The sequence below is a fragment of the Sphingobacterium sp. SGL-16 genome, assembly GCF_011043515.1.
Classification (GTDB): domain Bacteria; phylum Bacteroidota; class Bacteroidia; order Sphingobacteriales; family Sphingobacteriaceae; genus Sphingobacterium; species Sphingobacterium litopenaei.
In genome coordinates this window covers 1-57,671 of the sequence record NZ_JAAKGQ010000013.1, presented here as the reverse complement: position 1 = coordinate 57,671, position 57,671 = coordinate 1, and the positions used below count along the sequence as shown (strand labels likewise).

General features: G+C 37.1%; 44 protein-coding genes and 3 pseudogenes (1 of these 47 running past the window's edge). 28 read left to right on the top strand and 19 right to left on the bottom strand.

Features of this window, described 5'->3' with window-relative positions:
- The 4 genes in view from G5B32_RS06745 to G5B32_RS06730 are tightly spaced (at most 29 nt apart) and all read right to left on the bottom strand, a layout consistent with a single transcriptional unit that may run on beyond the window.
- Positions 1 to 1,002: the 5' portion of a sodium:solute symporter family transporter gene (locus tag G5B32_RS06745; RefSeq protein WP_165290782.1), read on the bottom strand. 696 nt of this gene lie to the left of the window's left edge; 1,002 of the gene's 1,698 nt are visible here — the first part of the coding sequence; it begins with the start codon at positions 1,000 to 1,002; its stop codon lies off the left edge, out of view.
- Between the two features lie 18 nt (positions 1,003 to 1,020).
- Positions 1,021 to 2,520: an L-arabinose isomerase gene (gene araA / locus G5B32_RS06740; RefSeq protein WP_165290781.1), complete on the bottom strand. Its 1,500-nt coding sequence runs from the start codon at positions 2,518 to 2,520 to the stop codon at positions 1,021 to 1,023.
- A gap of 29 nt (positions 2,521 to 2,549) precedes the next feature.
- Positions 2,550 to 3,242 (bottom strand): L-ribulose-5-phosphate 4-epimerase, encoded by a 693-nt coding sequence (locus G5B32_RS06735; RefSeq protein WP_165290780.1) that lies wholly within the window; start codon positions 3,240 to 3,242, stop codon positions 2,550 to 2,552.
- Positions 3,232 to 4,881, bottom strand: coding sequence for a ribulokinase (locus G5B32_RS06730; protein ID WP_165290779.1), 1,650 nt, complete (start codon positions 4,879 to 4,881; stop codon positions 3,232 to 3,234). The genes G5B32_RS06735 and G5B32_RS06730 overlap by 11 nt, the downstream gene beginning before the upstream one ends.
- Before the next feature lie 130 nt (positions 4,882 to 5,011).
- Between G5B32_RS06730 and G5B32_RS06725 the strand changes: the two genes are divergently transcribed.
- Entirely contained in the window at positions 5,012 to 5,707 is a 696-nt protein-coding gene (locus G5B32_RS06725; protein ID WP_165290778.1) for an NUDIX hydrolase, read from the top strand.
- A gap of 35 nt (positions 5,708 to 5,742) precedes the next feature.
- Here G5B32_RS06725 and G5B32_RS06720 read toward each other — a convergent pair whose 3' ends face one another.
- Positions 5,743 to 7,500 carry a M14 family metallopeptidase gene (locus G5B32_RS06720; RefSeq protein ID WP_165290777.1) on the bottom strand — a complete coding sequence of 586 codons (1,758 nt, stop codon included), beginning with the start codon at positions 7,498 to 7,500 and terminating at the stop codon, positions 5,743 to 5,745.
- A gap of 11 nt (positions 7,501 to 7,511) precedes the next feature.
- Positions 7,512 to 9,119 (bottom strand): M14 family metallopeptidase, encoded by a 1,608-nt coding sequence (locus G5B32_RS06715; RefSeq protein ID WP_165290776.1) that lies wholly within the window; start codon positions 9,117 to 9,119, stop codon positions 7,512 to 7,514.
- Between the two features lie 281 nt (positions 9,120 to 9,400).
- On the opposite strand from G5B32_RS06715, the gene atpD reads away from it, so the two are divergent.
- From atpD to G5B32_RS06630, 17 genes are all read left to right on the top strand, one after another.
- Positions 9,401 to 10,903 (top strand): F0F1 ATP synthase subunit beta, encoded by a 1,503-nt coding sequence (atpD, locus tag G5B32_RS06710; protein WP_165290775.1) that lies wholly within the window; start codon positions 9,401 to 9,403, stop codon positions 10,901 to 10,903.
- A 105-nt stretch (positions 10,904 to 11,008) separates the two neighbouring features.
- Positions 11,009 to 11,257, top strand: a complete 249-nt coding sequence (atpC, locus tag G5B32_RS06705) for an ATP synthase F1 subunit epsilon (RefSeq protein ID WP_165290774.1) — start codon at positions 11,009 to 11,011, stop codon at positions 11,255 to 11,257.
- Positions 11,258 to 11,621: 364 nt separating this feature from the next.
- On the top strand, positions 11,622 to 12,512 hold the full coding sequence (locus G5B32_RS06700; protein ID WP_165290773.1) for a branched-chain amino acid transaminase: 891 nt from the start codon (positions 11,622 to 11,624) through the stop codon (positions 12,510 to 12,512).
- Positions 12,496 to 14,196: a dihydroxy-acid dehydratase gene (gene ilvD / locus G5B32_RS06695; protein ID WP_165290772.1), complete on the top strand. Its 1,701-nt coding sequence runs from the start codon at positions 12,496 to 12,498 to the stop codon at positions 14,194 to 14,196. Before G5B32_RS06700 ends, ilvD begins: the two co-directional genes overlap by 17 nt.
- A gap of 143 nt (positions 14,197 to 14,339) precedes the next feature.
- Positions 14,340 to 16,082, top strand: coding sequence for a biosynthetic-type acetolactate synthase large subunit (ilvB, locus tag G5B32_RS06690; protein WP_165290771.1), 1,743 nt, complete (start codon positions 14,340 to 14,342; stop codon positions 16,080 to 16,082).
- A gap of 2 nt (positions 16,083 to 16,084) precedes the next feature.
- Positions 16,085 to 16,675, top strand: a complete 591-nt coding sequence (gene ilvN / locus G5B32_RS06685) for an acetolactate synthase small subunit (protein WP_165290770.1) — start codon at positions 16,085 to 16,087, stop codon at positions 16,673 to 16,675.
- Positions 16,676 to 16,679: 4 nt separating this feature from the next.
- Positions 16,680 to 17,153: a DinB family protein gene (locus G5B32_RS06680; RefSeq protein WP_206366813.1), complete on the top strand. Its 474-nt coding sequence runs from the start codon at positions 16,680 to 16,682 to the stop codon at positions 17,151 to 17,153.
- 35 nt (positions 17,154 to 17,188) lie between these two features.
- Complete coding sequence (gene ilvC, locus G5B32_RS06675) at positions 17,189 to 18,670, top strand: ketol-acid reductoisomerase (RefSeq protein ID WP_165290769.1); 1,482 nt, start codon at positions 17,189 to 17,191, stop codon at positions 18,668 to 18,670.
- A 90-nt stretch (positions 18,671 to 18,760) separates the two neighbouring features.
- Positions 18,761 to 20,158, top strand: a complete 1,398-nt coding sequence (gene leuC, locus G5B32_RS06670) for a 3-isopropylmalate dehydratase large subunit (protein ID WP_165290768.1) — start codon at positions 18,761 to 18,763, stop codon at positions 20,156 to 20,158.
- A gap of 52 nt (positions 20,159 to 20,210) precedes the next feature.
- The gene (locus G5B32_RS06665) at positions 20,211 to 21,029 is read left to right on the top strand and encodes a methyltransferase domain-containing protein (RefSeq protein WP_165290767.1); all 819 of its coding nucleotides are present in this window, start codon (positions 20,211 to 20,213) and stop codon (positions 21,027 to 21,029) included.
- 100 nt (positions 21,030 to 21,129) lie between these two features.
- Positions 21,130 to 21,732, top strand: a complete 603-nt coding sequence (gene leuD, locus G5B32_RS06660) for a 3-isopropylmalate dehydratase small subunit (RefSeq protein ID WP_165290766.1) — start codon at positions 21,130 to 21,132, stop codon at positions 21,730 to 21,732.
- A 7-nt stretch (positions 21,733 to 21,739) separates the two neighbouring features.
- Positions 21,740 to 23,227 (top strand): ATP-binding cassette domain-containing protein, encoded by a 1,488-nt coding sequence (locus G5B32_RS06655; protein ID WP_165290765.1) that lies wholly within the window; start codon positions 21,740 to 21,742, stop codon positions 23,225 to 23,227.
- A gap of 51 nt (positions 23,228 to 23,278) precedes the next feature.
- Positions 23,279 to 24,352: a 3-isopropylmalate dehydrogenase gene (gene leuB / locus G5B32_RS06650; RefSeq protein WP_165290764.1), complete on the top strand. Its 1,074-nt coding sequence runs from the start codon at positions 23,279 to 23,281 to the stop codon at positions 24,350 to 24,352.
- 37 nt (positions 24,353 to 24,389) lie between these two features.
- Positions 24,390 to 25,544: a 2-isopropylmalate synthase gene (locus G5B32_RS06645; protein ID WP_165290763.1), complete on the top strand. Its 1,155-nt coding sequence runs from the start codon at positions 24,390 to 24,392 to the stop codon at positions 25,542 to 25,544.
- A 55-nt stretch (positions 25,545 to 25,599) separates the two neighbouring features.
- A complete protein-coding gene (gene ilvA, locus G5B32_RS06640; protein ID WP_165290762.1) occupies positions 25,600 to 26,853 on the top strand; it encodes a threonine ammonia-lyase IlvA in 1,254 nt (417 codons plus the stop codon).
- Positions 26,854 to 26,996: 143 nt separating this feature from the next.
- A complete protein-coding gene (locus tag G5B32_RS06635) occupies positions 26,997 to 27,173 on the top strand; it encodes a hypothetical protein (protein ID WP_165290761.1) in 177 nt (58 codons plus the stop codon).
- An 11-nt stretch (positions 27,174 to 27,184) separates the two neighbouring features.
- Complete coding sequence (locus G5B32_RS06630; protein WP_165290760.1) at positions 27,185 to 27,712, top strand: DUF2911 domain-containing protein; 528 nt, start codon at positions 27,185 to 27,187, stop codon at positions 27,710 to 27,712.
- A 103-nt stretch (positions 27,713 to 27,815) separates the two neighbouring features.
- Here the strand turns inward: G5B32_RS06630 and G5B32_RS06625 are convergent, their stop codons facing one another.
- From G5B32_RS06625 to G5B32_RS06615, 3 genes are all read right to left on the bottom strand, one after another.
- Entirely contained in the window at positions 27,816 to 28,466 is a 651-nt protein-coding gene (locus tag G5B32_RS06625) for an NAD(P)-dependent oxidoreductase (protein ID WP_165290759.1), read from the bottom strand.
- Positions 28,467 to 28,523: 57 nt separating this feature from the next.
- Positions 28,524 to 28,931 carry an RrF2 family transcriptional regulator gene (locus tag G5B32_RS06620; RefSeq protein WP_165290758.1) on the bottom strand — a complete coding sequence of 136 codons (408 nt, stop codon included), beginning with the start codon at positions 28,929 to 28,931 and terminating at the stop codon, positions 28,524 to 28,526.
- A 93-nt stretch (positions 28,932 to 29,024) separates the two neighbouring features.
- A complete protein-coding gene (locus tag G5B32_RS06615; protein WP_165290757.1) occupies positions 29,025 to 31,427 on the bottom strand; it encodes an alpha/beta hydrolase family protein in 2,403 nt (800 codons plus the stop codon).
- A 437-nt stretch (positions 31,428 to 31,864) separates the two neighbouring features.
- Between G5B32_RS06615 and G5B32_RS06610 the strand changes: the two genes are divergently transcribed.
- From G5B32_RS06610 to G5B32_RS06580, 7 genes are all read left to right on the top strand, one after another.
- Entirely contained in the window at positions 31,865 to 32,101 is a 237-nt protein-coding gene (locus tag G5B32_RS06610; RefSeq protein ID WP_165290756.1) for a glutaredoxin family protein, read from the top strand.
- Between the two features lie 25 nt (positions 32,102 to 32,126).
- Entirely contained in the window at positions 32,127 to 32,531 is a 405-nt protein-coding gene (nrdI, locus tag G5B32_RS06605; RefSeq protein ID WP_165290755.1) for a class Ib ribonucleoside-diphosphate reductase assembly flavoprotein NrdI, read from the top strand.
- Positions 32,491 to 34,596 (top strand): class 1b ribonucleoside-diphosphate reductase subunit alpha, encoded by a 2,106-nt coding sequence (gene nrdE, locus G5B32_RS06600; RefSeq protein WP_165290754.1) that lies wholly within the window; start codon positions 32,491 to 32,493, stop codon positions 34,594 to 34,596. The genes nrdI and nrdE overlap by 41 nt, the downstream gene beginning before the upstream one ends.
- Before the next feature lie 88 nt (positions 34,597 to 34,684).
- A complete protein-coding gene (nrdF, locus tag G5B32_RS06595) occupies positions 34,685 to 35,671 on the top strand; it encodes a class 1b ribonucleoside-diphosphate reductase subunit beta (RefSeq protein ID WP_165290753.1) in 987 nt (328 codons plus the stop codon).
- A 126-nt stretch (positions 35,672 to 35,797) separates the two neighbouring features.
- Positions 35,798 to 36,172: a BlaI/MecI/CopY family transcriptional regulator gene (locus G5B32_RS06590; protein ID WP_165290752.1), complete on the top strand. Its 375-nt coding sequence runs from the start codon at positions 35,798 to 35,800 to the stop codon at positions 36,170 to 36,172.
- Positions 36,156 to 37,592, top strand: coding sequence for a M56 family metallopeptidase (locus G5B32_RS06585; RefSeq protein WP_165290751.1), 1,437 nt, complete (start codon positions 36,156 to 36,158; stop codon positions 37,590 to 37,592). Before G5B32_RS06590 ends, G5B32_RS06585 begins: the two co-directional genes overlap by 17 nt.
- A 269-nt stretch (positions 37,593 to 37,861) precedes the next feature.
- Entirely contained in the window at positions 37,862 to 39,376 is a 1,515-nt protein-coding gene (locus tag G5B32_RS06580) for a S41 family peptidase (RefSeq protein ID WP_165290750.1), read from the top strand.
- Between the two features lie 42 nt (positions 39,377 to 39,418).
- Here G5B32_RS06580 and G5B32_RS06575 read toward each other — a convergent pair whose 3' ends face one another.
- The 9 genes and pseudogenes from G5B32_RS06575 to G5B32_RS17285 form a co-directional block, all read right to left on the bottom strand.
- Entirely contained in the window at positions 39,419 to 39,847 is a 429-nt protein-coding gene (locus G5B32_RS06575; RefSeq protein WP_165290749.1) for a Dabb family protein, read from the bottom strand.
- A gap of 60 nt (positions 39,848 to 39,907) precedes the next feature.
- Positions 39,908 to 40,564 (bottom strand): HAD family hydrolase, encoded by a 657-nt coding sequence (locus G5B32_RS06570; protein ID WP_165290748.1) that lies wholly within the window; start codon positions 40,562 to 40,564, stop codon positions 39,908 to 39,910.
- 100 nt (positions 40,565 to 40,664) lie between these two features.
- On the bottom strand, positions 40,665 to 42,392 hold the full coding sequence (locus G5B32_RS06565; protein ID WP_165290747.1) for a RagB/SusD family nutrient uptake outer membrane protein: 1,728 nt from the start codon (positions 42,390 to 42,392) through the stop codon (positions 40,665 to 40,667).
- Positions 42,393 to 42,411: 19 nt separating this feature from the next.
- On the bottom strand, positions 42,412 to 45,672 hold the full coding sequence (locus G5B32_RS06560) for a SusC/RagA family TonB-linked outer membrane protein (protein ID WP_165290746.1): 3,261 nt from the start codon (positions 45,670 to 45,672) through the stop codon (positions 42,412 to 42,414).
- 239 nt (positions 45,673 to 45,911) lie between these two features.
- A complete protein-coding gene (locus G5B32_RS06555) occupies positions 45,912 to 47,627 on the bottom strand; it encodes a GMC oxidoreductase (protein ID WP_165290745.1) in 1,716 nt (571 codons plus the stop codon).
- Between the two features lies 1 nt (position 47,628).
- Entirely contained in the window at positions 47,629 to 48,108 is a 480-nt protein-coding gene (locus G5B32_RS06550) for a gluconate 2-dehydrogenase subunit 3 family protein (RefSeq protein WP_165290744.1), read from the bottom strand.
- A 127-nt stretch (positions 48,109 to 48,235) separates the two neighbouring features.
- Positions 48,236 to 49,867 carry a RagB/SusD family nutrient uptake outer membrane protein gene (locus tag G5B32_RS06545; RefSeq protein WP_165290743.1) on the bottom strand — a complete coding sequence of 544 codons (1,632 nt, stop codon included), beginning with the start codon at positions 49,865 to 49,867 and terminating at the stop codon, positions 48,236 to 48,238.
- Positions 49,868 to 49,878: 11 nt separating this feature from the next.
- Positions 49,879 to 52,893 carry a SusC/RagA family TonB-linked outer membrane protein gene (locus G5B32_RS06540; RefSeq protein WP_165290742.1) on the bottom strand — a complete coding sequence of 1,005 codons (3,015 nt, stop codon included), beginning with the start codon at positions 52,891 to 52,893 and terminating at the stop codon, positions 49,879 to 49,881.
- A gap of 428 nt (positions 52,894 to 53,321) precedes the next feature.
- Positions 53,322 to 54,458, bottom strand: a pseudogene (locus G5B32_RS17285) (glycoside hydrolase family 76 protein).
- A 357-nt stretch (positions 54,459 to 54,815) separates the two neighbouring features.
- Between G5B32_RS17285 and G5B32_RS06530 the strand changes: the two are divergent.
- The 3 genes and pseudogenes from G5B32_RS06530 to G5B32_RS17660 all read left to right on the top strand — a co-directional run bounded on the left by G5B32_RS06530 (position 54,816) and on the right by G5B32_RS17660 (position 57,393).
- Positions 54,816 to 55,427 (top strand): fumarylacetoacetate hydrolase family protein, encoded by a 612-nt coding sequence (locus tag G5B32_RS06530; protein WP_165290741.1) that lies wholly within the window; start codon positions 54,816 to 54,818, stop codon positions 55,425 to 55,427.
- A 1-nt stretch (position 55,428) separates the two neighbouring features.
- The gene (locus tag G5B32_RS06525) at positions 55,429 to 57,150 is read left to right on the top strand and encodes a M23 family metallopeptidase (RefSeq protein WP_165290740.1); all 1,722 of its coding nucleotides are present in this window, start codon (positions 55,429 to 55,431) and stop codon (positions 57,148 to 57,150) included.
- 45 nt (positions 57,151 to 57,195) lie between these two features.
- Positions 57,196 to 57,393, top strand: a pseudogene (locus G5B32_RS17660) (four helix bundle protein).
- A gap of 47 nt (positions 57,394 to 57,440) precedes the next feature.
- On the opposite strand, the pseudogene tnpA reads toward G5B32_RS17660, so the two are convergent.
- Positions 57,441 to 57,662 (bottom strand): annotated as a pseudogene (tnpA, locus tag G5B32_RS17655) (IS200/IS605 family transposase).
- Positions 57,663 to 57,671 lie beyond the last annotated feature (9 nt).

The window sequence follows — 57,671 nt, the reverse complement described above, 5'->3', positions numbered from 1 at the left end:
AAAGTTTCCTCCTGGAGCCATTTCATTTTGTAAAGCACCATTTTTGTAAAGCACATAAGCAGCAATACCTGGCAACATAACGATAATAGGCATTAATAATTTTAAGAAACCCGCAAACAAGATACCTGTACGCGCAGTTTTCAAATCCGCACCTAAAGCACGTTGCGTGATATATTGATTACAACCCCAATAATTTAAGTTTACAATCCAAATACCTGCTAAGTACATTCCAATTCCTGGAAGCATCAAATATTTATTTACATCCTCTTGCGAACTTTCGGCTGTCGGTTTATCTACAATAAGGTTAAAATGTTTTGGAGAATCTACCATTAATTGTTTGAAACCTGCTAACACATCTTTTCCTAATCCAAAATGTTCAGAGACTAATGTCAAAGCGATATAAGTTGTTGCAAAACCACCTATAATCAGTACAACCACTTGAATAACATCGGTAAAACCGATAACTTTCATACCACCCAAAGTAATGACAATAGAAAATACAGCTAATGCTACTATAATCACGTGAAAGTACTCGCCACCACCCAAATTACTGATGGCTAGCGCTCCTAAATATAGGATAGAAGTTAAATTCACAAACACATATAAGAACAACCAAAAGATAGCCATGATAAGACTGGTCGTTTCATTATAACGTTGTTTTAAGAATTGGGGCATGGTAAAAATCTTGTTTTTGAGATAAACAGGAATAAACCATACCGCTACGATAATCAAAGCAATAGCAGCAATCCATTCGTAAGCAGCCACGGCGATACCCACCGTAAAACCGTTACCACTCATACCGATAAATTGCTCTGCTGAGATATTGGAAGCAATAAGACTGGCTCCAATTGCCCACCATGTTAATGAGCCTTCGGCCAAGAAGTAATCTTTACTACTTGCCGATTCTTTCTTTTGCTTGCTATATACCCAATATCCATAGCCAGCGACCACGACAAAATAAATTAGAAAAATGACGTAGTCAATAGTTGCAAACTTTTCCATAGGTTTAATAAATGCAGATTAGTTTTGTAGTTTATAATACAGTTCACTATTTCTCAATTCTTTCTCGAATTGATCTAATTTGGTTGACTTATCAATGATAATCAGCTCCAATTTAGCTATTCTTGCAAAATCTTCCATATATTCTGATGTAAGATTTTGGCTATAAACTGTATGGTGTGCTCCTCCGGCGTAAATCCATGCTGTACATCCAGTCTTCATATCAGGCTCAGGCTTCCATAAAACACGTGCCACAGGCAATTTTGGTAATTCATTAGTGACATCCACACCTTGTACTGTATTCACCACTAAACGGAAACGATCACCCATATCCACTAATGAAGCATTGAATGCAGGACCACCTTTGGCATCAAAAACTAATCGCGCAGGATCTGCTTTACCACCAATACCTAAAGGATGAACTTCTAATTTAGGTTTACTCGCGGCCAATGAAGCATCAACTTCCAACATATGTGAGCCTAAAACCATAGCATTAGCAGGATCAAAATGATAGGTATAATCTTCCATAAAAGCATTCGCCCCTTCATACCCTGTTGCCATTACTTTACAAGCACGAACCATAGCTGGAGTTTTCCAGTCACCTTCACCCGCAAAAGCATAACCTTCTGCCATTAAACGCTGTACAGCTAATCCAGGTAATTGTGGCAAACCGTATAAATCTTCAAAAGTATCTGTAAATCCTTTATAATTTCCCTTTTCTAAGAATGAACGTAATCCCAATTCAATCTTCGCGGCATCATAAACATTTGAACGAAATTTACCGCCTTCGAGTACATCTTCCGACATGATATATTCTTGCTCATACTCCTTCATTAAAGCTTGAACCGCATCATCAGAAATTGTATCGATTTCTTTTACTAAATCCCCAATTCCATGTGTATTTACCGAAAATCCAAATTTTAATTCTGCTTCTACTTTATCACCTTCTGTCACTGCAACGTAGCGCATATTATCACCAAAGCGAACAAACTTAGCGCCTTGCCAATCTGCCCAAGCGGCTGCAGCACGCGCCCATACGTTAATACGATCTATGACTTCTGGATCTTGCCAATGGCCTGTTACCACTTTTCGAGGCAAACGCATTCTTGACACTATAAAACCAAATTCACGATCTCCATGTGCACTTTGATTTAAATTCATGAAATCCATATCGATAGAATCCCATGGAATATCACGATTATATTGGGTATGGAGATGTAATAAAGGCTTATTTAGAATTTGTAAACCACGAATCCACATTTTCGCTGGTGAGAAAGTGTGCATCCATGTAATTAAGCCAATACATTTTTCTGTATTATTTGCTTCTAATATAGTTTTATAAATTTCTTCCGTGTTTCTTACAATAGGTTTAAACACCACACGTACAGGTATGCCTGCGTGCTGATCAAAATATGTAGCTATTTCTTTGGAATGATCTGCAGCTTGACGTAAAGTTTCCTCCCCATATAGATCTTGGCTCCCCGTAATAAACCAAACCTCTAAAGTTTCTAATGATATCATGTTTTATTTAGGTTTTTATTTAAATAATTTTATTGTCCATAGTAAGCATTGCTTCCGTGCTTACGTTCGTAATGTTTCTTGATTAGTGAAGCTTTTAAGCGTTCGATTTTAGGATTAATACCTTCTGACAAGAATGCCAATTCAGCAACATATTCTAACACCGCAGCATTGTACACCGCTTGTTTACCATCTTTGCCCCATGTAAATGGGGCATGATTTCCAACCAAAATCATCTGTACTTCCTCATGGTTCAAACCCACTTCTTTGAAATGATTAATAATCTGGTAGCCTGTTTGATATTCATAATTTCCAGCAATCATATCATCTGCCATAGGTGGGGCACATGGAATATCTTTGGTCAAATGATCTGCATGCGTCGTGCCATAAATAGGAATACTTCTATTAGCTTGTGCCCAAGCTGTTCCGTAAACTGAGTGTGTATGTACTACAGCTCCCAACTCTGGCCACTCCTTATATAATACAGCATGTGTTTTGGTATCGGACGAAGGACGAAGAGTACCTTCTACGACTTGCGCATCCAAATCCACGATAACCATATCATCTACTTTCAGAATTTCGTATGGAACTCCACTCGGCTTGATCGCAAACACCCCTTTATCTCGATCAAATACACTTACATTACCAAATGTAAATTTGACCAAACCAAGTTTAGTCAAATTCATATTTGCTTCGTATGCTTCTTCTTTTATGTTATTGTACATCGTATAAATTATTTTCTAAGACATCACCCGCAGCAATATATCGTTCATATCTCTTTTGATAAATGCCCACCACTTCGCTGTTTGGATAATAAGTTTGTTCAAATCCATGTCCCATTTTTGCCATTGCCTCACCCACATTGGAATAGACATTAGCCGCCACTGCAGCAAACATAGCTGCACCTAAAGCACAAGTTTGATCCGATTTGTGCACCTTAATGGGCATATTGAGAATATCGGCCATCATTTGCATGATGAAAGGAGATTTTTTAGGAATACCTCCCATGGCAATAATCCCTTTTACTGGAACACCTTGCTCCACAAAGCATTCGGCTATTTTACGCGCACCAAAACAAGTGGACTCCACGATAGCTCGGAATAATGAGATAGTATCTGATGCAAGGTTTAAGTCTAATATGGAAGCCTTTAAGTTTTGATTAGCAAATGGAGTACGTCGACCATTCAACCAATCTACAGCTAAAGGATGTTTTACATCTGGCACGATTTCATTTGCCTTTTCACTTAATTTTAAAAGAAGAGTCGATTCAATCCCTTGAAGCATCGACTCTTCTAGCTCATAGATATGTTGTAAGGGCCACATGAGGATATTTTTGAACCAGGCATATGCATCCCCAAATGCGGATTGCCCAGCTTCTAATCCTACCATATTTGGTATTACCGAACCATTTACCTGTCCGCAAATACCCTTTAACGTAAAGTCTAATTTTTCGGGTGTTACCAGTATATCACAAGTGGATGTGCCCACAATTTTACTTAAATAATAAGGCTCGATTTCTCCCCCTACAGCTCCCATATGACAATCGAATGCACCTACACCTACTACAACATTCGTCGAAAGCCCTAATTTCTCCGCCCATTCGGACGAAAGATTGCCCACCACCTGATCTGAAGTATATGTTTGGGTACCTAGACGTTGTACCTGGTCTTTTAGCAAAGGATCCAATGCTGTAAAGAATTCATTAGGTGGATAGCCATTAAATTCCTCAGCCCATAATCCTTTATGTCCTGCCGCACACACGCCTCTTTTTAATTGTGTAACATCTTTTCCACCAGTTAACTCAAAAGGAATCCAGTCACAATGCTCTACCCAAGTGTAGGCTGCACGTTGCACTTTTTCATCTACGCGTAGGATGTGCAGCATCTTTGCCCAAAACCATTCCGAAGAATATACGCCACCGACATATTTTAAATAGTCTGTTTTATATTTTGTTGCATGTTGATTGATTTCACTAGCTTCTTTGATTGAAGTATGGTCCTTCCAAAGCACAAACATAGCGTTTGGATTCTCCGCAAATTCAGGAGTCATTGCAAGTGGTTTTCCTTCTCGGTTGACCGCTACTGGTGTAGAACCAGTGGTATCCACAGAAATTCCTACCACTAGATTGGCTGTTTGGGCTTCTACGTCAGAAAGACAGCCTTTAATGACTTCTTCAATAGTTTCTAAATAGTCTAATGGATGTTGTCTGAATTGATTGGTTCCCGGATTACAGTATAATCCCTTTTTCCATCTCGGATAATAGCTCACACGTGATGCTAGCTCTTGACCATTTGTTGCATCCACTAAAATTGCACGCACAGAATCGCTCCCAAAGTCTACCCCAATTACATAAGGATTATTCATTTTATGATTGTTTTTCAGTTTATAATTGTCATCAATAAGACAGATGTCTCAATAATTAGTGTCAAATTAACACTTATTTTTGAAGTTTAAAATTTTTTTTTAATTTTTATATAATTATTAATTTAAACTCATGACTTTAGACTTCTACAAAAAGAATAAAAAAATCCTTCTGGCCGTCGATTGTATCATATTCGGATTCAACAAAGAAGAGCTTGAAATTCTTCTTATTCAACGTGATTTTGAGCCTGAAAAAGGAAAATGGAGTTTGATGGGCGGTTTCGTAGAAGAAAATGAGTCTCCTGGCGACGCTGCACAACGAGTTCTGAAATCCCTGACTGGATTAGACCATATATATATGGAACAATTTGCTGTTTTTGGCAATCCCAACCGCGAACCGCAGGAACGTGTAGTCAGCTTATGCTATTTTGCATTAATCAATACCGAAATCCTTAGTACAGATTATAAAGCCAAATGGTTTAAATTGGAAAAATGTCCTCCATTGATTTTCGATCATAATGAAATGGTGGTGGAAGCGCATAACAAGCTTAAGAAAAAAGCCGCGCTTTACCCTATTCTCTTCGAACTTCTATCAGATAAGTTTACGATTCCACAAATCACTTTATTATACGAAGCGATTTATCAAAATCAATTGGACAAAAGAAATTTCACTAGAAAACTTCTTGCCTCCAAATTATTGATCAAACTGAATGAAAAGGACAAAGAAAATTCGAAGAAAGGTGCCTATTATTATAAAGTAGACAAATCAATATACAAAGAAAAGATTATATCCTTCCTCAACTTCTTACCAGGTTGGTACGGAGAATAAGAAGATAGGGCTGTAAAATTTACAGCCCTATCTCTTTATATTTTTACTTCCGTCTCTATCACGCCTCCCTTTTCACTATCTACGATAATCTTTGCTTTGTTTGGATTTCCTTTTACAATCCATTTGACTTTGACCTCCGTCATTCCTTCAATAGAAGGCACTTCAATTTGTTCGGGTTTATACTTTTGTTCTTCCGTGACATTAAAGTCATCATTCAAAACTCGCATACCTGTAATAACATCGACACCTTTTAATGTAATGTAATTCGGTCTATTAATTTTATTGCGAACATCATGATCCGAATGCGTCGGAATAATTCGGGTATTCCACACAGAGGCTTTTACTTCATACAAATTACTACCTAATGACTTTACCTTCACATCAGTGAATTCTAATTTCGGAGTATGGTATGCATGAAAAATAGTAAATGCAGTATTACGGTGCGCATCTTCTTGCAATAGAAATCCTGGATGATTTCTCGTGTAATTTTTCTTCGCCCCACCGATTTCTATTTTACCGAATTGAGGATGGTCGTACTCTTTCCATGGCACATAAGCATCACCAAACAAAAGTAATTTGTCAAAATCATAATATTCATTCTGACCACTTCCAGCTTCTTTATTATTGAATAATTTAAAAGTAGTCATCAGTTCATTGGAAAAGGTATAGACACCTCTACCTAAAGCAAAGAAATCAATCTCTCCTCCAAAAACCGTATATAAATCCTTATGAATTACTATATAATTATAGCCTGGCAACATTTTTTCTCCCGTCCTACCTAACGCATCATACACTTGCACATCTTTACGGGAATAATAACGTTCATCGTCTGCAGCTCCTGGACCACGCAAAATCATACCCCCATAATTATGATAGGATTGTGCACCTGCAATATTAGTATGCTTAAAAAAGAAATTTTTCACAGCCATAGTTTCTGGCAGCGTTCCAGGATAATATAAAGCACCATTCTGCACGTAATTCGGCTGCCAATTCCAGCCCCAATCACGGTTAGGGTCATACGTACCCGTTATATCTTCATTGACCAACCCATCTCCATCATTATCTATGCCTTCATATCCCAAAAGTTCGTACTCTCCTACTTCCCCTGGCTTTGCTAACACCATGCGATTGGGATTTTCAGGATCAACTTTATAACGACCAGTTTTGGATTTACGACGCATCGTCACAATATGTCCATCTCCATCTAAATCATCGTACAAGTCTTCTGCGACCAAACCATCTCCATCATTATCAAAAGGACGACGACCTGTACGCGAAGAATGCATCGTATTGGGCTCGTAAATAAAGTAATCACGAGAGTCTGGATTAATAGTCGGCGCTATATAAAATACTTTATCGCGTAATAACTCTTTAATAAAGTCTACTTGATGATAATTCTCGGCCAAATACCAAGCTGTATACATAGCAATTTCCGAACCTTGTAATTCATTGGCATGAATATTTCCATCTATCCAAAGTCCAGGTTTGCGATCGGTATTCCCATCTTTAAAATCTGAAACCGTCAAAACAAAAATATCTCGACCTTCGTATGATTTTCCTATGGATTCATATTTCACCAAATTAGGATAAGCTTTCTGCAAGTCCTTACAGAATTGCTCGATCTGCTTATTATCATGATAACGATTCCAATTCATCGGAACTTTTGGATTTGCCGGAGTCCCAATTGCACGTAGTCCTGGGATATCGATGTCCTTATTTTCTTTTTGAGCCAACAGGCTTGTACTCATTTGAGTACACAAGAATAAGGCTAAAATTATATGTTTAATTTTCATTGGACGACAGATTAAAGTTTTACTTCGATTTGTTGTTCTCCAGAAGTGGGACATCCAGCTTGGATTTTCACGGCACCTTTACCTTTTATCAACCAAGAAAAAGTTTTTGAATCACCTGCTCCTAATGCGCTATATAGCTGCAGCCTTTTTCCACTCAAAAACTGCTGATTACTTTGTAAATCACAAACCGTTTTGAATCGTGATACAAAACGTATACGATCTGCTATTTCAGGATAGGTAGGCATATTACCTACATTCATTACAGATAATTCCACTCGGTAAATATCATCTCCCAGTGAAGTCACCTTAGGCGTAGAAAACACCAATTTTGCCATATTCTCTAGGAGCTTTACCACGAAGCCGGTATGCGCTTGCACGGAAGTTTCCAAAAACTCTACTGGTGGATTATTTCTAAAAATATCGACAACACCTCCAACTTCAACGTTTTGATTTGAAAAATCAGGATGATTAACTTTTGACCAAGGCAAGATGGCGCCCTGAACATTATTTATATTCACCCATTTATAGAAAGTTTCATTGGCATCTGTAGTTTTATTTGTATTCTTCGTAGAATCAGTAACGGAAGGCCACCACAATGGAGTGGAAAAACTAAATTTTCCCAAATGATAATATGCCGTATTTGAAAAATTTCCAGGCGAGGATACCATTTTGCTTGCTTCACCTAAAGATTTAGTGTGTTCCTTATATATAGTAGAAATGTATTTAGACATTTCTACATCATTTACACTCCAAGATTTCACAATACGTTCGTTGGCCGCACGCGCATCATATCGTTCAGGTTCGGAAAGATTATTCGCTAGACCTATATGGAGGACACTAGCAATTTGTGGATTAGCAAAAATAAAATCTACCAATGCGCGTGTTTCGGGCTCAGATGCAGCATAGTCGCCGCTTTCAGCTAAAAAAGCGTGATAATCAAAAGTAAAATTACGATCTATATTTACACCGCCTTCACCATCTTCGCCATATCGTCCATCAAAGTCTTGATCTATACCTTCAGGAAATACAATATAATTTCCTTTTTCAGCTTTGGACTTATCAGCAGCGACTAACAAATTAGGATTATCTTTATGCACCTTAAAATTCCCAATCGGCGATTCTACGCGCATTTGTGAAATGATACCATCCCCATTCAAATCTTTAGCAGGATCTTCATCCAAACGACCATCTCGATCATTGTCTATTTTACGACTATTCCCCGAAAGCCATTGCTTTGTAGATGAATTACGTTTGTAAGCATCAGGATTTACTAACGGAATAATCCAAATAGACTTGTCTTTCAGCAAAGCTTGAAGAGAATCTTTAGGTAAAGCTAAAATTTGTTTGGTCAGCTGCAAAGAAGCTATCGTACCAGCAGGATGTTTACCGTCTATCCCGGCTACTACTAGCAAAGTAGGCTTCGGTTTTTCATCCAATTGTAGTTTGATGACGGAAATATTTTCATTCCCATAACTTTTTCCGATAACAGTTTGCGAAACCAATCCCTTGGTCGAGTATCCGCTAATGGAAGATTGTACTTCAGCATAGGAAGGATATTTGAGCTGTGCTAAAGACAACAACGGACTAATAAGTAACAAACCCAAAAAGGTCTTTTTCATAATCTTAGGTTAGAAGTAGTGGTAAATACTATAGGCTAAAAATAGTCTTTTAACACTAATTTTTTATTAAGTATAAGTAACTTGTTTGATATAATATACGTATATTATCTTATTAATTTTGAACAACAAATTTTCGTATCCGAAGAGCTAATTATAAATTTTAAATTATTCTTAACAAACGCTTTGCTTTTAATAAGATATACATTATTTTTGCATTCCAAAATGCAGCCTGATTAAACAGGCTGTGAATAAATTGATTAATAAATTTTAGTCCCTATAATATGCCCAATATTGGTAAAATAGCGCAGATTATCGGCCCAGTGGTTGACGTCAACTTTGCCGACAATGAAAATCTTCCTAAGATTTACGATGCATTGTACATTGAAAAAGAAAATGGACAACGTATCGTTTTAGAAGTTCAACAACACTTAGGTGAGGAACGTGTTCGTACTATTGCGATGGATGCTACAGAAGGTTTAGTACGTGGTATGAAAGTAGTTGACACTGGTGCTCCTATCAAAATGCCTGTAGGCGAAGAGATCAAAGGTCGTGTTTTCAACGTAGTTGGAGATCCTATTGATGGTATTCGCGAATTGGACAAAACTAATGGACGTCCCATCCACAATACACCTCCAAAATTCGAAGATTTGTCAACTGAAACTGAAGTACTTTTCACAGGTATCAAAGTTATTGACTTATTAGAGCCTTATGCTAAAGGTGGTAAAATCGGTTTGTTCGGTGGTGCTGGTGTAGGTAAAACAGTATTAATCCAAGAGCTTATCAACAATATCGCTAAAGGTCACGGTGGTCTTTCAGTATTTGCTGGTGTTGGTGAACGTACACGTGAAGGTAATGACTTATTACGTGAGATGTTGGAATCAGGTATCATCAAATACGGTGAGCACTTCATGGAAGGTATGGAAAAAGGCGAATGGCCTATCGATACTGTTGACCAAGAATTGATGAAAGAATCTAAATGTACTTTCGTATTCGGTCAGATGAATGAGCCTCCAGGTGCACGTGCTCGTGTGGCTTTGTCTGGTTTGACTGTTGCAGAATATTTCCGTGATGGTGAAGGTGATGGTCAAGGTAAAGACGTATTATTCTTTATCGATAACATCTTCCGTTTCACGCAAGCAGGTTCTGAGGTATCAGCTTTATTAGGTCGTATGCCATCAGCGGTAGGTTACCAACCTACATTAGCTACAGAGATGGGTTTGATGCAAGAGCGTATTACTTCAACTAAAAACGGATCTATCACTTCAGTACAAGCGGTATACGTACCTGCCGATGACTTAACTGACCCTGCTCCTGCGACTACATTCGCTCACTTGGATGCAACTACAGTATTGTCACGTAAAATCGCTGAGTTAGGTATCTATCCTGCGGTAGACCCATTGGATTCTACTTCACGTATCTTATCTCCAAGTGTATTAGGAGCTGAGCACTACAATACAGCTCAACGTGTGAAAGAAATCTTACAACGCTATAAAGAACTTCAAGATATCATCGCTATCTTAGGTATGGATGAGTTATCTGAAGAAGATAAATTAACAGTACACCGCGCACGTCGTGTACAACGTTTCTTATCTCAACCATTCCACGTAGCTGAGCAATTTACAGGTTTGAAAGGTGTATTAGTAGACATCAAAGACACTATCAAAGGTTTCAACATGATCATCGATGGTGAAGTGGATGAATACCCTGAAGCAGCTTTCAACTTAGTAGGTTCTATCGAAGAAGCTATCGAAAAAGGTAAGAAATTATTAGCAGAAGCAGTTTAATTAGATATTAGAAATTAGATATGAGATAATAGATTTTTTATCTCATATCTATTTGAAGAATTCGTTCTCAAATCTCATATCTCGCATCTCATATCTAACAAAAGAATGAAATTACAAGTAATAACTCCAGACAAAATAGCATACGAAGGCGAAGTAACAGCCGTTACAGTACCTGGATCTGCTGGATCTTTTCAAATTTTGAAAGACCACGCTGCTATTGTCTCTACGTTAGAAGATGGCAAAGTCATTATTAAAGGTAGTAATGGCGAACAAGTCATTATTATCAAAGGTGGTGTAGTTGAAGTAAAGGACAACAATATCATCGTTTTGGCGGAAGGAATAGTGCAAGGATAACGATAAAAGATAATGATAAAATAGCCCTTAAAACTTCAGGTTTTAAGGGCTATTTTTTTGCAACTTTTTTTAGCTACAAGACCATTTTAGGAAGAATTTTGAGGATAAAACGAAATTTTTCAAAACCTAGAAAATAAACCAATTTTAATTTCGGTTCACTTATTAAAAAATTTTATTTTGTTTAATACATGTATTATAAAATATACTGAAGAAAAATCAATAAACACGAAACAATAAACTTTTTTAAAATAAAGTGTTTGTCTATTGTAAAGAATTTTTTTTCGTCTTAACTTGACGAAGCTTCTTATTCGAAGATGTGTACCTAGTCTTTGGGGAGGGAAAGGACACCTTAAAATTTAAACATATGCAATACTATAATCAGAACACGAAAATATTTCTAAATGGTGAGTTCGTATTAGCGAAATCAGCTGGCGTAGATTTATTTGGTCAGTCGTTGCATTATGGCTATGGAGCCTTCGAAGGATTACGCGCTTACAACACACACAATGGTACGCGTATCTTCAAGGCAGAAGCACATTTTGAAAGATTACGTAAATCTTGTGAGTCTATTGGACTTCCATATAAATGGAACAACAGAACGTTGATTGAAAAGTGTTACGAATTATTGGAAATAAACAATCTTCGTGCAGCATATATAAGACCCTTAGTATTCTCTGGATCTAATATGCACCTTACCTCTTCAGAAGATGCGAATATCATGTTGGCCGCTTGGGAATGGGGTCCCTATTTAGGACAAAATCTATTGAACGTTAACATTTCAAAATACGAGCGTCCTAACCCAAAATCTTTCCATATAGACGCGAAGATTTCAGGACAGTACATCAATTCCATTCTTGCCTCGACAGATGCTATTCGTAATGGATACGATGAAGCCTTGATGTTGGATCAAGATGGTTACGTCGCACAGGCTTCGAGTGAGAATATTTTTATTGAAAAGGATTATAAAATCTATACACCGCCATTGGGAGATGTGTTCCCTGGCATAACAAGAAAAACGGTGATTGGCATCTGCAAAGAATTGGGATTCGAAATCATCGAGAAGAAACTAACCGTCCAGGATATCTATACAGCTGACAGTGCCTTCTTAAGTGGCACTGCTGCTGAGATTATTGGTATCAAACAGGTGGACCATATCGTTTACAAAGAAGAATGGGAACATAGCATTGGTGCTACGATCCAAAGAAAATATAAAAACTTAGTATTAGAGCAAGAGAATTATGAAGTCATCATCTGATAACGAAAAGGGATTAAATAAATACAGCCGCATATTCACTCAAGACGAGACACAACCTGCTGCCAAAGCGATGTTGTATGGTATTGGCTTGACTGATGCCGATATGGATAAAGCGCAAGTGGGTATCGCCAGTATGGGCTATGATGGTAACACATGTAATATGCACCTAAATGACTTAGCTCAGGTCGTGAAAAAAGGTGTATGGAACAATGATTTAGTCGGTCTTACCTTCGGTACTATTGGTGTAAGTGATGGTATGAGTAATGGTACAGATGGCATGCGTTATTCCTTAGTATCACGTGATGTGATTGCAGATAGTATTGAGACTATATGTGGCGGTCAATATTACGATGGATTAATTGCTATCCCTGGATGTGACAAAAACATGCCTGGTGCTATTATGGCTATGGCTCGATTGAACCGCCCTGCAATTATGGTTTACGGCGGAACAATTGCTCCTGGGCATTATAAAGGTGAAGAATTAAATATCGTTTCGGCTTTCGAAGCTTTAGGTCAAAAAATTTGTGGTAACATTTCGGACGAAGATTTCCAAGGTGTCATCAAACATACTTGTCCTGGTCCTGGTGCTTGTGGTGGTATGTACACTGCAAACACAATGGCTTCAGCGATTGAAGCTTTAGGAATGAGTTTACCATATTCATCTTCACACCCTGCCGTTTCTAAAGAGAAAGAACAAGAATGTCTTGACGCAGGCAAATACATCCGTATTTTATTAGAAAAAGATATTAAGCCTTCGGATATCATGACGCGCAAAGCGTTTGAAAATGCTTTACGTTCAATTATCATATTAGGAGGAAGTACCAATGCAGTATTGCACTTTATCGCTATCGGTAAAGCTGTAGGTGTAGATATCACACAAGATGATTTCCAACGTATGTCTGACGAGACTCCTGTATTGGCGGATTTCAAACCATCTGGAAAATACTTGATGCAAGATTTACAACAATATGGTGGTACACCAGCGGTATTGCGTTACTTATTAGATAATGGCTTATTGCATGGAGATTGTATGACTGTAACAGGTAAAACTGTAGCAGAAAACTTGGCTGATGTAAAATCTATTATTGATTACAACCAACCTATCATCAAACCTTTGAGTGAGCCTATCAAAGCAACAGGTCACTTGCAAATCCTTTACGGAAATTTAGCGGAAAAAGGTTCTGTAGCGAAGATTTCGGGTAAAGAAGGCGAACGTTTTGTAGGTCCGGCTCGTGTATTCGATGGAGAACATGATTTGGTAGCAGGTATTGCTTCTGGACGCATACAAAAAGGCGATGTTGTCGTTATTAAAAATGAAGGACCTATTGGAGCTCCTGGTATGCCTGAGATGTTGAAGCCTACGTCACTAATCATTGGTGCTGGTCTTGGTAAATCGGTAGCATTAATTACTGACGGTCGTTTCTCAGGTGGTACACACGGTTTTGTAGTTGGTCACATTACACCAGAAGCCTATAAAGGTGGATTGATTGGATTAGTAGAAGATAACGATATAATCGAAATTGACGCAGTAAACAACACAATCACACTAAAAGTAGAAGACAGCATAATCGCTGAACGTCGTGCAAAATGGACACAACCCCCATTGAAAGTTACCAAAGGTGTATTGTACAAATACGCGAAAACAGTAGCTGACGCATCAGAAGGTTGTGTGACGGATTTATAATAAGTATTTAGTAAAGAGTATTTAGTAATTAGATTTAAATACGCCATATATTCTTTACTAATTTATATCAATGAAAAAATAATTAGGATTATTAGACGATAAGTCTAAATACACAATACTAATATCTTAATACTAACAACAAAATGAGTACACTGGAGAAAACAGAAACAAAGAAAACCCAAACCATTGCAGCCAACACACAGATATCGGGTTCGCAAGCGGTCTTGGAAGCTTTGATTCATGAAGGAGTAGATACGGTATTCGGCTACCCAGGCGGCGCGATTATGCCAATTTATGATGCATTATATGATTATAATGACAAAATAAAACATATTCTGGTCCGTCACGAGCAAGGTGGCATTCACGCTGCTCAGGGGTTTGCACGTACTTCAGGTCGTGTAGGCGTCGCTTTCGCAACATCAGGTCCTGGTGCAACTAATTTAGTAACTGGTCTAGCGGACGCTATGATTGATAGTAATCCAATCGTCTGCATCACAGGCCAAGTATTTGCATCATTATTAGGAACTGACGCTTTCCAAGAAACTGACGTAGTCAACATTACCAGTCCAGTGACTAAATGGAATTATCAAGTAACTGATGCAACAGAAATTCCTGCTGTGCTGGCAAAAGCATTTCATATAGCACGTACAGGTCGTCCAGGCCCTGTGTTGATTGATATTACTAAAAATGCACAAATGCAGTTGTTCGATTACGAAGGTTACGAAAAATGTAATCATATCCGTAGTTACAGACCAGCTCCAATTGTTCGCAAGGAATACGTGGAGGCAGCGGCTGAACTCATTAATTCGGCTAAAAAACCTTTCGTAATATTTGGTCAAGGTGTAATCTTAGGTAAAGCAGAACAAGAATTTAAAGAATTCCTCGAAAAAGGTGGTTTCCCTGCTGCTACAACTGTAATGGGTTTAAGTGCTTTGGAAACGGACCATCCACAACACGTGGGTATGTTGGGTATGCATGGTAACTATGCTCCAAACGTAATGACCAACGAGTGTGATGTATTAATTGCTGTAGGTATGCGATTTGATGACCGCGTAACAGGTCGTTTGGATAAATATGCTAAACAAGCGAAAGTTATTCACTTGGATATTGACCCAGCCGAAATTGATAAAAATGTAAAAACTACAGTTCCTGTTTGGGGCGACTGTAAAGAAACATTACCTCAATTGACTGCATTGCTTACACCAACTGACCATTCGGAATGGTTACAAAAGTTCCGAGAGTTAGAGCAAGAAGAAATAAAAGAAGTAATTCATAATGAATTGAATCCTACAAGTGATATCATGACTATGGGCGAAGTAATTCGCGTATTGAATGAATTGACTGGTGGTAATGCTGTTATTGTGACTGACGTAGGTCAACACCAAATGGTAGCATGTCGTTATGCGAAATTTAACTCTTCTAAATCTAATGTAACATCTGGTGGTCTAGGTACAATGGGATTCGGTTTACCAGCAGCTATTGGTGCTTGGTATGGAGCTCCTGAGCGCGATGTCATAGCAATAATCGGTGACGGTGGTTTTCAAATGACGTTACAAGAGTTGGGTACTATTATGCAGTTCGGTGCTAAGGTTAAAATTTTGATTTTAAATAACGAGTTCTTAGGAATGGTTCGTCAATGGCAACAATTGTTCCACGACAAACGCTATTCTTTCGTGAATATTACAAGTCCTGATTTTGTCGCATTAGCCAAGTCATACTATCTGGATGGAAATAAGATTTCAGACCGTAAGGACTTAGAGTCTGCTTTAAAAACAATGTTGGCTCACGATGGCGGTTATTTATTGGAAGTAATGGTTGGCAAAGAAAACAATGTATTCCCAATGGTAGCGCAAGGAACTTCAGTATCAGAGATTAGATTAAAATAAAAATGGAAAAGCAAGAATTTACCATTACCCTATATACAGAAAACGCTATCGGTATGATAGGTCGTATTTCTAACATTTTTTCAAGACGTAAAATCAACATCGAAAGCTTGAACACCTCTCCTTCTGAGGTGGAAGGCATTCACCGTTTCACGATTTTGATTACCGAATCAGAAGATGTGGTTCGTAAACTTTGTCGTCAAATCGAAAAACAAGTCGAAGTATTGAAAGCTTATTTCAACACCAATGATGAGTTGATCTGGCAAGAACAAGCGTTGTACAAAGTACCTACAGAAGTAGTAAACGAAAAAGTTTATGTAGAACGTTTATTGCGTGAGTACGGTGCAAATGTTGTTGTTATTCGTCCAGATTACATCGTATTCGAAACCGCAGGTCACCGCGAAGAAATCGACAAATTAACTCAAGAGTTGACTAAATACGGCTTAATCGAATTCGTTCGTGGTGCACGTATCGCTATTATCAAAGCGAGCGCTGGTTTCCACGAAAAATTAAAACAATTTGAACAACAAGAGCCTGCACCAGAAATCGTTGAAAACGAATTCTTAGACCAACAAGACCAAGTTTTTACGATGTAATATTATGGAGCAGGTATTTAAATTTATCAAACAAACCCGTCAAGCATTTATCCAATTATTGGAAGGATTGACATTAGAACAGCTGAACGAAATTCCGGCAGGGTTTAACAATAATATAATTTGGAATTTTGGACATATCGTTGTAGCTACACAAGGATTAACTTATTTGCGTACAGGGATTCGTCATGATGCAAGTTTCATAAAGTATGCAGGAACTTATACCAAAGGTTCCAAACCAACGTATTTTGTAACACAAGAAGAAGTCGATGATTTGAAACGTCTAGCTGTAGAAACTATCGAACAACTTGAAAAAGACTACGCAGCTGGTGTTTTTAACAAAATCGCTCCTTTTGCAACAGATACTTATGGCGAGACGATGGCAACTATCGAAGAGGTTATCACCTTGACCTCAGGTCACGATAATCTTCATTATGGCTATGCTATTGCACAGAGAAGAATAATCAACAACAATAAATAAAAACTTAAGAAAAGACAAATTAAAATAGTACTACAATGGCAAATTATTTTAACACATTACCTCTTAGAGAGCAATTAAACCAACTTGGTGTAGCTGAATTTATGGATTCATCAGAATTCGCTGATGGAGTAAACGCTTTAAAAGGTAAAAAAATCGTAATCGTAGGTGCAGGTGCACAAGGTTTGAACCAAGGTTTAAATTTAAGAGATTCTGGTTTGGACGTTTCTTACGCTTTACGTAAAGAGGCTATTGAGCAAAAAAGAGATTCATGGAAAAATGCAACTGATAACAATTTCACTGTAGGTACATATGATGAGTTAATTCCTACGGCTGATTTAGTTATCAACTTGACACCCGATAAACAACATACAGCAGTAATCAATGCGGTAATGCCATTGATGAAACAAGGAGCTACATTATCTTATTCGCACGGTTTCAACATTGTAGAAGAAGGTATGCAAATCCGTAAAGATATTACCGTAATCATGGTTGCACCTAAATGTCCAGGTTCTGAAGTACGTGCTGAGTACTTGAGAGGTTTTGGTGTTCCTACATTAATCGCTGTTCACCCTGAAAATGACCCTCAAGGTAAAGGGTGGGCTGAAGCAAAAGCTTACTGTGTAGGTACAGGTGGTCACCGTGCAGGTGTATTGAAATCATCATTCGTAGCAGAGGTTAAATCTGACTTGATGGGTGAGCAAACTATCCTTTGTGGTTTATTACAAACAGGATCTATCCTTTCTTTCGACAAAATGGTTGAAAAAGGTATCGATGCGGGTTACGCTTCTAAATTAGTTCAATACGGTGTTGAGGTTATCACTGAAGCCTTGAAACACGGTGGTGTATCAGGTATGCTTGACCGTTTGAGCAACCCTGCTAAAATCAAAGCTTTTGAATTATCAGAAGAATTGAAAGATATTATGCGTCCATTATTTCAAAAACACCAAGACGATATCATGTCAGGTGAGTTCTCAAGAACTATGATGGAAGATTGGGCTAATGGCGATGCAAACTTATTAAAATGGAGAGCAGAGACAGGTGAAACGGCTTTCGAAAAGACGCCTGCTGGCGATGTTAAAATCTCAGAACAAGAATACTTCGACAATTACTTATTGATGGTTGCTTTCGTAAGAGCAGGTGTTGAATTAGCTTTCGAAACAATGGTAGAAGCGGGTATCAAACCTGAGTCTGCATACTATGAGTCATTACACGAAACACCGCTTATCGCTAACACGATTGCACGTCGTAAATTGTTCGAAATGAACCGTGTAATTTCGGATACAGCAGAGTACGGATGTTACTTATTCGACCAAGCTTGTAAGCCATTATTAGCTGATTTCATGAAAAAAGTTGATACGGATATCGTTGGTAAAAACTACAACGAAGGTAAAGATGGTTCTGTAGATAACGTTAAATTGGTACAAGTAAACGAAATCTTACGCAATCATCCTGTAGAAATCGTTGGACGTAAATTACGTAAAGCGATGACTGCAATGAAGACGATTAAAACAGTTTAATATTTCGTAATTTTGATAATTACAACAAAGGGATAAAGCGCATTCAATGCCTTTATCCCTTTCGAAATTACTTATACTATCATAAGAGAAATGGGAAAAACATTAGTAGAAAAAATTTGGGATGCTCACGTCGTCAAGCGTGCGGAGGGTTTTCCAGATATATTGTATATCGATACGCATTTGATTCATGAGGTGACTTCTCCTCAAGCATTCGATGGATTGCGCAAAAGAGGTCTTCCTGTCTTCCGTCCTAATCAAACTGTTGCCACAGCCGATCATAACGTTCCAACATTAGACCAACACCTTCCTATTAAAGAAGAATTATCGCGCTACCAAGTGGATATGTTGACTAAAAACACGTCTGAATTTGGAATTGAATTGTATGGTTTAGGACACCCTTACCAAGGTATTGTTCACGTTATCGGTCCAGAATTGGGTATCACATTACCGGGTAAAACTATGGTTTGTGGTGATAGCCACACATCTACGCACGGTGCATTTGGTGCTATTGCTTTCGGTATTGGTACTTCACAAGTAGAACAAGTTTTCGCGACACAATGTCTATTGCAATCAAAACCTAAAACGATGAAAATCGAAGTTAACGGTGAATTGCAAAAAGGTGTTGGCGCAAAAGATATTATTCTTTACGTTATATCTAAAACTACTGCAGCTGGGGGTACAGGATATTTCGTAGAATTTGCTGGATCGGCAATCCGTTCGTTGAGTATGGAAGGCCGTATGACAGTTTGTAACATGAGTATTGAAATGGGAGCTCGTGGTGGTCTTATTGCACCAGACCAGACTACTTTCGAATACATCAAAGGTCGCGAATTTGCACCTAAAGGTGAAAAATGGGAGGAAGCATTAGCCTACTGGAAAACATTGTACTCGGACGAAGACGCAGAATTCGATGCTGTGTTGACATTCGATGCAGCAGATATTCAACCGATGATTACTTACGGTACAAATCCAGGAATGGGTATCGGTGTAAAACAATCCATCCCTACTACAGCTACACAACCAGAAAGCGAACAACCATCTTACCAAAAAGCATTAGACTATATGGGCTTTGCTGATGGTGAGCAAGTTTTAGGTAAACCAGTAGATTACGTCTTCATTGGTTCTTGTACTAATTCACGTATCGAAGATTTACGGCAGGTAGCAGCTTTTGTTTCTGGAAAACAAAAAGCGGAGGGTGTAGAAGTTTGGATTGTTCCAGGTTCGAAACAAGTAGAAGCGCAAGCGAAAGCTGAAGGTATCGACAAAGTATTCGAAGCAGCAGGCTTCCAATTACGTGAGCCAGGATGTTCAGCTTGTTTGGGTATGAATGAAGATAAAATCCCAGCAGGTAAATACTGTGTATCTACGTCAAACCGTAACTTCGAAGGACGTCAGGGTCCTAACGCACGTACAATGTTGGTAAGTCCTTTGACAGCAGCGGCAGCAGCTATCACAGGTAAAGTTGTAGATGTAAGGGAATTAATTTAAGATAGATTTTAAAGGTTTATCCTATTGAATTTTAACTTATTACTTTAACAAAATGTGTCAAATTTGTCAGGCAGTAACTGTTACCGAAAACAAGGTCATTGATAGAACAGGTCAGAATGCTTCTTCTATCTTTAACCAACGTACTTTGGAACAGGATTACAGAACACTTAAATCGGCTTTGAAGCCAGGTTTGAGAGTTTTGGATATTGGCTGTGGCACCGGTTCGATTACCAAAGATATAGCGCAGTTGGTTGGTCCGACTGGTTATGTTATTGGTGTGGACAATACGGAGTCATTTATTGCCGAAGGCAAAAAGCTTTTTGATGTGGAGAATCTAGAGCTTATCCATATGGATTTTTTAGATTTCGAAACAGAAGAAAAATTTGACCTAATTGTATCTGCGCGTACATTTCAATGGATTTCTACGTTGGATAAAGCCATTGATAAAATAAAATCCTTGTTGAAACCTAATGGTCAGATTTCGATTTTGGATTATAACCACGAAGCCATCAATTGGACACCAAAAATTCCAGCGACTATGCAGAACTTTTACAACATGTTTTTGATGTGGCGTAAAGATGCAGGCATGAACAACCGCATCGGTTTTGACTTGATTGATATCTTTGAAGAACACGGCTTTGACCAAATCGAGATTTTCAACGCAGACGAACATTATGAAAGAATGTTCCCTGGCCACGTTGAAAAAATCAAAGTTTGGTCCAAAGTAGCAGGTTCTAAACAAATGGTGGAAGAAGGTTACATTTCCGATGCCGAGCGTTTGCAAGCTATCGCAGATTATAACAATTGGGCAGATAAAGAAGCAACAAGTATGACCCTAAAATTGAGAGAAGTAAGAGCTCGTGCTAATTAAAAATTAGAAATTAAAATTTAAAAAGCACAAGATAATAATTCATTTAAACTCAAATTAAATAGGTTTTTGCCCTTTTAATTTTGACTTTTTACTTTGAAAGATGAAAAAATTTGAAAAATTAACTTCAAGCGTAGTTCCACTACCGATTGAAAATATCGATACCGACCAAATCATCCCGGCTCGTTTCTTAAAAGCGACGACTCGCGAAGGTTTTGGCGACAACTTATTCCGTGACTGGCGCTACGACAGCAACAATCAACCAAAAGCTGATTTTGTGTTGAATGACCCGAAGTTTTCAGGTCAAATCTTAGTCGCTGGTAAAAACTTCGGTTGTGGTTCATCACGTGAACACGCAGCATGGGCTATCGATGACTACGGTTTCAAAGTTGTAGTAAGTTCATTCTTTGCCGACATTTTCAAAGGTAATGCCTTGAACAATGGCGTATTGCCTATCACTGTATCAGAAGAATTTTTAGAAAAAATATTCGCTCAAGTTTTTGCTGACAACAACGCACAATTAGTGGTGGATTTGGAAGCACAAACATTGACAATCGCAGCAACTGGCGAATCATTCGAATTCGAAATCAATCCGTACAAAAAATCATGTTTGATTAACGGTTATGACGATATCGACTTTATTTTAAGCCACAAAGCTGAAATTGAAAACTTCGAGCAAACAAGACCTTTTTCTTTTTATAGATAAAAAATAAATGACAGAACCAGTCGTCCATATTGCTAATTTAACGATTCAATACCCAAATAATGTGGTGTTAAATTCTCTTGATTGGGCTATCCAGCAATGGGAAAATTATGTTATTGGAGGCACGTCTGGTTCTGGCAAAACAACTTTAGCAAAAGCTATCGCAGGATTAATTCCCTCGGATAATGCGATAAAATTGAACTTCGATTCATCCAAATCCCTTCCTGCTAAAGTTGTCTATATTTCCAACTGGTATCAGTTTACCAATTTAGAAGGTGACCGCAATTTCTACTACCAACAACGCTATAACCATCATCAAGGTCATGATACCTTGACCGTGAAAGCAGAGTTGGAACACTTCGCCAAGAAAGAAAATTTAGACTTTTCAGCTATTCAACAACGTATTCAGGATTTTGGTTTTGAAGATGTACAATCTTCACAATTGATTGAATTGTCAAGTGGTGAGCACAAGAAATTGCAATTAGTTCGCGGATTATGGGTTAAACCGCAACTTTTGATTATTGACGAACCGTATACAGGTTTGGACAAGAACGCAAGAGCCGTATTGAATACTTGGTTGGAGGATTTAGTAGAAGAAGGCGTACAGCTTATTCTTATTACCAACGACATTTTATTACCAAATTCTATCAATCGCTTTGCACATATAGTAGATGGCAAGATAGAAATAGTAGATTCTCCAGCAGAATTTGCGAAAGATAAAAAACGTCAGAAAAAAGAATTACCTACTTTCTTACGTGAAATTCCAGAAACGAACTACGAAACGGTAGCTGAAATGAATAACATAAACATTCGTTATGGCGAAAAAGTCGTATTGAAAGACGTTTCATGGAAAGTAAATGTTGGCGAAAAGTGGTTACTACAAGGACCAAATGGTTCGGGTAAATCGACTTTATTGAGTCTTATCAATGGCGACCATCCTCAAGCTTATGGACACGACCTTTCTTTGTTTGGAAATAAAAGAGGTTCTGGCGAAAGCATTTGGGATATAAAACAAAAAATAGGGATTATTTCTCCCGAAATGCACTGGTATTTCGACCAAAATGCTACGGTATGGCATACCATTGCTTCTGGTTTTTATGACAGTATTGGTTGGTTTATTGATGTAAAATACCAAGAGCAAAAACAAATAGAAGAATTGTTGGAGTTTTTTGATTTGACGGAATACAAAAATCAAAATCTACAAACACTCCCGTTAGGAAAGCAAAGACTAGCGATGTTGGCAAGGACAATAGTTAAGAATCCGCCATTGTTAGTGTTGGATGAACCTTGTCAAGGTTTGGATAATGACCAAGCCAAATATTTCAACGATGTAGTAGATGAATTGGCGCAATACGGCAAAACATTAATTTATGTGGGTCATTACGAGTCGCAATTGCCATCCTGCATCGAACATAGAATTGTATTAGAGAAGGGCGAAGTAAAAGCCATAGAAAATATAACTGTAAAAAATAAACATTTAGAAAGCGCTATTGTGTAAGAGTTGAGAGCGATTATATCTCTTGATTTTTACTTTATACTTTTGAAAAAAATGAAGAAAAATATTCTAATCATTCCAGGTGATGGAATCGGACAAGAAGTAACAACTTGGGGTAAACAAGTTTTAGAAGCTATTGCGGAAAAATATAACCATGAATTCGTTTTTGACGAAGCTATCATGGGACATACTGCTATCGAAGCGACTGGTAATCCATTACCGGATGAAACTTTAGAGAAAGCGAAAGCTTCGGATGCGATATTATTTGGTGCTATCGGTCATGCTAAATACGATAATGACCCTTCAGCAAAAGTTCGTCCAGAGCAAGGTTTATTGAAAATCCGCAAAGAATTAGGTTTATATGCAAACTTACGTCCTATTCTATTATTTGATGAATTATTAGATGCATCAAGCTTGAAACCTGAAGTGTTACGTGGAACAGATATTTTATTCTTCCGCGAATTGACAGGTGACGTTTATTTCGGGGAGAAAAAACGTAACGAAGACAACACTTTTGCTTCAGATTTGATGAACTACCACCGTTACGAAGTCGAGCGTATTGCACGAAAAGCATACGAAGCAGCACGTACTCGGGGCAAAAAATTATGTTCGGTAGATAAAGCTAACGTATTGGAAACTTCACGTCTTTGGAGAGAAGTGGTTCAGGAATTAGCGAAAGAATATTCGGATGTGGAAACAGAACACATGTTTATCGACAATGCAGCAATGCAATTGGTGAAAAATCCGAAAAAATTTGATGTCGTATTGACTGCTAACTTATTTGGTGATATCTTGACTGATGAAGCTTCACAAATTGCAGGTTCAATGGGTATGTTAGCTTCAGCCTCTATCGGTGATAGTACAGGTTTCTTTGAGCCCATACACGGTTCTGCACACGATATCGCTGGACAAAACAAAGCGAACCCATTAGCTTCTATCCTATCAGCGGCATTGTTATTGGATATTGCATTTGGTCTTCAAGAAGAAGCGAAAGCAGTAACTACAGCTGTAGCTGACACATTGAAAGCGGGTTGGAGAACAAGTGATATTGCAAATGGAGAAACACCTGCAGATAAAATTTTGGGCACAAACGAAATGGGCGCTAAAGTTTTAGAATTTATTAAATAAGAAATAACCAAGGTATAAACATATAAAGGAAAAGACTATGTTACACGATCCGAATCACTTATATATTTTCGACACGACATTACGTGATGGTGAACAAGTACCGGGCTGTCAATTGACAACACCTGAAAAAATCGATATTGCAAAAGATCTCGAACGCTTAGGTGTAGATATTATCGAAGCAGGTTTCCCTGTTTCAAGTCCTGGTGATTTTCAATCAGTAGTTGAATTATCAAAAGCTGTAAATGATGTAATCATTTGTGCTTTGACTCGCGCAAATAAGAACGATATTGACGTTGCAGCTGAAGCATTGAAATATGCAAAAAGACCACGTATCCACACCGGTATTGGTTCTTCAGATTTACATATTCAATATAAATTCAATAGTACACGCGAAGAAATCTTGGAACGCGCTGTAGCCGCTGTAAAACATGCTAAATCGTATGTAGAAGACGTAGAATTTTACGCTGAAGATGCAGGTCGTGCTGATATTGAATTCCTTGCTAAAATGGTTGAGGCTGTAATTGGAGCTGGTGCAACTGTAGTTAATATTCCAGATACAAACGGATATTGTTTACCCGATCAATACGGTTCTAAAATTAAATTCTTGAAAGAGAATGTGAAAAACATCGATCAAGCAATAATCTCGGCACACTGTCACAACGATCTAGGTTTAGCTACGGCTAACTCTATCGCTGCTGTCCAAAATGGTGCACGTCAAATAGAATGTACTATTAACGGTATTGGTGAAAGAGCAGGTAACACATCATTAGAAGAGGTTGCTATGATTTTGAAAGTACATAACCAAGCTTTCGGAGGTTTAACTTCTAATATAGACAGCAAATTATTCACATACATTTCACGTAAAGTGTCTGATATGATGAATATGCCTGTACAACCAAACAAAGCTATAGTAGGTCGTAATGCATTCGCGCACAGTTCAGGTATCCATCAAGATGGATTCTTGAAACACCGTGAGACTTATGAGATTATCCGTCCAGAGGATGTTGGTTTGGAAGAAGCGGATATTATCTTGACAGCTCGTTCAGGTCGTCACGCGCTGAAACACCACTTAGAACGTCTAGGTTATACATTAGATAAAGATACATTAGCGGATACTTACCAACGTTTCTTAACGTTAGCAGATGCTAAAAAAGAAATCACTGACGAAGATTTATTGACGTTGGTACAATAATTAAAAGGCTGGCAAATCCAGCCTTTTTTAAAATCATCTATACAACAATTAAACAATGAGCTTAGATATTGCTACTTTACCGATAGATTCTTTACAAGCTAAGGAAAGAATAAAAGCTGTAGTGACAAGGACTCCTTTGCAATACAATATACATTTGTCCGAGAGATATGGTGCGGATATTTATCTAAAAAGAGAAGATCTACAAGTTGTACGCTCGTACAAAATACGCGGTGCTTTTAACAAAATTTCATCTTTATCAGCAGCTCAACGTGCTGCTGGTGTTGTATGTGCTAGTGCTGGTAATCATGCCCAAGGCGTAGCCTTATCATGCAAAAGACTAGATATCAAAGGCGTAATCTTTATGCCTGGTCCTACACCACGTCAGAAAATCACCCAAACTGAGATGTGGGGAAATGGCAATATTGAAATTATCTTGACAGGAGATACATTTGACGATTGTCAAAAAGCGGCGTTGGATTATTGTGCACAAAACAATATGACTTTCATCCCTCCTTTTGATGATGTACAAATTATCGAAGGGCAAGGAACTGTTGCGGTGGAAATTTTAGAAGATCTTCCTGATGTTGATGCCGTGATTATTCCAATTGGTGGTGGGGGTCTTTCTTCTGGGTTAAGCTATCATATGAGCAAATATTCACCTACTACCAAATTATACGGGGTAGAACCAGAAGGTGCACCTTCTATGCAAGCAGCACTGGCGAATGGAGGTCCTATAGAGTTGGAACAAATAAACAAATTTGTGGATGGTGCTGCCGTTAAGAAAATTGGTCAGTTAACTTATGAAATCAGCTCCCAATTATTGGATTCTGTTAAATCAATTCCGGAAGGAAAAATCTGTACCACGATATTAGAATTGTATAATAAAGATGCTATTGTAGCTGAACCTGCAGGAGCATTGGCTATAGCCGCATTGGAATTTCACAAAGAAGAAATCAAAGGTAAAAAAGTCGTTTGTATAGTTTCTGGAGGAAACAATGACATCGACCGCATGAGTGAAATCAAAGAAATGTCTTTGCTTTATGAAGGTTTCAAACACTACTTTATCGTTCGATTCCCACAAAGACCAGGTGCACTTCGTCTTTTAGTAACAGAAGTTTTGGGTCCTAAAGACGACATTACACGATTTGAGTATATCAAGAAAACAGAACGCGAGCGTGGTCCTGCGCTAATCGGTATCGAATTAAACAATCCAAAAGATTACATTCCATTCATTGAACGATTGAAGGCTTATAAATTCGACTTTATCGAGGTCAACAAAGACCAGACTTTATTCGAATATTTAGTCTAAAAATCATAAACCTAAAAAATTTGTAGCTCAGGAAATCCTGAGCTTTTTTATTATATTCATGACTCATTTACCTATGAATGAACAATTTAATTTTTCAGACGTTATAAATAGGTACAAGATTGTAAACTAAAACTATTATAGCTATGAAAAACAAAATCACAACAGCACAAGACAAGAGTAGAAATGTAGCAATGGGAAATCCTACATCTGATAAACAATTTGTCGAAACAAAAACATTGAAAAGACATCAAGGATTACCAAATCTAGGTGCTCAAAAGAATGGACCTCAGAAAAATAATAAATCAACAGATAACGAATAAACTTAAAAACTATGAAATCTAAATTAACAATAGTAGTATGTCTACTAGCTTTTTTTACATTTAATTTTGCTTTTGCTCAACAAGACAAATCCAAACGTCCTAGCCCTCCAGATTCGGTTCATGTAACCACATCGGATGGTGTTCATATTGCTATTGATTACAGCAAACCATCGTTGAAAGGACGTCAATTGGGTATAGACATTGCAAAATTAGGTGAAGTATGGCGAACTGGTGCTAATGAAATCACAACCATATCTTTTGACAAGGATGTTTTGGTAGAAGGGCAAGCCTTACCAAAAGGTAAATATGGCTTGTGGACGATTCCAAGCGAATCTGAAACAACAGTGATATTTAGTAAAAAATGGCAAGGTTGGGGCGTTGGCTACAGCGACAAAGATGACCAACTTCGTGTGAATGTTAAAAACTCAATGGGTAATCCTTCTGTAGAACAATTTACGATCTCTGCGGATGCATCTGGCAAGATAAATCTAGCGTGGGGGGAATATATAATTCCGATTACTATTAAGGCGGCAAAATAATTTTAAAAACAGAAATAAAAGGACGAGATCATATAATCTTGTCCTTTGTTATTAAACATCATATCGTCCGCACGGGAGTATGAAGAAAAAAATATTAATAATTCTAATAAGCCGCAGTGAAACGCTGTTTAATGTGTTTTGGCTGTTCTACTTCATCAGCAATAACTACCGCAACATCTTCTACCGAAAGTACACTTCTTCCATTTTCATCGGCTACGGGATAATCGGTTCCTAGTCGGTAAGTACCTTTGCGTACGCCTGAAGTACCTGGATGCATTTCGAGTGCTGGTGAAAAGAAAGTCCAATCCAGCTCTGTTTCTTCTTTCAATATATTCAAATAATCCCTGGCAGCTAATGCACCCGGTCTAATTTCTGCAGGAAATTCAGGAGTATCCACAATTTGAATTTCTGGAGTGGCTTGCAGGCTTCCAGCACCACCAATCACGATTAAACGTTTTACACCAGCTTTTTTAGTCGCTTCTTGAATGGACTTAGATCCTTTCAAAAAATCATCATATAAGTTCGGATTAGTCCATCCGGCATTGTACGCACTTACCACCACATCTACATCAGCAAGATTAGTGGCTAATTTTTCTACATCATTCGCATCTAAAGCAATTTTTTCTACATTTTCATGTGCTAAAATGTTTTCTGTATTACGTGCAAAAGCCTTAATGGAGTGTTTACGGTTTACTAATTCCGAAACTAGATGCTTACCTACAAATCCAGAGGCACCAATAACTGCAATTTTCATATCTCTTCTTTTATATTTAAATGAAACAATTTTTGTTACAATAATGTTTAAAAAATTTTAATCGAACTGATTCGAAAAATCTTTTAGTGTTTGCTTGTTTAATGTTGCTATCAATGCGGTATCCGTCTGATCAAACAGTTCATCTAACCTCCCGTTCATTTGTCTTCCAACAGCGCAATTCGGATTAGGCTGATTTTTTCTTCCCAACATATTCTCTTTGTTGACAATCTTATACAGATCCCCCAACAAAATCTTTCGCGCATCAATGGCCAAAGCACAGCCCCCGATTTTACCTTTTTTTGCTTCGATTAAACCCGCTTCACGCAATAATTTGATTTCTCTACGAACCACTACAGGGTTGACGTTGATGCTTCCTGCAATAAAATCCGAGGTAATTAATTCTCCCTGATTTTTGTCAAGCAACACCAAAATATGTATAGCCGTTGAGAATCTTAAATTATTCATATCGGTACAAAAGTAACAATAATTTTTAATGTAACAAATTTTATTACATTAAAAGTTTATAAATAAGGGAGAATTTACATTCTCCCCTCGTAATTATTTATTTTTCAAATATTTCTCTAAGAATTGATCTTGTTCCCAAAGTAAATGGAAAATATTCTCCTTAGCAGCATAACCATGCGATTCGCGTGGAAGAATCACCATACGTACTGGAGCGCCTAAATTTTTCAAGGCTTGGAAATAACGTTCAGTTTGCAGAGTAAAAGTTCCGGGATTGTTATCCGCAGCACCATGAACCAATAGCATCGGTGTTTTCATACGATCAGCACTCATGAATGGAGACATAGTCATATACAATTGAGGATCATCCCAAAAGTTACGTTGCTCCGATTGGAAACCAAACGGTGTCAAGGTACGGTTGTACGCACCAGATCGTGCAATTCCCGCAGCAAAAAGATTAGAATTAGACAATAAATGCGCGGTCATAAAAGCACCATATGAGTGTCCTCCGACAGCTACTTTCTTACGATCAATATAGCCTAAAGCATCCACTGCATTAATTGCCGCTTCCGCATTCGCTACCAATTGAGGAATAAACGTATCATTCGGCTCAGCTTTGCCTTCTCCTACTATTGGAAAAGCTGCGTTATCCAATACCGCATAACCTTTGGTCACCCAATAAATAAATGAACCATAGCTTGGAAAAGTAAATTCTTTAGGGTTTGCCGTGCTTTGACCTGCGGTCGCTTTATCTTTATATTCACGTGGGTAAGCCCAAATCAGCAGTGGTAATTTCTCTTTTCTATTGAAATCATAACCTGCAGGAAGATAAAGGGTACCAGAAAGTTCAACTCCATCATTACGTTTGTAATTGAGCACCTCTTTATGAACAGCTTCTAAACTTTTAAACGGATTTTCAATTGCTGTTACGGCTTTCGTTTTACCTGATTTGATATTTTTAGTATAATAATTTGGGTATTGTTTAGCCGATTGCAACGAAATCAAAATATCGCCTTTTGTGATATCTACAACTTCCGCAATGCGTTCCTGCAATTCAGAAGATGGAGCTGTATAAATTCTTTTTTTCTTTAAAGTCTTTAAATCCAACTCATCGATAAAAGGAAACTCTCCTTCTTTTGTAAAGCCTGGACCAACCCAATATGTCTTATCTTTATTGATAAACATAGAATAAGTACCGAATTGATTTCGTTCACGGTACACTGAACCCGGATTTGAATACACATCTTGACTATTGCGATCAATGATCACTTTCGTATCACCTGAAGTTGGATTCAATAAGAAAGTTTTACTGTTTCGTGTATCATACCAGCTTGAGGACACCAACGCATAAGTATCATTACCCCAAATAATTCCAGCGAAACGATCTTTTACTTTGGTTAAAGATTTTGGTTCTCCATTGAATGGATATTCCCAAGTAAAAAGTTCATCTCTGAATTCCACGGCTTTGCTTGCATCTCCACCATCCAATGCCTGTACAAAGAACAAGGTATTAGGCTTATCCGTTCGCCATGTCAACATACGTTTTCCAGGACGCGTTGAAGAAAAACCTTTTGGCTGAATTTCCAGCAAAGGTGTTTCATTGACTTTTTGAATCAAGGTACCATCTACAGCATATACATTTGCTTCTTGCGGAAAGGAATTATAAGGCACTACATAGGAAAACGGCTTTTTCAATTTTGATACTAATACATATTTACCATCTGGTGATACATTTGCCTGTGTATATAAATCCGAAGCTAAAAATTTAGTTTGCTTTCCTTGCAAATCAATCCAGTACAATTCTGCCGTTCCTAATGAAACGAAATCCTGTTCATCCTGTGGATTTTTAAGTAAATCCTGATAAGTACGCAATTGCGAAATTTGCCCACCACTCGTCGAAACAACAGGTCCAGAAGGCAAATCTTTGCTGTGATCAATTAATGCGGGACGATTAGCTGGTGATTTGCTAATAAGTAAGCCTTGAGAATTACGCAACCACTGATACGGATCATTTAATACGGCATTCAAATCATAATCTGTCAATTGCTTTGCTGATTTGTTTGCTACATCCACCAACCAAAGCGAGACTCCTAAATCATTTGTATGTGTAAAAGCAATGTACTTACTATCAATTGAAAACGACACATTAGAAATCAACGCATTGGCTGGCAATCCTGCAATATCAAATTCTTTTCCAACTTGCGCAGAACGCAGACGAAGATTGTGGAAATAATTTTCTGTGCTCGCAATTCTAGTCTTTGCATTTATCCGAAGACCTGCCAATCGCAATTCTTCTTGTCCTAACTCCTCCAGACTTTTGTAAGTAGGTCTATAACTTAATAGTACCCACGATTTATCGGGGCTTAAACTGACAGCGGGCGGCCTTTGATAATCCGCCAATGCCAAAATTTCTGAAGAAGGCTTTTGAAAAGTAACATTTTCTTGCGCATGGACATTTAGTCCTAATAAGAATAGAAAAAAGAAAGGTATTTTTTTCATAATTAGAGTATAATCAAAGAAAAAAGCGATATAATTTTATCAATTTTTGGATGAAGTTTTTTTCTTTTTGAATCCTCTAAAATATAACAAATAATATAGAATATTAACGAAATAAATTTCTTTTTTGACAATAAAATTCTAATCCAATTGTCATGCAAAAATTAGGATAAAAAACAAATTTTTAAAGTTATCCACACCCGCCAAATATTGATTTACAGTCTTTTACAAACAAAACCATTCAAATGAGGCAGTTTTATAATGAAAGATCTGAAGAATGTGGAAAAGTATAACTACCTCTCGGAACTAAAATATATGATATTTGTTAAGGATCCCAGAAAATCATCTGTGATCGCAGCGTTTATTTACAAATCTTAGTAAATTTTTTGTTCAAAAGAAACACTTTTGGATAGGATTTACTGTCAAACTTAATATACAACATGGCAAGAATCATTAAATTCGAAAAAAACGATTGTGCTCCATGCGCACAAGTGTCGGCGTACTTAGACAGTAAGGGTATTTCGTATGAGACGATCAATCCATTTGATGAACCGGAGTTGGCTGTTAAGTTTAAAGTTCGCACTGTTCCAACGGTTATCGTTTTGGACGGTGAAGAAGTGAAGCACCGTGTGATCGGTTTCAAACCTCAAGAATTAGAAGAAGCTGTAGCTCAATAAATATTTATCATAAAACTACCTATTTATGATACTCTATTACGACTCAAAAACAGGAAATGTACAGCGCTTTATTGATAAAGTGGTACAAATTACTGGATGGACAGCGATTCGCATTCAAAAAGATATGCTTATCGAAGAAGAAGGACATTTGGTGACCTTTACGACCAATTTTGGTCAAATTCCCGCTATTACGGAAGATTTTGCATCTAAAAATAGTGCAAAGCTATATTCTGTAACTTCTAGCGGAAACCGCAATTGGGGTAGAAACTTCGGTGTAGCAGCAGACAAAGTAGCGGCACATTTTGAAATTCCGTTAGCATTCAAATTTGAGCTTTCGGGCACGATGGAAGATATTAATCAATTTATAGACATAATTAAGAATCAATACTATGATAGCAAACGAGGTAGCAAAAAACTGGATATTGCTTAATAATGAAATCATGATCAAACATGATGACGAGTACAGCTTGCATAAAGACAAGGAAGCTGTGCGCGCCTATTTCTTAGAGTATGTAAACAAGAATACGGTATTCTTTTACACACTTAAAGAAAAAGTTGATTATTTGATCGAACACAATTATTATATCAATTTCTACGAGTGGTTTACATTTGAAGACATGGAAAAGGTGTACAATTATGTGTATGCTAAAAAATTCCGTTTTCAGTCTTTCATGGCGGCCTTCAAATTTTTCCAAAGTTATGCACTTCGTGATGACTCCGGAGAGAAATTCCTGGAGCGCTATGAAGACCGTGTTGTAGCGGTATCGTTGTTTTTAGCACGTGAAGAAGGTGTACAAAAAGCTATCGAGTATGCCGAAATCATGATTAATCAAGAATATCAGCCTGCTACCCCGACATTCTTGAATGCTGGTAAAAAACGTTCTGGTGAATTGGTTTCATGTTTCTTGGATGAAATCGGTGACAACTTGAATGGTATTGGTTATGCTGTAGATTCTGCAATGAAATTATCATCTATCGGTGGTGGTGTTTCATTCAACATATCAAAAATCCGTGCACGCGGTGAAGCTATCAAAGGCGTAGACGGTCGCGCAGGAGGTGTACTTCCTATTATGAAAATCATGGAAGATACGTTCTCTTATGCCAACCAATTAGGTCAACGTCCTGGTGCTGGTGCGGTGTACTTAAATATTTTCCACTCGGACATCGAAGAATTCTTAGATTGTAAGAAAATCAACGTGGACGAGAAAGTACGTATCAAATCATTGTCTATTGGTATCATCGTTCCAGATAAGTTCATGGAATTGGCAGAGAAAGACGAGCCTTGTTACTTGATTTATCCACATACTGTAATGCAAGAGTATGGTCAGTATTTGGACGAAATGGATATGGATCAATGGTACGATGAGTTGATCACCAACCCGAACGTTAAGAAAAAGAAAATCAATGCGCGTCACTTATTAGTGAAAATTGCACAGACACAAAAAGAGTCTGGATATCCCTATATTTTCTTCAAAGAGAACACAAACCGTGCACATGCGTTGAATGGCATTGGTCGTGTAAAATTCTCTAACCTTTGTACAGAGATCATGCAAGTATCTGAAGTTTCGGATATCGAAATCTATGGCAAAGAAGATACAATCCGTTACGGGATCTCCTGTAACTTAGGTTCGTTGAATATTGCTACGGTAATGGACAACAAACGTATCAAAGAATCTGTGAAAACAGCTATGCGTGCATTAACGGTAGTAACAGATGTTACAGATATCGCTATGGTTCCATCTATCGCAAAAGCCAACAGAGAATTACACTCTGTAGGCTTGGGTGCAATGAACTTACATGGCTTCCTAGCGAAAAGCTTTATCATGTACGAATCTCGTGAAGCTTTAGATTTTGCCAATACTTTCTTCATGATGATGAACTATTACTCTTTGGAAGCGTCTATGGAGATTGCTAAAGAGCGTGGACGTACTTTCGTAGGTTTTGAAAAATCAGATTATGCATCAGGTGCATATTTTGACAAATACTTAGAACGAGATTATTTACCACAGACTGACAAAGTAAAAGAACTGTTTGAAGGATTGCACATTCCTACAATTGAAGATTGGAACAATTTGAAAGCTCAAGTACAAGAACATGGTATTTATCATGCTTACCGCTTGGCTATCGCTCCAAATCAATCTACTTCGTACATTATGAATGCTACGGCATCGGTAATGCCAATTGTGGATATCATCGAAGTACGTGAATATGGAGATAGTACAACATACTACCCTATGCCTTACTTGACAAATGATAATTATTTCTACTTCAAGTCAGCATACGATATGGATCAAATGAAAGTATTGAAACTGATTTCAGTAATCCAACGTCATATCGACCAAGGTGTATCTACTATTTTGCACACGAATTCTAAAGATTCGACTCGTGATTTAGCGAAATATTATATTTATGCGCACAAATTAGGCTTGAAATCCTTGTACTATACCCGTACACGTAAGTCTTCGATCGACGAGTGTATCTCATGTTCGGCATAAACTAAAATTTTATACATCATATGAATAAGCTAAATCTTTAGCTTATTCATATTTTTGACTTTTTACTATTAATTTTTGACTTCAAATAATGAGTAAGCAATATACGGCCGTAAATTGGAATACGCCAGACAATGATTATGCATTAATGTTCTGGGAACAGAATATTAAACAATTTTGGATTGATACCGAATACATTCCTTCAAAAGATATCGACAGCTGGAAAGGTCTTAGCTGGGATATGAAAGAGTGTTACAAAAAAGCTTTAGGTGGATTGACTTTATTGGATACGCTACAAAGTCATACGGGTATGCCTAAAATCATTGATCATATAACCTCTTTACAAAACAAAGCTGTATTGTCTTATATGTGTATGATGGAAGCTATCCACGCCAAATCATACTCTACTATCTTTACGACAGTATCTACAACAAACGAAATCAACGATGTATTTGGTTGGGTATCGCAAAACAAATTCTTGCAATATAAAGCTTCTACAATTGATCAATACTACCGCGCTATTGACAAAGAAAATCCTTCGGATGAAGAATTATTTATGGCTTTAGGTGCTTCGGTATTATTAGAGTCTTTCTTGTTTTATTCTGGATTCTTCTTGCCATTGTGGTTGTGTGGTCAAGGACAAATGGTTGCTTCTGCAGATATCATCAAAAAAATTGTAGCGGACGAATCTATCCACGGTGTATTCGTAGGATTAATCGCACAAGAAGTATTCGCTAAATTACCAAACAAAGAAGAAGTAAAAGAGAAGTTCTTGAAATTACTAAACGACTTGTACGAAAACGAAATCAAATACACAGAAGAATTATATACTGTAGTAGGTTTGACTTCAGAAGTAAAAGAATACGTTCGTTACAATGGTAATAAAGCATTGATGAACTTAGGTTTCGAGCCTATCTTCGAAGTAAAACAAGTCAATCCTATTGTATTGAACGGTTTGAATACTGATACGACACAACATGATTTCTTCTCCAAGAAATCTACTAACTACGAGAAAGCAACTGAAATTGTGCACTTAATGCATGATGACTTCGATATGGATGCTTCAGTAGATATTTAAGAAATTATATATAATAAAGCGATTTTTAACTCCCTTTCAGAAATTCTGGAAGGGAGTTTTTATTTTATTTGGAAATTAAAATTTTATAATCTACATTTGTAGATGTAAATAAACAATTGTAGACTTATGACGCTTTCTAAAACCGAAGAACAATTAATGGAAATCATATGGAGATTAGAAAAAGCTTTTATGAAGGATATAATGGAAGCATATGACGAACCCATTCCAGCGAACTCCACTGTGTTAACATTACTCAAAAGAATGCAGGATAAAGGATTTGTTGGTTACGAGCTTTTTGGAAATTCACGTCAATACTATCCACTAGTCAACAAAGAAGATTATTTCGGCAAACATGTCAATAATCTAATAAAAGATTTTTTCAATGATTCACCATTACAATTCGCTTCTTTTTTTACGAAGAGTTCGAATTTATCAAAGGAAGAATTACTGGAATTAAAAAAAATAATTGATGACGCTGTAAAAAATGAAAGTCATGATTAGTTATATCCTAAATTATCTATTGTGTTCAGCATTACTGTTTATTCCTTATAAATTATGGATAGAAAACACGAGCCTGCTAAACTTTAAGCGAATTTATCTGCTTGCTATTATTATACTTCCATTCATCATTCCTTCTTTAAATTATACTTTAAGTCCAAAAAATAATCTCGAAAGACTTCCCATTCCGAATATCCATATCGAAGATAGAGCAGAACAAATTATAGCCCCAGCACAGATAGAACCAACTTTTATAATTACAACCGACGAAACTATTCATTGGTCCGAAATACTAATTATTGTATATTGTATTGTTTCATGTGTACTATTTTTTAGATTTTTATCTAATCTATATACCATTTACAGGCTAAAAAAATCAAGTCAATTAATACAAAGCCAATTTTATACTATCGTATTATCTGAAAACGTAACAACCCCGTTCAGCTTTTTTAACAATGTGTTTGTAAATAAACTTGAATACCAAAATGGTATACCACAAACCATATGGCAACATGAAGAAGGACATATCACTCAACGTCATAGCTTTGATATTCTTCTTTTAGAAATAACAAAAATTATCGCATGGTTTAACCCCACTCTTTATCATACAAAAGTATCCATGCAATTTAACCACGAATGTTTGGCAGATCGCCATGTACTCAGGGACAAAAATATTATACGCGATTATTGTTATCTCCTGCTGAATTTACCGCCAGAGCCTTCCCGAAATCAACTCGTAAGCGAATTAAATTATAAACAAATTAAAAAGAGATTAATTATGATGAATCAAAGAACTTCCAACAGCAAAAAAATAATATGGTATGGACTATCCTGCCTTATTTTAATTAGCAGTACAGTTATCTTCTCCAAAAAGAATATAGTATTAGGCGAAATTATCACGCAACTTAACCAGAAACAGATCGAACAAGACACTTCTAAACTAAAAATAGCTAATGGTGCTCCTGCTGATTTAATCGCGGAATATGATAGTGTAATAAATGCAATTACTACTTTAAAAAAAGATAAGTCAGGCAAGACCTACACAAGCAGAAATATGAGCGGAGTAAATGTTGACCGTATGGCATTCATCGCCTCTATTATGTCAAAGGAACAATCGGAAGCACGAACAGAAAAGAATGAGTTATCGCCTTACAAATTTTGGAGTGTATATATAACTAAGCCCAACAAAAGAACACCTACAAAGCAAGAATTTGACAATTGGCAAAACACGAAGGTGTACGGTGTGTGGATAGATGGTAAAAAAGCTAAAAATACAGAATTGAAAAAATTAAAGAATACAGATATTGTCTTATACTACGTGAGCAAACTACATGGCAAAGCTAAAGTAGGTCGCTCTTACACACATCAATTGGATGTATATACTCAACCCTATTATGATGAAGCATTCAAAAATCGCAAATAAAATTATGCATTGATAAATGTAAAATAATAGATTAAGAACACTATTAACTCCCTTTTAGAAATTCTGGAAGGGAGTTAATTTTTACAAAAAAACATCAAATGACACTTGAATAATCTATCGATACAAACAATGTAATTATCAAGAGATATGGAAACAAATAAAATAGTTAAATAAACAACCCACAAATGTTAAAATTAAAAACAATTGGAGTAAAATTATTACCTTAGACTACAACTGATTACAGTTGCACTAACATTCATAAAAATTATATGAGAAGAATTTTATATGTTATCCCTTTTCTATTTTTGCTTGCATTAAGCTGCGAAAAGGATAATACCCCTCCTACCAAGACTGATACAGATCAAGAGATTATTAAAAATTGGGATAAATCTCCAGAAGCCTATTTAAGAGATTCCACTTTGTACCTTACAAAATTACTGTCCTTATGGCAAGAGAGTATTGTACCATCCAATATCAATGATATTCTAGATACCGTAAAAGTGAGACGGATTACCAAAGACTATGACAAGGCCGAGGATCTTTTAGATTACCTAATTGGACTTACTCCAAAAGATTCCAAAGGACAACCCTATGACAGATTTAGCTTCTTGGATAGACAAGGTGCTGTAGCAGAAGAAATTCAAGAAGGCACAGGCACAAGTTATGGAATATATGTATTATACCTGCAGACAGCCGAATCCGCTAAAGACAATAACAATGCAGATCTCTATGTACGAATGCTTGATCTGAATTCGCCTGCTTATGATGCAGGGCTACGTCGGGGAGACCGAATTTTAAGTATCAATGGAAATACTAAATACGATTATAACACGCAAAAAGCTCAGAATTTCAAGGGAATTAATGATGCACTAAATTCCAATTCTATGAATGTCAAGTGGCAAAAACCGAATGGCGAAATCATAGAAAAAACAATTACTCAGGCTAAATATAGTATCAATCCTATTTTAAGTACTTGGGTAAAAGATATTGAAGGCAAAAAGGTAGGTTATTTTGCTTTTAGTTCATTTATTAGCATAATAAACAATCAGGGACAATCGAACTCTTTATATACCAGCCTTCAAAACTTATTTAATAACTACGAAACACAAGGTGTGTCTGAGTTAATAGTAGATTTACGTTACAATGGTGGAGGATCAACTTATACTGCTGAATATTTAGCAAATAAACTTGCCCCTGCTGCTGCGACAGGAAAAAGAATGTACTATTACAAATTAAATCCTATTGTACAAGAAGAACTCGCAGAAGAGTTTAAACCAGTTGATTTCAAAAAAATAGGAAATCTTAACTTAACTAAAGTTTATTTCTTAGTGACAAGTTCGACAGCGTCAGCAAGTGAACTATTGATTAATTCATTGAAACCTTACTTGAATGTGCAAATTATAGGTTCGGAAAACACATACGGTAAACCGGTTGGATTCTGGGGTATTCCTATTGGTAAAAAAGGAGCGCAGGCTGATATTTATGTCACTTCTTTCCAAATGTTTAATGCCGATAATTACGGTAATTACTTCGAAGGTCTTGTTCCAAATAAACTGACTAGAGAAGATTTCCTGAAAGATTTCGGAGATGTGGAAGAAGGATTTATTGCAGAAGCAGTTTACCATATCAAAAATGGATCGTATTCTACAGGGACACGCTCTGCTGTTTCTGCAAAAGATGCGCAACGGGTTAATAATACTTATCTATTAAAATCTATTGAAAGCAATAGAGCAGCAGATGTAGGAATGTTTAAATTCGGTAAAGAAAAGATTAAGCTAAAATAATATAAAACAAAACAGGACTTGTTAATCAAGTCCTGTTTTTGTTTAAATATCAGTTACTTCTGTATCTCTTACCTGCACATTCGTCCAATATTTACTGTATTTTGCCGCCGCCTCAGTATGTATAGGATGCGTTTCATAGACATTGATAGCAGCTAAATCTTCAAAAACAACAGTAATACTATAAGAAAAAGAATTGTCAACAACAGATCGAGGATTCGTCCCCGCTGGTTTTCCTGCAGTAAAAGATTTAATACTAGGAACTGTTTTTAGAATTTTAAAAAATTCTAAAAAATCCTTTTCTTCCTCTGCTGTAATCCCTTCTTTAAGCCAAAAATAAACTTGATGTATAATATTACCTGATTTCATAATGTTTTCCTTCTCTTCGTTAGGATTATTGGAAACTGTACAAGAGGCTAATACGCTTGAAGATATGCCGGCAATACCAGCATTTAGAAAAAATCTTCTTTTCATATATTAAAATTTAGAATTTGTTAGGTAGTTCATTACTAACAAGATACTAAATTATACCGCTTAAGCAATTATTTTAGTAAGATTTGACAAATCTTCTATTAAATAGTTATCATTGGATAACCTATTTCTCTCTGTCTCATACTTAGTAACCGCAACACAGGTTAGTCCAGCTTGAGTAGCTGCCGTAAAACCTGTAATAGTGTCTTCAACAGCTATTATCTGTTCTTTTGGCAGATTTAATTTTTGTGTTGCCAATTCATAAGGTTCTGGATTAGGCTTTGGATTCTCTACTAATTCCCTTGTAACAAAAAATTCAAAATAATCGAGCAATCCGTGATGACCCAACACCGTATCTACTGTAGTTGTATAACTGGACGTGACTAACGCCATACGCACACCTTTTTGCTTTAAATATTCTAATGTTTCTTTCGCGAAAGGCATTAAACATATTGTAGTCATATCCGATTTTGCGTAATTGGCTCTCGTGGCAGTCCACATAAATTCTTCGGTAGTCTCAATACCAAAATGATCTTTTAAATAACCAACATTGCGAACTAAGGTATGCCCTGCAAAATCTTTAATCCAATCTTCAAATGTAATATGCAACTGAAATTCATCGGCAAGAATAGGTGCCCAATTGCTGTAGTAAAAATATTCTGAATCTATCAATGTGCCATCTAAATCAAATAAAACGGCTTTTACGGTAGGTGCTATCATAGGACTAAAGATCGCAAAATATATTGTGATATAATACCTTATAATATGGTTTTATTGTAATAAATAAGCCTTTCCAACTTGGAAAGGCTTATTTTACCTATTAATTGTATCCTTGATTTTGTTTTAAAGTTCCTCCACTTCGATCGATTTCTGTTTGTGGAATTGGAAAGTAATCGTTTTGTGGTCTGAAAACTAATCCTCTAAAGAAAGGAATATAATTTCCTTCAAAAGAAGAATAACTTTCTAAAACATTTTTCGCTACCCCCCAACGCACTAAGTCAAAAAATCGATGACCTTCCATTGCTAACTCTAACCTACGCTCCATCCTTACTGCTTTACGCGCGTAATCTTGACTTGGGAACGATGGATAAGGTTTTACTTGATAATTTGCTACAGGTTGACCATTTACTGTTTTTGCAGGAAGTTTAGCCGCACGATTGCGTACCGCATTGACATATGTTAGCGCTGCTGTCAAATCATTCAATTCTACAGCACATTCTGCAGCCATCAAATAAACATCTGCCAAACGCATAATATTTACATCTAAACCTGTGATATAATTCTCTCCAGCCACAGCATGACTTGCAAATTGACTTTGTTTAATCATTGTTTTCATACCCACAAATGGTCCTGCGTCAGGTTGCTCATATCCTTCTGATTTGCGAATCCAAGGATCTCCCGGCATTACTCCGTAGTCCAAAAAAGGCACACCTCTTCTTCCCACTGTATAATCCAATCGCGGGTCTACACGTAGTGTAACATCCAATTGATAACTTGCTTTTTGGGCAGCAGTAAGTCCGTAATCTGATTTATATGGATTGTTTCTATACTCTCCATCCAAATAAGGTAGGCCATTAGCATCTACTTTATATGCATTTACCAAGTCAATAGTTGGCTGATAAAAACCGCAACAGCTCACCGGAGCAGCATAAATACCACTAAGCATATCACCTACATTGGCATTGTCTGCCGAACCATTCGGATTTATAGCATGTTTGGAAACTAATAAAGCCTCAGGACCATCCTCTTTTTCTACGTCAAAATTATCTTCAAAAGGCATAGCAGTTAAATCTTTACCAGCAAGGACATCTCGAAATAACGGTAATGCCAAATCATATTTTTTTTGATATAAATACAATTTTCCAAGATAAGCCTTGGCGATGCTTTTATCCATTCTTCCCGCTTCCCCATTGATTTTTGTAAGAGGAAGATTCTCTGCCGCAAATTTTACATCTTCGATGATTTTTTCATAGATATCCTCATCATTAGGTTTCGTTTTGGATTCTTCCAATGTGGTATTCTCATCAATCCAAGGCAGATTTCTGAAGACACGCCACATAAAAAAATAGTAGTGACCACGTAGCATTCGTGCTTCTGCTTGAATTTCGGTAGCACGCGTCGCTGAAATTTCCTTATTTCCCTCTTGATCTTGCTTTAAAACATTTAAAGTGGTATTGGAACGTAACACGCCTTCGTAATATACCTGCCACATCGTCGTCAAATTATCATTTGCTGGATTTGGATTCATCTTCTCAATCAGATTCATATTTGGCTGATCTGATTCTTCCGACCCTTTGTGAGCATTATCAGATGTAATTTCACCGAATACCCACTGGCTAGGAGCAGCAGCATAATTACCCCAAGAGCCACTTACATTACCATTCATAATACTGTAAGCTCCAAGTAATACAGCTTCAATCCCTTCACCATTTAAGATTTGTCCTTCGCCCAATTGTCCCTGCGGAGTTTTATCCAAAAAATCCTTTCCGCAACTATTTAGTAATAGCCCAATGGCTAAAGAGGCTATATATATTAATCGTATTTTCATAACATCAAAATTTCAAAAATTAAAAACCTAAACTCAATCCAAATAAGAACTGACGTGATTGCGGATATACACCTAAATCCACACCAATAGCCGGGTAATCGGAAGGTGTAGCCGTCACTTCAGGATCTAACCCATCATACTTGGTGATTGTAAATAAATTCGTCATACCCAAATACATACGCAACTTGCTAATCGCAGTGCTATTTCCAAATACTTTTTGTACAGGCAGACTGTACCCTATTTGCAAATTTTTAAGTTTTAGGAAGCTGGCGTCTTGAACAAAATAACTTGATGTTGCATATTCTGTTTCTGATCCACCAGCGATAAGTGAAGGCATACTAGTATTTGGATTATCAGGTGTCCAAGCATCCAATAAACGCGCACTTTTAGATCCCGAGAAAACGGAAAAGTCTGTAAAATATCGCGTCATATCAAATACATCATTACCCTGAGAACCATAGAAAAACATAGCAAAATCCCAATTTTTATAAGCAGCATTTACACCTAATGAATAAACAAAATCAGGATGAGGATTACCAATGACCGTTCTATCTTGATCATTGATCACACCATCATTATTAATATCCTCATATTTTAGACCGCCTGGTCGTGCTTTTCCATCGGCATAATTGGCCGAATTGCTTACATCGGCTGCATCTTTGTACACCCCGAGCACATTATAACCATAAAAGGATCCAAAGGACTCACCCGGTTTCAATATAGTCGTCGATATACTTCTGAAATTACCATATATCTGTTGGGAAACTGAAGGAGCTAACGCTATTACCTCGTTAATATTTTTGGAGAATGTTCCTGTTAAATCTAAGGTGAAATCTTTCTGTTGCCTATGACCATAATGATAACCCAAGGCAAGCTCAACCCCGTGATTGCGCATATTACCAATATTCACATAAGGAGAAGATGCTCTACCGACAGAAATTGCAGGCAAAGGAACACGGAACAGCATGTCTTCTGTTTTCTTATCATAATATTCGATAGCACCATCCAAATCACCATTTAAGATGGTGAAATCAATCCCCAGATTCAATGCTTTAACTTGTTCCCATTTAACATCTTCATTGGCATAATCGCTCTGCCAAAGTCCACTTTGCACGGTACCGCCGATAGGATATGAAGATTGAGTAATAGAACTCGCATAACGATTCATGTAGTTATAGGATGGAATACGTTGATTACCTGTAACCCCATACCCTGCTCTCAACTTCAAATCCGTAATCCAAGTTACATCATGCATGAACTCTTCACTGGAAACACGCCATGCTCCTGAAATACCTGGGAATAAGCCATATTTATTCTCTGGACCAAAATTGGAAGATCCGTCTCTACGCAAGGTCGCACTTAAGATATAGCGGTCATTGTAACTATAATCTATTTTTCCAAAAATCGAAAACATCGACCCTACTCCACCAGAACTGGCATTACCAAAATTGGAAGTACCGGAGTTTAAATAAAAATAGTCCAAACTATTCAGTAGAAAGAAGTTATTTCTGCTACCCGACAAATCTCTGCTGCGGCTACTAATAGCTTCTGTACCCGCCAAAATATTTAAATTATGTAAATCAAATTGTTTACGCCAGTTGACAGTATTTGTCCATGTCCATTCCGAACCATAGCCGAAATATTCGCTCAAAGCATTATTCATCGATCCTTCCCCAAACTCAGGATTCGGATAGGTAATATCAATACCATTGTAATTTTCATACCGCAAACCAAAGCTTGTACGATAGGTTAATCCTTCAAGAATATCAAATTCACCGAATATATTCCCGAAGAAGAAATTGCTCTTATTGACATCATCTTTGGCACGGTAGGCCCAAGCTACAGGGTTTTGTCCATTACCATATCCACCCCGTGTACCAGCAAAATTTCCTCCTTCATCATATACAGGAACTATATTTTGTATACGGAAAGACCAAGCAATTACTGATTCATCTGCCATATATCCACCTGCAGTATTGGGATTTACCCCCATTCCAACACCCCGTGTGTAGCTATATTGCATATTCTCTCCAAAGCGCAACTTGCCGTCAAAAGCTTTAAACTGTGTATTTGTACGCACATTGTAACGTTGAAAGTTAGAATGGATTATTGTACCTTGTTGATCTAAAAATCCTCCTGACATCGCGTATGTCGCGTTATCACTTCCTCCTGTGGCCGCTAACTGATAAGATTGTGTTGGCGCATTTTGTGTAACTTCTCTAAACCAATCAGTTCCTTCTCTATTCGCTTTTGTAATTTGATAAAAAGTCGCAAAATCTCTCGAATAATTGTACTTTGACATCTCAGCATCAGCAGGAGTGATATCATTACCATATATTTGACCCGCAATAAGATATTCTGGTAAGGTATTATTAGTACCGTTAATACGGTTTTGCATATCCAAATTCTGTTGAGGTGTCAACATTTTCGGAAATCTATCCCTCTGAGGAGCTTGTACACCTGCATAAGCATCCAAAGAAATTTGAGCTTTGCCAGCCTTCCCTGATCTAGTAGTAATGATGACCACCCCATTATTTGCTCTAGCTCCATATATAGATGCCGCTGAAGCATCTTTCAATACTTGCATGGATTCTATATCATTTTGGTTTAGCCAGCTTAATTTTCCTTCGAAAGGAACACCGTCAATAATATATAGAGGCTCATTATTGTTAATAGTAGAATATCCACGAATTTTGATTTGAGGTGTAGAACCTGGAGCACCATCATTTACAATCTGCACACCAGTTGCTTTACCTTGCAGTGCTTCTACAGCTGTAGCTGCGGGTTGAGATTTCAATAATTCTACATCCACAATCGCCACCGAACCCGTTAAGTCCTTTTTACGTTGCGTACCGTAACCTGTAACTACTACTTCTTCCAAGCTTGTTCCGTCTTCTTCCAGTTCAATTTGAACATTTGAGGATGCGGAAGTGACGGTTAATGTTTTTGTGATATGGCCAATATACGTGAATTCAATCACCTCATTAATGTTGGCTTTAATCTCAAAATCGCCATTTTGATTGGTGGAAGTGGCTTTGGTAGATCCCAAAACTCTGACGGTAACGCCAGCCAAGGATTCATTTCCTTTAGCAGAAACAACTTTTCCTTTTACAGTTATTTCCTGTTGTTTACTAATTACATGATGGTTAAAATGGTTAGTTGGATTGTAACCATAAGCCATTTGACTGGCCATAAGCATTGCTGCAGCTATATACATGCAGCGATTAGAAGGAATATTTTTGCGTTTAAATATTTCCCTCTTAAAATGAAATTTGTTCATAATAGATGGATTGTAAAGGTTATCATAAAGTAGTCGTCTCTTTTAAGACGTGATCGGAGTTGATGAAATAATTTAAGTCATAGTGAAGATGTTTTAACGGTAGTTTGTTTGGTTATCAAGTTCAAGTTAATAAAGTTACTTTCTTAAAGCAAATAATAGTAACAAAAAAGTTGCATTAGTAAAAAAGTCCATTCCAAATAAATGAAATAGACTTTCAAACTATACAACAAAATTGATTACTAAATGTTTTGCTTTTTTAATTCTTTTACTGCAAAATCAACAGTACGGGCCGAGAAGGCCATATAGGTAAGTGAAGGATTTTGAGTTGAAGTAGAAGTCATCGCCGAACCATCTGTTACAAACACATTCGGAACGGCATGCAATTGGTTCCACTTATTCAACATTGAAGTTTTGGGATCTGACCCCATTCGTACGCCTCCCATTTCGTGAATATCTAACCCTGGCGCTTGCCACTTGTCATCGCGACGTATATTAGTAAACCCAGCCTCAGTAAACATTTCTTCCATGGTGTCCAAGTAATCCTTTTTCATCTTCTCATCATTCTCATCATAATCAATAGAAATCTTGAGCAAAGGAATACCCCAATCGTCTTTTTTATCTGCATCCAAAGCAACATAATTGGAAGCCTTAGGAATAGTCTCGCCCATCATATGCGAACCTACTCCCCAATTTCCCAATTTGGGATTCAATAAAGAGTTTTTAAGTTCTTCTCCAAAGCCCGAAGTATCTGCATTTGCAGATCGCCAAGCTCCAAAGCCAGCCGCATAACCTCTTAAAAAGTCTGCATCCTGCCTATAAAGATTCCGAAAGCGAGGAATATAAGCACCACCTGCTGGATTACGACCTTCGACAGTATAATCTAACAACCCCTCGTACTCAGCATATATTCGGGCACTATAATTATGGAAAGCCACATATTTACCCAACGTTTCACTATCATTGCCTAAACCATTCGGGAAACGGGTAGATGTAGAATTTAACAAGATCAAATTGGTATTAATAGCTGCTGCATTCACAAAAATGATTTTTGCATAAAAATCAATCTCTTCCTTCGTATTTCGATCAATAACTTTTACTCCTACGGCTTTCCCCTTTTGTTCATCATACAAAATAGAATGAACCACAGAGTCTGGTCTTAGTGTCAGGTTTCCAGTTTTTGCTGCCCAGGGTAAAGTGGAAGCATTCGAACTAAAATATCCTCCAAAAGGACAACCACGCTGACATAAGGTTCTATTTTGACATTGGGTACGTCCTTGCTGGATATGAATAGGCTGCGGTTTAGAAATATGAGCACAACGTGCCGAAATAACTTTCCGTGTTGGATATTTGTTCTCGACACTTTGCTTAAAATATTTCTCTACGACATTCAGCGGATAGGCTGGCAAAAATTCCCCGTCCGGTAATTCTGGCAATCCATCTTTATCACCGGCTATACCAGCAAAACGTTCTACATGATCATACCAAGGCTTTAAATCTGCATAACGAATTGGCCAGTCTACCGCAAAACCATCTCGTGCAGGTCCCTCAAAATCAAAATCGGACCACCGCTGGGTCTGTCTTGCCCATAATAATGATTTTCCACCGACTTGATAGCCACGAATCCAATCAAAAGGTTTTTCTTGTATATAGGGATGTTCGTTATCTTTAACAAAAAAGTGTGCCGCATCTTCATGGAATGCGTAGCACTTGCTCACGATGGGATTATCCTGCTTTACCTGATAAGGCATCTCATTGCGATGCTCAAATTCCCAAGGATACATATTGGTTGTAGGGTAATCTTTGATGTGTTTCACATCGCGCCCACGTTCCAAAACCAATGTCTTGAGACCTTTTTCACATAATTCTTTCGCAGACCATCCACCGCTTATACCTGAACCGATGACAATAGCATCATATGTTCTATCTTTTTGCGAATCTATATTGAGATATGCCATATTAACTGTTAACTTTTACTGCGCCATCGTATCTACCTGGCACCAATTCATAAATCACTTTGTTCTTCATCACATATTCAGAATTTTGATAGCCCATTATGGTTCTATTTTTCAGAATAGCAAAAAATGTATCCTCTTTTGGCAAGGTGGAAAAATAGGTTTGAATCTCACTTACCGATTTCCCTTTAAGTTCTTTGGCCATTTTTAGTCCTTCCACAAAAGATTTTTGATCTTTTGGTGAATGGCAATCATCGACCATTTTCATCACGAACAAATGTAAATTCAGGGATTTTGCACCCGATGAATCTGTTTCAGGAATAATTGCTTCGACTAGATCTGCTAGCAGTTCCTCATCCTCTTTGGAAAAATCTACATTGGAGAGAGCTATCGAAGATTTCTGGCGATCTCCCGTACAAGAAGTCGCAATTACGATTCCTCCAGCAAGAATAAAAAGTTGCTTAATTGCGGTTCTTCTTTTCATTTCGAATTAATTGGTATTTCTAATATAAGAAATTTTAACTAAAAACGATTTAGCTAAAAACATATCCTTATCGTAAAAGTAAATGTAGTAGAATAAAAAAGGCTCTGCTATTTGCAGAGCCCTTATGCTATTCGTATCCTGGATTTTGTTTTAAATTCGGATTTATTGAAAGTTGATTATTCGGCACAGGGAATAATTCTCTATTAGGATCATTTGAAGGGGTGTGATCCCACCAAGAAGCGGTGGTATACTTTCCAAAACGAATTAAATCCGTTCTTCTCTTACCTTCAAAAATAAATTCTCTACCTCTTTCTTTCAATAATTCATCTAGCGTTAAAGTAGCTGTGGTATATTGGTTTGCCGTCCAGTCATCATCCGCAAAAGCTCTTTTGCGTGATTCATTAATCAGTGACACAGCTTCCGCATTTGCAGATCCATTATTTTTGCGCATGATTGCTTCTGCCTTATTGAAATAAATCTCAGTCAAACGGTAAATGATATAATCATTCTCCCAATAATTAGGATCATCCAAAGTGCCCGATTTGTATTTATGGAATCTTGCACCTGAGTTTTCTTCACCCTCTGTCATACTTCCTTGACTTGTACGATCTCCTTCACTTTCACGACGTATACTATTTACAAATACCAATGGCTTTCCGCTGTATTCTTCTGTTCCTAACACTGGAGTGGTAGTACCATATTTATATTGAGGACCAAACAAAAACCAGTCTTTTTTACGTAAATCCTCTTCTCCATACGCGTCAAATGCTGAAGGAATAACTACTAATGCGTTCCATCCACCATAGCCAACTTTCAACACTTCTTTCATATAATCATATCCGAAGAAGAAACCCGCCCAATCAAATGTAAAACCTGCTTCTCTACTAAACTGAAACTGAAACAATGATTCTGGATTCGCGGAATTGGTATTGCTAAATAAGGAATTAATATCAGGCGATAATTTAGGCGTACCGCCAATTCCTCCACCCTGACCATTAATAATCTTGTCCGAAACCGCAATACATTCATCCCACATCGCTTGCCCTTTCCACTTTTGGGCATTCAAATACAATTCTGACAGCATGGCATATCCTGCTGCGCGTGATACTTGTCCTATATTTGAAGCCGACGTTAAAGGCAAATTCTCCACATTGTCTACTAACTCTTGATGAATGAAATCAAATACTTCTGATCGAGATTGTGTCTCTGGATTAATGGGGTCGGCCACTTTTGTTGCTATGGGAACATTCCCCCACAAATCCATTATTTTGATATAATGAAATGCTCTTAACACTTTCAACTGCGAGACAATTACATCACGCTCTTCTTCTGTCAAGCCTTGTACCTTCGTGACATCCAAACTTTCTATATCGGCAATGGCATTATTGACATAGCCTACTCCTCCCCACATTAATGTCCACACGTTTCTCAATCTACTTTCATTACTCGTCCAAGTATGATAATGCTGACGAATATGATCTCCACTGTCGTAACCATGTCTTCCTTTTTGAGGCCAAGCCAATTGATCGGCGCTTAATTCCGAATGGTAATAATATCCACTTTGGCCTGTTGGCGCTAACCAAGCCTGCATATGTGTGAATGGACGCAATGCAGCCTGCATTACCTCACGTTTATTGTTATAAAAACTGTTTTCGTTTATACTGCTATATACATTTTCTGTCAAGTCTGTACAAGAATGAAAGAATAATCCAGCACCCAGAACCGCAACTGCTGACAGAACTTTATTTATCTTTTTCATATTACTCTACTTTAAAATCCAATATTTAACCCAAATGTCCATGATCTCGTTCTTGGATAGAATCCACGGCTGTCGATACCAGCATCAAATCCAACATCTTGCAATTCGGGATCTAAGCCAGTGTAGCTCGTGATGGTAGCAATATTTCTACCAGTCACATACACATAAAGATTGCGGATATATTGCGTTTTAAATTTGAAATTGTAACCCAAAGTCACATTGTCCAGCTTCACAAAACTTCCATTCTCAAGGTAGTAATCAGAATATTGAGGATCATCTTTAATAGCATCATGTTTGTCAAATGCGCTTTGCAACACATTATTTGGCAACCATTTTTGATTACCGAAATACATATCAGGTGTATTCAGAATATCATATTTAAATTTTCCTCTGAAAAACACAGTCAGATCAAATCCTTTATAATTAAATCTATTACCTAAAGAAGCTTGATATTTAGGAACTCCGTTACCGATATACGTTAAATCATTCTCATTCATTTCAGCTGCAGTACCTGTAGACCCATCCGCTTTGTAGAATAACCATTTACCTTCATCATTTATTCCAGCATATCTTTTACCATAAAAAGAACCAATTTCTCCCCCTTCTTCTAATCGAATAGCATCACCCAAATTACCTGGCGAAGGCAATCCGCCAAAAGTCATCCAATTACTTTTGAACGTATCGTTAGACATTTGCACTAATCTATTTTTTTGGTAATTACCTGCAAAATCAACCGTCCATGTGAAGTTTTCATTAGAAATAGGTGTACCTGATAATTGCAATTCAACCCCTTTATTGGTCACTTCACCTACATTATACCAAATGCTTCCTGACACATATGCTGGTTGTTGAGCTGTATATTGATTGAGTAAATCCGTAGTTTTACGAGTATACACATCCAATGAACCTGTCAAACGATTAGACCATAATCCGAAGTCCAAACCTACGTTGGTTTCCGCTTTTTGTTCCCATTTTAAGAAAGGATTAGGATTTTGTGTCGGACCATATGTTTGATAATAAACTCCGTCCTGCGGATATACTCCACCAGTACCTAACAATACCATAGATTGGTAATTCGGGAAACCTTGATTACCCGTTACCCCATAACCTACTCTCAGTTTAAGGTTGTTGATTAGATCTTTATTAGTAAAAAATTCTTCATTGGTAATGTTCCAACCTGCAGAAATCGCTGGGAAATTCCCCCATTTGTTACTAGTACCAAAACGTGATGATCCCTCTCTTCTCAATATTGCTGTTAGGTAATAGCGATCCGCATAATTATAATTTACACGACCAAAAAAGGCAATTAAAGTATTGTCATCTTTGTAAGAACTCATACCTGGACGTGGCAATTTAGTATTTGTCAAGGCTGTTCCTGACCCCATATTCCAATCCAAAAAGGCATCCGTAGTAAAACCATTATTGGACATGGAGAATGTTTCGTACGTATTGTACTGATAACTATACCCTAATAATCCTGTAATAGTATGTACATCGCTAAAGGTTTGATTGTAGTCGATGGTCGTTTCAAATGTTTTTGCCCAATTCAGATCATTACCCTTCCACGCGTAAGCCATACCCTGATAGTCCGACACTTCGCGCTGGTCCCAATCCTTAATAGAACGATACTGTCTATTAATGGTATTATCCCGAACATAGGAAGCAAATGTGCTGATGCTCAAAGGATCGATAATTTGCAACTTTAGGCGAGCATCTCCCGAAAAAGTCTGTTGGTTACGATCTTCAATTCGATTGGCCATACGATCCAATGGATTGAAGTTATTATACCCTTGTGTTTGGTAGAAACTACCATCATCATTGAACAGCGGCGCTGTTGGATTACGCTGAATAGCTTGTTCGAAAAATTCAGTTTTTCCTCCGTTAAGATCTGCTTTATTAAAATTTGCAGCAATATTCCCTGTAAAGGTTAACCGATCTGCTAAGCCTGTTTGGGAAAAATTAATCCTTCCGCCAAATTGGTCTCTCTCGTTTTGTTTGGCTATACCTTGGGCTTTTTCATAATTGATGGAAGCACGATAAGAAGAATTTTCTCCGCCCCCGCTTCCTACAAAATTGTGAAATGTCGAAAAATTATTGTGGTTTATTAATTCATCGTATAAGTCGGTAGAAGCTCCTAAATCCAAATCTGGTTTATTTTGATCTTTTATAACACGGTCTCGGAACTGGGAAGCGGACAACATTTGCGGTCTTCGCGCTACAGCCTCGTGTTGTCCATAAGTATAATATTCGAAAGCAGAAACGCCAGATTTACCTTTTTTCGTTGTAATCAAAATCACCCCTCCATTTCCGCGTGTACCGTAAATAGCAGCAGCCGAACCATCTTTCAACACATCGATTGATTCTATATCTCCTTGTTTTATCAAGTCTAAATTCCCTCCAGGGATACCATCAATTACAATCAGTGGCGTATTACCTCCTTTGATAGAAGCCATACCTCTCAATTGAATACTTGTTCCTGAATTTGGGTTACTACCCTGTGTACGTGTCACATTTAAACCCGCAACTTTTCCTTGGACCAGATCCACAGGACTACGCATACCACCTTGGTTGAAATCTTTCTCTTTTACGGATGAAACAGCAGAAGTTATTTCACTTTTCTTTTGGGTACCGTAACCTACTACGACTACTTCATCCAGATTAGATTGAATAGGAATTAACGAAAATGTCACTTGCGTCCCGCTGACAGCCTTTTCAGCGGTTTCGAAGCCTAAATAAGAAGCGACCAAAATTGCTCCATTATTCGCTGTAATGGTAAACTTTCCTTTTTCATCCGTCTGCGTGGAAACGGATGAACCTTTAACACTAATGGTGACCCCCGAAATTCCTTGTCCCGTAGAAGCGTCAACGACTGTTCCTTGTACCGATTGTTGTTTTAGTGCATTAAAATAAACCTCTTCAGCAGAAAGCTTATTCGCATAAACTGAACTATTGCTCAAAGCAAGTAAGGTTAAGGTGAGGACACAAAGCCTGCCCTTCCGAAGTTTAAGTTTGTCTGAATTCCACATAATATAATTTAATTAGTCAATGTTCTCGTCAGTTGATGCCATACTTATGCCTTAAATAAGATGTAAGACACAAATATTTTAGTGGTAGAATTAGTTTATAATTTGTACTAATTAAATCATTTTAATCGATTTAGCAAAGTCATTTGAAACATTTTTTAAATATTAAATCAAAATATTAAATAAAGATTGACTAAAAGATGATTGGTTGCTTATAAGTTTTAAGAACATTTACGCCCTAAACATTAGCTAGGTACCTATTTATGAAAAAATTAAGTTCATTGCTTTTGACAGATTTTAATTAACCTGAATTGTATAAATAATTGTAACGAAGCACATAAAAAAGGTAGCCTATAAATAAGCTACCCAAATGATGAAGTTGGATTTTAATTCAACTATTATTCTGAATCAGAGGAAAATATAAACAAATCTTATTTCAAGTTTGATAATCTTGCATACATTTCAACTATAGCAAATTGATCCAAAAGCCATTTAGACTTTTCTTGCTGTGCTCCAGACCAATCTTTATTAAACAGCCCTGTCCACTCACGCATATGTTCCCATGCGTAATCCAGATTTTTATGAAATTCTTGGATATAAATCGGATTTTTATCAACAGTATATAATTCCATATACCCACGCATCATGACCGCTATAAACCAATTATTACTTTGTTTTAATACTTTATTTGTGTTATCGCTTTCTTTAGTATCATAAAAGAAGTAATCAAAACCACCCTTCGCAGAATTTTGGGCATCCAAAAGATATTTTTGTTTTTTGGTTAGCTGATGCAGCAATGCCCCTGCTTGAATCATTTGCCCGGTATTATAGGCGTATTTTCGTTTATCTACCACGCCTTTGAGGTTGATATTATCATAATATAGAGAATCCTTTGTATCCATTAAATTAGATTGGATCCATTTGTACAAATTCTCCGCTTCTATTAAATATTTTTTATCGTTGGTAGCAAGATACAATTTGGCTAAGTAAACAACACTTGGAGCATTCGAACAGGTGTTTTTAGACTCGTTTCTTTGTTCGCATCAATAGATCCCTCCTCCAAGTTTCTCATCCTTTCCACTTGCTACAAACTCCCATATTTCTAACGCCTTTTTTAGGAACTTTTTATCTTTTGTAAGCAGATAAAGATCCGTAAAGTCAATTCCTAACCATACATTATCATCATAAAACCTATCAGATTGCGGTGCAGAATTAACATATGAAGCATATCCTACAGGCGACCGCTTATCAAAATATTCATCTAAACCCCTTAACACTTTACTATCTATGGCCTTCAAAGTTTTCTTATATCTTGTGCTTTCATAAAATGCTACCTGCGCAGAAAGAGAACCTGAATACGGCCAGAGATAAGCATAAGGATTTGCTTTATTAGAATTATCACCTGCTCCCAAATAGTCTGCTTTGAAATCCCCCGTAAAGGAGTAATGTTCCCGCAACAAATAGCTATTGGGAATGCTGAAAAATTTATATATAGAATCTAAAGTTTCTGACGCCCGAATAAGGTTTCGGTTTTTCTGCGCAAACAATATGTGTATAGAAATGGTCATAATGATAATGAGCATTAAAAAGATTTTTTTGATCATAATATAGATGGTGCACACTACCACAATTGGATTGGGATAGTGGATAACAATATTTTTTCTGTGAGTTTTGTTTATAATTATTTTCTAATTAAATGATTTTTAATCGATTTAGCAAAACCTAAATCCCGATATCAACCCAAAATAAAGCACTTTATAAAATAATTTAGTTTAGGGATATTTGGAGTGATAAAATTTGAATTGTAAAAAATCAGATATAATCTTTCAAGAATTAAGTAATAATTGAAATTAGCAATCATAGCACTTTTGAAACAAAAATCACTTCTATCATTTTATGTACATTTGTATAAAAGACATAAACAGATGAAAATAATTGCCATTGGTAGAAATTACATAGATCACGCTAAAGAGTTAAATAATCCAGTTCCCGAGTCACCCGTTATCTTTATGAAACCCGACACTGCGGTTTTAAAAGACAATAAAGATTTCTATTATCCAGAGTTTTCTTCCGATGTACATTACGAATGCGAAGTGGTTTTCAGGATATGCAATGAAGGAAAACATGTTTCTAAAAAATTCGCACATAAGTATTATGATGCTATAGGTTTAGGGATCGATTTTACGGCTAGAGATATTCAAGCTAAGCACAAGGAAAAAGGATTACCTTGGGAACTAGCAAAAGCTTTCGATCATTCGGCTGTAATTAGTCCTTTAATTACGAAAGAAGAATTTGAAAATATCAATGAAATTAAATTTTCATTGAGAAAAAATGGGGAAATTGTACAAGAAGGCAATACGAAAGATATGATTTTCGATATTGATTCGTTAATAGTATATATATCGAAATTCATCACCCTTCGTAAAGGAGATTTAATCTACACAGGTACTCCTGTGGGGGTCGGTCCAATTGCTATTGGGGACAAATTCGAAGGATATATCAGGGACACATTGATGTTCACGACACAAATCAAATAATATGAAAAAATTAAGTTTTCTGTTGCTTGGAGTGGTAAGTACACTTTTTAACATCAAAGCACAGAATAAGAATATAATTACATCGCGTAATTATCCGCAAGGCTATTTTCGCAATCCATTGAATATTGCTATGGATGCTTCGGGCACGTTTGCCGAGTTACGTAGCACACACTTTCATGGAGGCGATGATTACCGTACACAACAAAAAATTGGACTTCCTTTGCATGCTGCGGCTGAAGGTTTTGTTTCCAGAGTGCGTGTACAGATTGGCGGTGGCGGTAATGCAGTATATATTGACCATCCAAACGGATATACGACGGCGTACCTGCACATGGATTCTTTCAATGTGCAATTGACCCAAATCGTACGCGCAGAACAGTACAAACAGCAACGATTTGATGTAGATATTACACTTAGTCCAGACCAAGTAAAATTAACAAAAGGCCAATTCATTGGTAATGCAGGAAATACGGGTGGTTCTGGAGGTCCTCATCTTCATTTCGAAATTCGGGATACCAAAACACAGCATCCACTGAACCCACAATTGTTTGGATTGCGCTTTGCTGATAAGTTCAATCCCACCATAAATAGTGTAATGATTTATGAGCTGAATGATAAACTATTCAATGAATTCACACCAAGAAAAACCTTAGCAGTAAAAAGCATTGGTGCAGGAAGATATAGCTTGACACAAGCTACACCAATCCCTGTTTCAGGAAAATTTGGATTAGGAATCAATACAATTGATAGACACCGTGCGGGAGGATTTCAAAATGGCGTATATTCTATTGAACTTTTTGTAGATGGACAAGTAATTTCTTCTGTTGTATTCGAAGAATTGGATTTTAACACAACACGTGCCATTCATTCTTATATCGATTATCCACATTGGAAAAGGACAAAGGCTAAAGTTCAAAAGTCTTTTAAAGATCCGGGAAATCCATTGGAAATATTCAAAACGCTTACAAATAATGGCGTAATTGAGTTGACAGAAAATAAAGTTTATAACGTCAAATATGTGGTAAAGGATGTTGCTGGCAACTGCAGTGAGTTAGATTTTAAAGTAGCAAATAATTCAATTGCAGCAAAAGCTGCTGTGCCTTTGAAAGGTAAAATGTTGGAATACAATACCAATCATACGTTTTCTACGGAAAGCATAAAATTGGAAATTCCCAATGGCGTGTTATACGAGAATTTGGACTTTGTATATGAGGAAGCTACTCAACTGCCCACTGCATATTCTGCATTGCATAAAGTGCACAATACATTAACTCCGCTGTTTTCATCTTATTCCTTGTCCATCAAACCCACAAATCTTCCACCACACTTGGAAAGTAAAGCTCTTATCGCCTCTACGGACGGAGGTGCTGAAGGCGGAAAATTTGAAAAAGGTTGGGTTATTGTTAACACCAGAAACTTCGGAAATTTCTATGTAGCTGTGGATACAATAGCACCGACTATTACCCCTCGAAATTTGGTAAATGGTAAAAATGTAGCCACACAAAGCAAAATTGATTTTACCATTTCGGATAATTTTTCAGGGATACAATCCTTTAATGGCTATATCGATGACAAATGGGTTTTGATGGAATATGATTCCAAGAATAGACATCTATGGCATCGTTTTGATCCTTCATTGTCGAAAGGAGAACATATGTTTAAATTGATTGTTAAAGACTGGAAAGATAACGAGAGAGTGTATGAGGCGAGGTTTACAAAGTAAACAGTTACAAGTTAACAGTTGTCAGTATTTAATCTCTAAGGCAAGATGAAAATACAAAAATTTGAAGACATTCTAGCTTGGCAAAAAGCACAGAATCTTGCTATTTCTATATATTCTTCATTTAGAAATCTTAAAGATTTTTCCTTTAAAGATCAGATATGCAGAGCAACTGTTTCTATTTGAAATAATATAGCCGAAGGTTTTGATAGACAATCATCCAAAGAATTTATTAGGTTTTTATAAAACGGAGCGTAAAACCCACAGATCTTTAGCCTGTGGGATGTAAGCGACTAACCCTGATTGAGAATATACTCACGAATAGTATCAGGAGATGCTTCTCCTATTGAACAAACAAAATAACCATTAGACCAGAAAGTATGTTCTTTCCAAAAATGTTTAAATAAGAATGACCTGTGTGGTTAACGCCAAATGTAATAAGTAGATTCTTGTTTTAACTTGCGGACAATAGAAGTAATTGAAACACGAGGGATATAACGAATAAGAAAATGGATGTGGTCTAA

Excerpts from the sequence above, each read along its gene's own strand:
- araA (WP_165290781.1), bottom strand. The coding sequence starts at position 2,520 with ATGATATCATTAGAAACTTTAGAGGTTTGGTTTATTACGGGGAGCCAA.
- G5B32_RS06735 (WP_165290780.1), bottom strand. The coding sequence starts at position 3,242 with ATGTACAATAACATAAAAGAAGAAGCATACGAAGCAAATATGAATTTG.
- G5B32_RS06730 (WP_165290779.1), bottom strand. The coding sequence starts at position 4,881 with ATGAATAATCCTTATGTAATTGGGGTAGACTTTGGGAGCGATTCTGTG.
- G5B32_RS06725 (WP_165290778.1), top strand. The coding sequence starts at position 5,012 with ATGACTTTAGACTTCTACAAAAAGAATAAAAAAATCCTTCTGGCCGTC.
- G5B32_RS06720 (WP_165290777.1), bottom strand. The coding sequence starts at position 7,500 with ATGAAAATTAAACATATAATTTTAGCCTTATTCTTGTGTACTCAAATG.
- G5B32_RS06715 (WP_165290776.1), bottom strand. The coding sequence starts at position 9,119 with ATGAAAAAGACCTTTTTGGGTTTGTTACTTATTAGTCCGTTGTTGTCT.
- atpD (WP_165290775.1), top strand. The coding sequence starts at position 9,401 with ATGCCCAATATTGGTAAAATAGCGCAGATTATCGGCCCAGTGGTTGAC.
- atpC (WP_165290774.1), top strand. The coding sequence starts at position 11,009 with ATGAAATTACAAGTAATAACTCCAGACAAAATAGCATACGAAGGCGAA.
- G5B32_RS06700 (WP_165290773.1), top strand. The coding sequence starts at position 11,622 with ATGCAATACTATAATCAGAACACGAAAATATTTCTAAATGGTGAGTTC.
- ilvD (WP_165290772.1), top strand. The coding sequence starts at position 12,496 with ATGAAGTCATCATCTGATAACGAAAAGGGATTAAATAAATACAGCCGC.
- ilvB (WP_165290771.1), top strand. The coding sequence starts at position 14,340 with ATGAGTACACTGGAGAAAACAGAAACAAAGAAAACCCAAACCATTGCA.
- ilvN (WP_165290770.1), top strand. The coding sequence starts at position 16,085 with ATGGAAAAGCAAGAATTTACCATTACCCTATATACAGAAAACGCTATC.
- G5B32_RS06680 (WP_206366813.1), top strand. The coding sequence starts at position 16,680 with ATGGAGCAGGTATTTAAATTTATCAAACAAACCCGTCAAGCATTTATC.
- ilvC (WP_165290769.1), top strand. The coding sequence starts at position 17,189 with ATGGCAAATTATTTTAACACATTACCTCTTAGAGAGCAATTAAACCAA.
- leuC (WP_165290768.1), top strand. The coding sequence starts at position 18,761 with ATGGGAAAAACATTAGTAGAAAAAATTTGGGATGCTCACGTCGTCAAG.
- G5B32_RS06665 (WP_165290767.1), top strand. The coding sequence starts at position 20,211 with ATGTGTCAAATTTGTCAGGCAGTAACTGTTACCGAAAACAAGGTCATT.
- leuD (WP_165290766.1), top strand. The coding sequence starts at position 21,130 with ATGAAAAAATTTGAAAAATTAACTTCAAGCGTAGTTCCACTACCGATT.
- G5B32_RS06655 (WP_165290765.1), top strand. The coding sequence starts at position 21,740 with ATGACAGAACCAGTCGTCCATATTGCTAATTTAACGATTCAATACCCA.
- leuB (WP_165290764.1), top strand. The coding sequence starts at position 23,279 with ATGAAGAAAAATATTCTAATCATTCCAGGTGATGGAATCGGACAAGAA.
- G5B32_RS06645 (WP_165290763.1), top strand. The coding sequence starts at position 24,390 with ATGTTACACGATCCGAATCACTTATATATTTTCGACACGACATTACGT.
- ilvA (WP_165290762.1), top strand. The coding sequence starts at position 25,600 with ATGAGCTTAGATATTGCTACTTTACCGATAGATTCTTTACAAGCTAAG.
- G5B32_RS06635 (WP_165290761.1), top strand. The coding sequence starts at position 26,997 with ATGAAAAACAAAATCACAACAGCACAAGACAAGAGTAGAAATGTAGCA.
- G5B32_RS06630 (WP_165290760.1), top strand. The coding sequence starts at position 27,185 with ATGAAATCTAAATTAACAATAGTAGTATGTCTACTAGCTTTTTTTACA.
- G5B32_RS06625 (WP_165290759.1), bottom strand. The coding sequence starts at position 28,466 with ATGAAAATTGCAGTTATTGGTGCCTCTGGATTTGTAGGTAAGCATCTA.
- G5B32_RS06620 (WP_165290758.1), bottom strand. The coding sequence starts at position 28,931 with ATGAATAATTTAAGATTCTCAACGGCTATACATATTTTGGTGTTGCTT.
- G5B32_RS06615 (WP_165290757.1), bottom strand. The coding sequence starts at position 31,427 with ATGAAAAAAATACCTTTCTTTTTTCTATTCTTATTAGGACTAAATGTC.
- G5B32_RS06610 (WP_165290756.1), top strand. The coding sequence starts at position 31,865 with ATGGCAAGAATCATTAAATTCGAAAAAAACGATTGTGCTCCATGCGCA.
- nrdI (WP_165290755.1), top strand. The coding sequence starts at position 32,127 with ATGATACTCTATTACGACTCAAAAACAGGAAATGTACAGCGCTTTATT.
- nrdE (WP_165290754.1), top strand. The coding sequence starts at position 32,491 with ATGATAGCAAACGAGGTAGCAAAAAACTGGATATTGCTTAATAATGAA.
- nrdF (WP_165290753.1), top strand. The coding sequence starts at position 34,685 with ATGAGTAAGCAATATACGGCCGTAAATTGGAATACGCCAGACAATGAT.
- G5B32_RS06590 (WP_165290752.1), top strand. The coding sequence starts at position 35,798 with ATGACGCTTTCTAAAACCGAAGAACAATTAATGGAAATCATATGGAGA.
- G5B32_RS06585 (WP_165290751.1), top strand. The coding sequence starts at position 36,156 with ATGAAAGTCATGATTAGTTATATCCTAAATTATCTATTGTGTTCAGCA.
- G5B32_RS06580 (WP_165290750.1), top strand. The coding sequence starts at position 37,862 with ATGAGAAGAATTTTATATGTTATCCCTTTTCTATTTTTGCTTGCATTA.
- G5B32_RS06575 (WP_165290749.1), bottom strand. The coding sequence starts at position 39,847 with ATGAAAAGAAGATTTTTTCTAAATGCTGGTATTGCCGGCATATCTTCA.
- G5B32_RS06570 (WP_165290748.1), bottom strand. The coding sequence starts at position 40,564 with ATGATAGCACCTACCGTAAAAGCCGTTTTATTTGATTTAGATGGCACA.
- G5B32_RS06565 (WP_165290747.1), bottom strand. The coding sequence starts at position 42,392 with ATGAAAATACGATTAATATATATAGCCTCTTTAGCCATTGGGCTATTA.
- G5B32_RS06560 (WP_165290746.1), bottom strand. The coding sequence starts at position 45,672 with ATGAACAAATTTCATTTTAAGAGGGAAATATTTAAACGCAAAAATATT.
- G5B32_RS06555 (WP_165290745.1), bottom strand. The coding sequence starts at position 47,627 with ATGGCATATCTCAATATAGATTCGCAAAAAGATAGAACATATGATGCT.
- G5B32_RS06550 (WP_165290744.1), bottom strand. The coding sequence starts at position 48,108 with ATGAAAAGAAGAACCGCAATTAAGCAACTTTTTATTCTTGCTGGAGGA.
- G5B32_RS06545 (WP_165290743.1), bottom strand. The coding sequence starts at position 49,867 with ATGAAAAAGATAAATAAAGTTCTGTCAGCAGTTGCGGTTCTGGGTGCT.
- G5B32_RS06540 (WP_165290742.1), bottom strand. The coding sequence starts at position 52,893 with ATGTGGAATTCAGACAAACTTAAACTTCGGAAGGGCAGGCTTTGTGTC.
- G5B32_RS06530 (WP_165290741.1), top strand. The coding sequence starts at position 54,816 with ATGAAAATAATTGCCATTGGTAGAAATTACATAGATCACGCTAAAGAG.
- G5B32_RS06525 (WP_165290740.1), top strand. The coding sequence starts at position 55,429 with ATGAAAAAATTAAGTTTTCTGTTGCTTGGAGTGGTAAGTACACTTTTT.